Origin of the sequence: Phyllobacterium sp. SYP-B3895 (assembly GCF_009647635.1) — a bacterium.
GTDB classification, from domain to species: Bacteria; Pseudomonadota; Alphaproteobacteria; order Rhizobiales; family Rhizobiaceae; genus Phyllobacterium; species Phyllobacterium pellucidum.
In genome coordinates this window covers 284,919-342,589 of record NZ_WJIG01000002.1, presented here as the reverse complement: position 1 = coordinate 342,589, position 57,671 = coordinate 284,919, and the positions used below count along the sequence as shown (strand labels likewise).

At 59.6% G+C, this 57,671-nt stretch carries 50 protein-coding genes and 1 pseudogene (2 of these 51 cut by a window edge); 33 read left to right on the top strand and 18 right to left on the bottom strand.

Features of this window, described 5'->3' with window-relative positions; all coding sequences use genetic code 11:
- The 3 genes from GF108_RS08035 to GF108_RS08025 all read left to right on the top strand — a co-directional run.
- A protein-coding gene (locus GF108_RS08035) for a methyltransferase domain-containing protein (protein ID WP_153667555.1) crosses the window boundary here: on the top strand, positions 1-223 show its final stretch. 2,189 nt of this gene lie to the left of the window's left edge; the window shows 223 of its 2,412 coding nt (coding positions 2,190-2,412); the start codon falls outside the window, past its left edge; its stop codon occupies positions 221-223.
- Entirely contained in the window at positions 224-1,402 is a 1,179-nt protein-coding gene (locus GF108_RS08030) for a glycosyltransferase (RefSeq protein ID WP_153667554.1), read from the top strand.
- Positions 1,403-1,809: 407 nt separating this feature from the next.
- The gene (locus GF108_RS08025; RefSeq protein ID WP_153667553.1) at positions 1,810-3,234 is read left to right on the top strand and encodes an aldehyde dehydrogenase family protein; all 1,425 of its coding nucleotides are present in this window, start codon (positions 1,810-1,812) and stop codon (positions 3,232-3,234) included.
- Between the two features lie 30 nt (positions 3,235-3,264).
- Here the strand turns inward: GF108_RS08025 and GF108_RS08020 are convergent, their stop codons facing one another.
- Genes GF108_RS08020 through GF108_RS08005 form a run of 4 tightly spaced genes read right to left on the bottom strand, consistent with a single transcriptional unit; the run spans position 3,265 to position 7,560 of the window.
- Positions 3,265-4,851, bottom strand: a complete 1,587-nt coding sequence (locus GF108_RS08020) for a 5-guanidino-2-oxopentanoate decarboxylase (RefSeq protein ID WP_153667552.1) — start codon at positions 4,849-4,851, stop codon at positions 3,265-3,267.
- Positions 4,848-6,035 carry a pyridoxal phosphate-dependent aminotransferase gene (locus GF108_RS08015; protein WP_153668218.1) on the bottom strand — a complete coding sequence of 396 codons (1,188 nt, stop codon included), beginning with the start codon at positions 6,033-6,035 and terminating at the stop codon, positions 4,848-4,850. Before GF108_RS08015 ends, GF108_RS08020 begins: the two co-directional genes overlap by 4 nt.
- Positions 6,035-6,691, bottom strand: a complete 657-nt coding sequence (locus GF108_RS08010; RefSeq protein WP_091922645.1) for a TetR family transcriptional regulator C-terminal domain-containing protein — start codon at positions 6,689-6,691, stop codon at positions 6,035-6,037. Before GF108_RS08010 ends, GF108_RS08015 begins: the two co-directional genes overlap by 1 nt.
- Complete coding sequence (locus GF108_RS08005) at positions 6,688-7,560, bottom strand: dimethylarginine dimethylaminohydrolase family protein (RefSeq protein WP_153667551.1); 873 nt, start codon at positions 7,558-7,560, stop codon at positions 6,688-6,690. Before GF108_RS08005 ends, GF108_RS08010 begins: the two co-directional genes overlap by 4 nt.
- Before the next feature lie 179 nt (positions 7,561-7,739).
- Here GF108_RS08005 and GF108_RS08000 point away from each other — a divergent pair, with 179 nt between their 5' ends.
- The 9 genes from GF108_RS08000 (at position 7,740) to GF108_RS07960 (ending at position 18,431) form a co-directional block, all read left to right on the top strand.
- Entirely contained in the window at positions 7,740-8,555 is an 816-nt protein-coding gene (locus GF108_RS08000) for an ABC transporter ATP-binding protein (protein WP_051615153.1), read from the top strand.
- A 55-nt stretch (positions 8,556-8,610) separates the two neighbouring features.
- Positions 8,611-9,393, top strand: coding sequence for a transporter substrate-binding domain-containing protein (locus tag GF108_RS07995; RefSeq protein ID WP_153667549.1), 783 nt, complete (start codon positions 8,611-8,613; stop codon positions 9,391-9,393).
- 115 nt (positions 9,394-9,508) lie between these two features.
- On the top strand, positions 9,509-10,222 hold the full coding sequence (locus GF108_RS07990) for an ABC transporter permease (RefSeq protein WP_153668217.1): 714 nt from the start codon (positions 9,509-9,511) through the stop codon (positions 10,220-10,222).
- Positions 10,222-11,061 (top strand): ABC transporter permease, encoded by an 840-nt coding sequence (locus GF108_RS07985; protein ID WP_153667548.1) that lies wholly within the window; start codon positions 10,222-10,224, stop codon positions 11,059-11,061. The genes GF108_RS07990 and GF108_RS07985 overlap by 1 nt, the downstream gene beginning before the upstream one ends.
- 191 nt (positions 11,062-11,252) lie before the next feature.
- The gene (locus GF108_RS07980; protein ID WP_153667547.1) at positions 11,253-13,256 is read left to right on the top strand and encodes a CocE/NonD family hydrolase; all 2,004 of its coding nucleotides are present in this window, start codon (positions 11,253-11,255) and stop codon (positions 13,254-13,256) included.
- Between the two features lie 120 nt (positions 13,257-13,376).
- The gene (locus tag GF108_RS07975; protein ID WP_153667546.1) at positions 13,377-14,966 is read left to right on the top strand and encodes an ABC transporter substrate-binding protein; all 1,590 of its coding nucleotides are present in this window, start codon (positions 13,377-13,379) and stop codon (positions 14,964-14,966) included.
- Positions 14,967-14,980: 14 nt separating this feature from the next.
- Complete coding sequence (locus GF108_RS07970; protein WP_153667545.1) at positions 14,981-15,940, top strand: ABC transporter permease; 960 nt, start codon at positions 14,981-14,983, stop codon at positions 15,938-15,940.
- A gap of 9 nt (positions 15,941-15,949) precedes the next feature.
- Complete coding sequence (locus tag GF108_RS07965) at positions 15,950-16,777, top strand: ABC transporter permease (RefSeq protein WP_027232565.1); 828 nt, start codon at positions 15,950-15,952, stop codon at positions 16,775-16,777.
- Positions 16,770-18,431, top strand: a complete 1,662-nt coding sequence (locus GF108_RS07960; RefSeq protein WP_153667544.1) for an ABC transporter ATP-binding protein — start codon at positions 16,770-16,772, stop codon at positions 18,429-18,431. Before GF108_RS07965 ends, GF108_RS07960 begins: the two co-directional genes overlap by 8 nt.
- A 6-nt stretch (positions 18,432-18,437) precedes the next feature.
- Here GF108_RS07960 and GF108_RS07955 read toward each other — a convergent pair whose 3' ends face one another.
- From GF108_RS07955 to GF108_RS07930, 6 genes are read right to left on the bottom strand one after another with little or no spacing between them, the layout of a single operon-like run.
- The gene (locus tag GF108_RS07955; protein WP_153667543.1) at positions 18,438-19,388 is read right to left on the bottom strand and encodes an alpha/beta hydrolase; all 951 of its coding nucleotides are present in this window, start codon (positions 19,386-19,388) and stop codon (positions 18,438-18,440) included.
- Positions 19,385-20,167: a carnitinyl-CoA dehydratase gene (locus GF108_RS07950; protein WP_153667542.1), complete on the bottom strand. Its 783-nt coding sequence runs from the start codon at positions 20,165-20,167 to the stop codon at positions 19,385-19,387. The genes GF108_RS07955 and GF108_RS07950 overlap by 4 nt, the downstream gene beginning before the upstream one ends.
- On the bottom strand, positions 20,164-22,242 hold the full coding sequence (locus tag GF108_RS07945; RefSeq protein WP_153667541.1) for an acetate--CoA ligase family protein: 2,079 nt from the start codon (positions 22,240-22,242) through the stop codon (positions 20,164-20,166). The genes GF108_RS07950 and GF108_RS07945 overlap by 4 nt, the downstream gene beginning before the upstream one ends.
- 11 nt (positions 22,243-22,253) lie before the next feature.
- The gene (locus GF108_RS07940; RefSeq protein WP_153667540.1) at positions 22,254-23,417 is read right to left on the bottom strand and encodes an acyl-CoA dehydrogenase family protein; all 1,164 of its coding nucleotides are present in this window, start codon (positions 23,415-23,417) and stop codon (positions 22,254-22,256) included.
- A gap of 5 nt (positions 23,418-23,422) precedes the next feature.
- Complete coding sequence (locus tag GF108_RS07935) at positions 23,423-24,487, bottom strand: carnitine 3-dehydrogenase (RefSeq protein ID WP_153667539.1); 1,065 nt, start codon at positions 24,485-24,487, stop codon at positions 23,423-23,425.
- 4 nt (positions 24,488-24,491) lie between these two features.
- The gene (locus GF108_RS07930) at positions 24,492-25,397 is read right to left on the bottom strand and encodes a 3-keto-5-aminohexanoate cleavage protein (protein ID WP_027232572.1); all 906 of its coding nucleotides are present in this window, start codon (positions 25,395-25,397) and stop codon (positions 24,492-24,494) included.
- Positions 25,398-25,474: 77 nt separating this feature from the next.
- On the opposite strand from GF108_RS07930, the gene GF108_RS07925 reads away from it, so the two are divergent.
- On the top strand, positions 25,475-26,458 hold the full coding sequence (locus tag GF108_RS07925; protein ID WP_370462109.1) for a GlxA family transcriptional regulator: 984 nt from the start codon (positions 25,475-25,477) through the stop codon (positions 26,456-26,458).
- A 109-nt stretch (positions 26,459-26,567) separates the two neighbouring features.
- Positions 26,568-27,059 carry a thioesterase family protein gene (locus tag GF108_RS07920; protein WP_153668216.1) on the top strand — a complete coding sequence of 164 codons (492 nt, stop codon included), beginning with the start codon at positions 26,568-26,570 and terminating at the stop codon, positions 27,057-27,059.
- Here the strand turns inward: GF108_RS07920 and GF108_RS07915 are convergent.
- Positions 27,046-27,954 (bottom strand): LysR substrate-binding domain-containing protein, encoded by a 909-nt coding sequence (locus GF108_RS07915; protein WP_153667537.1) that lies wholly within the window; start codon positions 27,952-27,954, stop codon positions 27,046-27,048. The genes GF108_RS07920 and GF108_RS07915 overlap by 14 nt on opposite strands.
- 154 nt (positions 27,955-28,108) lie before the next feature.
- Between GF108_RS07915 and GF108_RS07910 the strand changes: the two genes are divergently transcribed.
- The 3 genes from GF108_RS07910 to GF108_RS07900 are packed head-to-tail and all read left to right on the top strand — an operon-like array spanning position 28,109 to position 34,271.
- Entirely contained in the window at positions 28,109-29,341 is a 1,233-nt protein-coding gene (locus tag GF108_RS07910; RefSeq protein ID WP_153667536.1) for an aromatic ring-hydroxylating dioxygenase subunit alpha, read from the top strand.
- A gap of 41 nt (positions 29,342-29,382) precedes the next feature.
- Positions 29,383-31,830, top strand: a complete 2,448-nt coding sequence (locus tag GF108_RS07905; RefSeq protein WP_153667535.1) for an FAD-dependent oxidoreductase — start codon at positions 29,383-29,385, stop codon at positions 31,828-31,830.
- Complete coding sequence (locus GF108_RS07900; RefSeq protein ID WP_153667534.1) at positions 31,827-34,271, top strand: FAD-dependent oxidoreductase; 2,445 nt, start codon at positions 31,827-31,829, stop codon at positions 34,269-34,271. Before GF108_RS07905 ends, GF108_RS07900 begins: the two co-directional genes overlap by 4 nt.
- A 48-nt stretch (positions 34,272-34,319) precedes the next feature.
- On the opposite strand, the gene rocD is transcribed toward GF108_RS07900, so the two are convergent.
- Both rocD and rocF read right to left on the bottom strand, forming a co-directional pair.
- Positions 34,320-35,528: an ornithine--oxo-acid transaminase gene (rocD, locus tag GF108_RS07895; protein ID WP_153668215.1), complete on the bottom strand. Its 1,209-nt coding sequence runs from the start codon at positions 35,526-35,528 to the stop codon at positions 34,320-34,322.
- 24 nt (positions 35,529-35,552) lie between these two features.
- The gene (gene rocF / locus GF108_RS07890) at positions 35,553-36,542 is read right to left on the bottom strand and encodes an arginase (protein ID WP_153667533.1); all 990 of its coding nucleotides are present in this window, start codon (positions 36,540-36,542) and stop codon (positions 35,553-35,555) included.
- Positions 36,543-36,713: 171 nt separating this feature from the next.
- On the opposite strand from rocF, the gene GF108_RS07885 reads away from it, so the two are divergent.
- The 6 genes from GF108_RS07885 to GF108_RS07860 all read left to right on the top strand — a co-directional run bounded on the left by GF108_RS07885 (position 36,714) and on the right by GF108_RS07860 (position 42,799).
- The gene (locus GF108_RS07885) at positions 36,714-37,139 is read left to right on the top strand and encodes an Lrp/AsnC family transcriptional regulator (RefSeq protein WP_027232580.1); all 426 of its coding nucleotides are present in this window, start codon (positions 36,714-36,716) and stop codon (positions 37,137-37,139) included.
- A gap of 27 nt (positions 37,140-37,166) precedes the next feature.
- Complete coding sequence (pabB, locus tag GF108_RS07880; protein WP_153667532.1) at positions 37,167-38,570, top strand: aminodeoxychorismate synthase component I; 1,404 nt, start codon at positions 37,167-37,169, stop codon at positions 38,568-38,570.
- Positions 38,567-39,163: an aminodeoxychorismate/anthranilate synthase component II gene (locus tag GF108_RS07875; protein ID WP_153667531.1), complete on the top strand. Its 597-nt coding sequence runs from the start codon at positions 38,567-38,569 to the stop codon at positions 39,161-39,163. The genes pabB and GF108_RS07875 overlap by 4 nt, the downstream gene beginning before the upstream one ends.
- A 150-nt stretch (positions 39,164-39,313) precedes the next feature.
- Positions 39,314-40,762, top strand: a complete 1,449-nt coding sequence (locus GF108_RS07870; protein ID WP_153667530.1) for an aldehyde dehydrogenase family protein — start codon at positions 39,314-39,316, stop codon at positions 40,760-40,762.
- Positions 40,763-40,877: 115 nt separating this feature from the next.
- Positions 40,878-42,290: a magnesium transporter gene (mgtE, locus tag GF108_RS07865; protein WP_153667529.1), complete on the top strand. Its 1,413-nt coding sequence runs from the start codon at positions 40,878-40,880 to the stop codon at positions 42,288-42,290.
- 122 nt (positions 42,291-42,412) lie between these two features.
- Positions 42,413-42,799: a MerR family DNA-binding transcriptional regulator gene (locus tag GF108_RS07860; RefSeq protein ID WP_027232585.1), complete on the top strand. Its 387-nt coding sequence runs from the start codon at positions 42,413-42,415 to the stop codon at positions 42,797-42,799.
- Between the two features lie 5 nt (positions 42,800-42,804).
- On the opposite strand, the gene GF108_RS07855 is transcribed toward GF108_RS07860, so the two are convergent.
- Positions 42,805-43,776: a heparan-alpha-glucosaminide N-acetyltransferase gene (locus GF108_RS07855; protein ID WP_153667528.1), complete on the bottom strand. Its 972-nt coding sequence runs from the start codon at positions 43,774-43,776 to the stop codon at positions 42,805-42,807.
- A gap of 218 nt (positions 43,777-43,994) precedes the next feature.
- Here GF108_RS07855 and GF108_RS07850 point away from each other — a divergent pair, with 218 nt between their 5' ends.
- Positions 43,995-45,194 (top strand): MFS transporter, encoded by a 1,200-nt coding sequence (locus tag GF108_RS07850; protein WP_027232587.1) that lies wholly within the window; start codon positions 43,995-43,997, stop codon positions 45,192-45,194.
- Here GF108_RS07850 and GF108_RS07845 read toward each other — a convergent pair.
- The gene (locus GF108_RS07845; RefSeq protein ID WP_153667527.1) at positions 45,189-45,905 is read right to left on the bottom strand and encodes a DUF599 domain-containing protein; all 717 of its coding nucleotides are present in this window, start codon (positions 45,903-45,905) and stop codon (positions 45,189-45,191) included. The two genes, GF108_RS07850 and GF108_RS07845, sit on opposite strands and share 6 nt — an antisense overlap.
- A 240-nt stretch (positions 45,906-46,145) precedes the next feature.
- On the opposite strand from GF108_RS07845, the gene GF108_RS07840 reads away from it, so the two are divergent.
- The 3 genes and pseudogenes from GF108_RS07840 (at position 46,146) to GF108_RS07830 (ending at position 49,839) form a co-directional block, all read left to right on the top strand.
- Positions 46,146-47,546 (top strand): L-serine ammonia-lyase, encoded by a 1,401-nt coding sequence (locus tag GF108_RS07840; protein ID WP_153668214.1) that lies wholly within the window; start codon positions 46,146-46,148, stop codon positions 47,544-47,546.
- Positions 47,547-47,755: 209 nt separating this feature from the next.
- Positions 47,756-49,228 (top strand): annotated as a pseudogene (locus GF108_RS07835) (nucleobase:cation symporter-2 family protein); the annotation flags it as partial.
- Between the two features lie 173 nt (positions 49,229-49,401).
- Entirely contained in the window at positions 49,402-49,839 is a 438-nt protein-coding gene (locus tag GF108_RS07830) for a DUF1489 family protein (RefSeq protein WP_027232590.1), read from the top strand.
- Positions 49,840-49,850: 11 nt separating this feature from the next.
- Here the strand turns inward: GF108_RS07830 and GF108_RS07825 are convergent, their stop codons facing one another.
- Positions 49,851-50,120 (bottom strand): hypothetical protein, encoded by a 270-nt coding sequence (locus tag GF108_RS07825; RefSeq protein WP_051615159.1) that lies wholly within the window; start codon positions 50,118-50,120, stop codon positions 49,851-49,853.
- 48 nt (positions 50,121-50,168) lie between these two features.
- The gene (locus tag GF108_RS07820; RefSeq protein ID WP_153668213.1) at positions 50,169-51,476 is read right to left on the bottom strand and encodes a D-alanyl-D-alanine carboxypeptidase family protein; all 1,308 of its coding nucleotides are present in this window, start codon (positions 51,474-51,476) and stop codon (positions 50,169-50,171) included.
- Positions 51,477-51,779: 303 nt separating this feature from the next.
- Here GF108_RS07820 and GF108_RS07815 point away from each other — a divergent pair, with 303 nt between their 5' ends.
- The 6 genes from GF108_RS07815 (at position 51,780) to GF108_RS07790 (ending at position 57,306) form a co-directional block, all read left to right on the top strand.
- Positions 51,780-52,112 carry a phasin family protein gene (locus GF108_RS07815; protein WP_153667525.1) on the top strand — a complete coding sequence of 111 codons (333 nt, stop codon included), beginning with the start codon at positions 51,780-51,782 and terminating at the stop codon, positions 52,110-52,112.
- 201 nt (positions 52,113-52,313) lie between these two features.
- On the top strand, positions 52,314-52,667 hold the full coding sequence (gene clpS, locus GF108_RS07810; RefSeq protein WP_081815938.1) for an ATP-dependent Clp protease adapter ClpS: 354 nt from the start codon (positions 52,314-52,316) through the stop codon (positions 52,665-52,667).
- Between the two features lie 6 nt (positions 52,668-52,673).
- Positions 52,674-55,136 carry an ATP-dependent Clp protease ATP-binding subunit ClpA gene (clpA, locus tag GF108_RS07805; RefSeq protein ID WP_027232595.1) on the top strand — a complete coding sequence of 821 codons (2,463 nt, stop codon included), beginning with the start codon at positions 52,674-52,676 and terminating at the stop codon, positions 55,134-55,136.
- Positions 55,137-55,202: 66 nt separating this feature from the next.
- A complete protein-coding gene (locus tag GF108_RS07800; protein ID WP_153667524.1) occupies positions 55,203-55,967 on the top strand; it encodes an AzlC family ABC transporter permease in 765 nt (254 codons plus the stop codon).
- Complete coding sequence (locus GF108_RS07795) at positions 55,964-56,311, top strand: AzlD domain-containing protein (RefSeq protein WP_153667523.1); 348 nt, start codon at positions 55,964-55,966, stop codon at positions 56,309-56,311. Before GF108_RS07800 ends, GF108_RS07795 begins: the two co-directional genes overlap by 4 nt.
- 68 nt (positions 56,312-56,379) lie before the next feature.
- Positions 56,380-57,306 carry a phosphatase PAP2 family protein gene (locus GF108_RS07790; RefSeq protein ID WP_153667522.1) on the top strand — a complete coding sequence of 309 codons (927 nt, stop codon included), beginning with the start codon at positions 56,380-56,382 and terminating at the stop codon, positions 57,304-57,306.
- A gap of 28 nt (positions 57,307-57,334) precedes the next feature.
- Here GF108_RS07790 and GF108_RS07785 read toward each other — a convergent pair whose 3' ends face one another.
- On the bottom strand, positions 57,335-57,671 hold the 3' portion of the coding sequence (locus tag GF108_RS07785) for an HIT family protein (RefSeq protein ID WP_153667521.1). Its footprint extends 98 nt past the window's final position; 337 of the gene's 435 nt are visible here — the last part of the coding sequence; its start codon lies off the right edge, out of view — the gene reads right to left on this strand; it ends in the stop codon at positions 57,335-57,337.

Sequence of the window (57,671 nt, the reverse complement as noted above, 5' to 3'; positions counted from 1 at the left end):
CAACACTTGCGGTCCCAAGACGTCACTGGAACACTGGTCGCGTAACATTATATCCGTGCCGCCAACGGTCTCTGATCTTGTAGCGGGTGTGCGCCAGGGATTGGATCGCGTTGACGATCGCGAGAAACGGCTCGAAAATTGCTGGTCCGACAACATTCCAAGGGATTGGGAGAAGACGCTTGGTCCAATCTTGGACAGGCTGTTGGGCTCGGAGAGACGATAAGTGTTCCTGAATATTCCTTCAGCCATTGAATATAAAGACCCTTGGGCAACCAGTTACGAAGCTCGCCTTTCTCAACTGGTCGCTCAGGATCGCCGGATTGCATATTTCTACGAGCAACCGGACTCGAGCACTTTTCGATATCGGGCGCTCAATCCCGGCTTGAGTCTGGCGGGTGACCCCAAAGGCGGGACGTCGAGCGCATGGTTTGATCTTCGTGACCTTGCTGTGGACAGCAAGTTCGTCGACGAAGCGGATGCTTTGGTAATCTGCAGGGTACGTTACAGTGCGCCTGTGGCTCGGATGATCGCCAGAGCGCGGGCAAGAAACATCCCGGTATTTTTCGATTGCGACGATCTGGTCTTTGACCCCGCACGCGTGCATCTGCTGGTTGATTCTCTGAATGTAGAACAGCAGAACGATCATACATGGGATAGCTGGTTTGCTTATGTTGGCAGGCTAGGCGCCACGCTTGAATTGTGCGACGGAATTATCACGACGAACGAATATTTGGCCGAACGTGCCCGGGAATATAACCAGAGACTTCATACCGCAATCATGCCGAATTACTTGCACCCGGAGCAACAGAAATGGTCCCTGCGGTTTGGTGAGGCCAAGCGTGCGTCCAAGCGGCAACGTGACGAGCGGATCCACATCGGATATTTCAGTGGTTCGCCAAGTCACACGCGGGATTTCGCCGTTGCGATGCCCGCAATTCGTCGGCTACTGGCCAGCGACCCCAGAATTGTGCTTCGGATCGTCGGATTCGGCGTTTTCGGTGCGGAGTTCGACCAGTTTCGCGATCGAATAGAATATTACCCGTTGCAGGATTTCCTAAATCTGCAGCGTCTTATCGCTGAGGTAGAGATAAATATATCTCCGCTCAAGGAAAATCAGTTCACAAATTGCAAGTCAGAGTTGAAGTTTTTCGAAGCGGCGGCATGCGGGACGTTGACATTGGCCAGCCCCACCTATGCCTTCAAGAAAAGCATCGTTCACGGCGTGACAGGATTTCTGGTGCCATCCTTCCGTTGGGATGACGCCTTGGAGGAAGCGGTAGCGATGGTAGACGATGCAGCCGCCTATGATGCGATTTCCACCGCCGCCTCGGATTACGTGGTGGACACGTACGGCTGGGATCGCCAGGCAGATAAAATAGAGAACGCAGTATTTGGCGGTTGATCATCATCCGTTGCGTGTCAGTTGAACTGCAACATTTCTTGTCCGAAGCGCGGCGTGTTGTATAAATAGGCACAGCACTCATGCACCGCCACCCACCCTCTTCATCGCGCTTTGTTTCTCCGTCATATTCGGACTTGGTCCACCACCGCGTGGCTGAGGCCTCGACGCACGAGTTGTGGATAATCGCGACAACAGCCCGAAGATGACGGCAGTGGTGATGCGGGAAAATGCGCAGCGGTGGTGCTGAAGATGACGGCAGTGGTGGGGGAGATGGTAACGTAGCGGGGGGCTGCGGCACACGATTACGCTCTCCGCGCCACCTAATTATACAAACGTATAAAGTTCTTGCCTTCGTCCGATTGTTGGTCAGAATGGGCCCAAGGCTAAGTTCTCGGAGGAAAGTTTTCATGCTCGACAAACGCAACTTTTATATCGATGGCGAATGGGTCAAGCCGCTTGAACCAAACGATCTGGAAGTGATCAATCCGGCGACCGAACAGCCGATTGCGGTTATTTCCATGGGCACGGCCGCCGATATCGACCGCGCGGTGGCTGCGGCAAAGAAGGCGTTTCAGACCTATAGCCAGACGTCGGCGGACGAGCGCATTGCGCTGCTCGAAAAGCTGCTCGCTATCTACAAGCGCCGCTACGACGAGGTGGCCAGAACGATCACCCTTGAACTCGGCGCTCCTATCACGATGAGCACGCAGCAGCAGGCGGACGTTGGCGTCGGCCATCTTCAGGGCTTCATTGATGCGCTGAAGAATCTCCACATGCGCGAGGAACTGCCCAATGGCGACCTGTTGGTGCGCGAGCCCATCGGCGTCTGCGGCTTGATCACGCCGTGGAACTGGCCGATCAACCAGATTGCGCTCAAGGTCATCCCGGCGCTCGCAACGGGCAGCACTTGCGTGCTGAAGCCGAGCGAATTCACGCCGCTCAACGCCATGCTCTACGCCGAAATGATCGACGAGGCAGGCTTCCCGGCGGGCACCTTCAATCTCGTCAATGGCGATGGTGTGACTGTGGGAGCGGCTCTCTCCAGGCACAAGGACGTCGACATGATGTCCTTTACGGGATCGACCCGCGCCGGCATCGCCGTCAGCAAGGATGCGGCGGAAACGGTGAAGCGCGTGACCCTCGAACTTGGCGGCAAATCGCCGAACATCGTTTTTGAGGATGCGGATCTCGAGGATCGGGTCGCTGGCAGCGTGCTTGAATGCTTCAATAATAGCGGCCAGTCCTGCGATGCCCCGACGCGCATGCTGGTCCAGCGCTCGGTCTACGACCGGGCAGTGAAGATTGCCGAAGAAACCGGAAAGCAGGCGCGCGTCGGCAATCCGGAGGAGGAGGGTGAACATATCGGCCCGCTCGTCAGCCATGTCCAGTATGGAAGGGTGCAGAACCTCATCGCGGCGGGAATCGCCGAGGGCGCGCGCGTCGTCGTCGGTGGCGCAGGCAAGCCGGAAGGCTACGAGACCGGCTATTTCGTGCGTCCCACTATCTTTGCCGATGTCAGCAACACCATGCGTATTGCGCGCGAAGAGGTGTTCGGCCCCGTACTGGCGCTGATACCCTTCGACACGGAGGAGGAGGCCATCGCCATTGCCAATGATACGCCCTACGGTCTTGCCGCTTACGTGCAGACCGGCGACGCCAAGCGTGCCGAGCGTGTCGCTGCAAGGCTCAAGGCCGGCATGGTTCATATCAACGGCGGACCGCATCGCTACGGCAGTCCGTTCGGCGGCTACAAGCAGTCCGGCAATGGCCGCGAGGGTGGCAGGTTCGGCCTCGAGGACTTCCTTGAAGTGAAGACGATCCACCGTCCATAAGACGGAAGAGGGGCTGACGGCTGCAAGCCGTCAGCCAACCAGTTTTTCATCGATTTCAATCAGGTACGGGCTATTGCTCGCCTTGCCTCGCAAAAGCGAAGCCGGGAGTTCACCGATATCGCTGAGACGCTCGGCCGGTACGCCATAGGCTTCGGCAATCTTGATATAGTCCGGAGCGGAAGGGCGGACGCCAACGGGGTCGATATTCACCTCGACCATTGCGCGCTCGATCTCCTGATACCCCTGATTGTTCCAGACGATGAAGATCATCGGCACTTGTTCATCGACGGCTGCGCCGATTTCACCGAGCACGAACTGGAAGCCGCCATCGCCGACGATGCAGACCGTCGAGGTCTCGGGCTTGCCAAGGGCTGCGCCAATGGCCGCAGGCGGCCCGAAGCCGAGCGCGCCGAAACCTGTGGCGGCGTTGAACCAGCCGCCGACGCGGTCGTGATCGTAATAGAGGTTGCCGGAGTAAATCGTTTGCGTAGAATCGCCGACGATGAGCGAATTGGGCAGCGTATCGCGCAACGTATTGAGGAAACGCACCTGACCCTGGATGCGCGCGCCGACATCGGCCCAGGCCGCGTCGCGCACGCGCTTTGCGCGTTCTTCGCCGCCTCGGCCGTTTCTGCGGTCCGGCAGGGCTGCAGAAAGCGACCCGACGGTTTCCTTCGCGGCCGCTTCGATCGGCATGAATGCGGGCCAGCGATCGAGCTGTCCGGCATCGATGTCGATGCGCACGAAGCGCTTCAATTCCGGGAAGCCGCCGTCGGCATACATGTCATAGTCGGTCGGTCCCATTTCCGTGCCAATGGCGATGACGAGATCGCTGTCGGCTAGGAGCTCGCGCACCGCCTTGAGGCTCGGGCTTGCCGGGATGAGCAGCGGATGCTTGTGCATGATGCCACGACCGTTCGTGGTGGCGACTACAGGCGCATCGAGTTTCTCGGCGAGAACCTTCAGGCCGTCCGCCGCAGACTTTGCGCCGCCGCCAACGAGAATGACGGGCCGTTCCGCTGACAGGCAGTGGCGGACCAACTCGGCTATGGTTTCGGTCGATGCGTGCGGCACCGGCGCATCGGAAGGCTCGCGCTGCGCGCCTTCAAGCGGGAGCGCCATGACGTCGAGCGGAATTTCAATATGAACGGGGCCCGGACGGCGAGACGCAAAAAGAGCAAAGGCGCGGGCAAGCACGATGGGCAGTTCGTCGGGCTTCTCGATCCGGTGCGAGAACATTGCAACCGTCTGCAGCATGGCGCGCTGGTTCGGAAGTTCGTGCAGGAAACCCATGCCCTTGCCAAGCGAGTCGCGCTGGTTCACGCCGGAGATGACCAGCATCGGAATGGAATCGGCACGCGCCTGTCCCATGGCAGTGATCGTATTGGTAATGCCCGGTCCGGTGATGACGAATGCGACGCCCGGCTTGCCCGTCGCGCGTGCGTAGCCATCCGCCATGAACCCGGCACCTTGTTCATGGCGCGGGGTAATGTGGCGTATCTTCGAACCGGCAAGGCCGCGATAAAGCTCGATGGTGTGGACGCCCGGGATACCAAAGACGGTATCGACGTCGTAGGATTCGAGCAAATGAACGAGAGCTTCACCAACCGTGGTCATGCGGATTTCCGTTTCTGAAGGCGTGATGCGAGCCGGACGATGCCGGCACAGGCTGCGTCGATCTTTTCGTCGGCGACACTGAGGCTGAGGCGAAGATAACCGGCAAGGTTTTCGCCGAACGATTCGCCCGGCATGACCGCGACGAGTTCTTCTTCGAGGAGCCGCATCGCAAATTCATCGCCGCTGAGACCAGTGGCGCGGATATCGGCAAGAATGAACATTCCGGCCTGTGGGATCTTGCAGTCGATGCCGGCAACGCCATCGAGGCGGTTGGCGATCGAACGCGCCCGGCGAAGATAGCTTTCACGCATCGTCGATGCGGCGGCCGAAGGCTGGCCGAGCGCATAAGCGGTCATATCTGCGATGAAGGGCTGGCCGCCAAACAGCATCGATTCGGAAAGCGGCAGCAGGCGGCGGGTAAAGTCCTTCGGCCCGACGCACCAGCCGCTGCGGAAGCCCGGCGCCGCATGCGACTTGGAAATGGAGGAGACCGCGACAGTGCGGTCCGCAAGTTCCGGCTGATCGAGCGGCGAAGCAAAGGTACCGTCGAATATGAGCTGCTCGTAGACCTCGTCGGAGACAATCCAGAGATTATGTTTCCGGCAGACCTCGCCGATTTCAGCGATTTCCTTGGCGCTGAGTACCGCCCCCGTCGGGTTGTGCGGCGTATTCAACAGCAACACCTTGGTGCGCGGCGTAATGACCTTTTCCAGGTCGGCCGCCTGCATGCGAAAACCCTTTTCCGGACGCAGCGGCACGGAGACGCGCATTGCGCCGGTTGCACGTACGACGCCGTCATAGGTCGCATAGAGCGGATCGCCCGTTATGATCTCGTCGCCTTCTTCGGCAATGCCAAGCATGACGAGGGAGAGGGCGGTCTGGGTGCCGGGAAAGCACATGATGTGCTCGGCATCGATCGGACGACCGGTACGGGCGGTATATTTGGCCGAAAGCGCGGCCAGAACTGCGGGTTCACCCCGGCCATTGGAATAGCCGGTGCGTCCCGCGCGCATCGAGCGTTCTGCGACGTCAATCATATCGTTTGGCGTCGGGATGTCCGGCTCGCCGATCGTGAGCTCGATGACGTCTTCGCCGGCATGCTTCATTTCGCGGGCGCGCATGTGCACCGCCCACTTGTCCGAGCCAAGCCCCGCGAGACGATTCGTAACAGACGCATAGCGCATCATGGCGCGCCTCCTTCAGCTTTGAGAGAAATTCCAAGTACGGCTTCGATAGCGCTTATGCCGGTTTCGGCCAACTCGCCATCGGAGAAAATATCGCCGGCCAGGCAGCCTTCGAGCCACAGCCCGTCGATGATCGCATTGATGGCAATGGCGTGGCTGCGGGTGTGGCGCGATTCGGCCGGTGCGCGTGCCGACAGCAGTGCATCGCGTATCAGGATTTCGAGTTCGTCGCGGAAGCCGAGATAGCCGTCGCGATGTGCCGCTGCCATGGCCGGATCCGCGTGGACGAGCGCAATGAAACCCGCCCAGAGCGAAAGATTGTGCGGGTCCATGATCGGCTGGCCGAGATTGGCCGTCACGAAGGCGTAGAGCCGGGCGCGGGGATCGTCATTCGCGCTTCTGAGAGCGTCGCTCGCCTGCACGGTCATGCGTTGCATGACGGCCCGGTAGGCAGCGCCGATCAGTTCATCCTTGGTCGGAAAATAATAGCGGATTAGCCCGGCGGTGACGCCGGCGCGTTGCGCAATTTCCCGTACCGTCGCACCGGCAAGGCCGCGTTCAGCCACGCATTCCAGCGTTGCCGCGATGAGATCCTCGCGGCGCTTGTCCTCGCCCTCGCGGCGAAAGCTCTTGCGGGTGGCGGTTTCAGCGTTCATTGGCGCCAGACAGGGCGCGTGAGGCAGGTCGGGCCGCCTTCGCAGGCGATGCAGAGCGCATCGGCCTCGAAGGTTGTGACTGTGCAGCCTGCTGTTTCCATAGCGGCCTTCGTGCCCTCGAAGCCTGCAACGGCAATGACCTCATAGGGTGCTGTCGGCAGTACGTTGAGGTTGAGACCATTGCTTGCTGCAAATTCTGCTTCAGGAGCGGCAACCAGGCGAATGCCGCGCTCTTTCAACAGTTGGTAAAACGCTGCCGGCAACAGCGGCATGTGTACAAGCGCAAGGTCTTCGGCGAGCGGGGATATAATCGACATAAGGTGCAGGCAGGCTTCTTCTCCATGCCAGAGCGGCAGGTCGAAGCCGAGGACCGTGACGCCAAGCGGCCTGAGAATATTCGCGAGCTGCTCGATCCCCACCTGATTGGTACGGACCCCGCGTCCAACCGCCAGGGTCTTTTCGTCGACCCAGACGCAATCGCCGCCCTCGACGGTGCCGGGCGCCTCGATGCGGCCGAGGACCGGCACGTCCATCTGCCGATAGGTCTCTCGGTGCAAGTCCGTTTCCTCAAGGCGCAGGGGCTTTCCCATGCGCAGGATAACGGCGCCCTTGTCGGTTACCAGCGAGGGATCGTGGGTGAAGATCGAATCGGACAGGCCGTCATTGCCGTCGCGTATCCACGTGATCTCCGCGCCCGAACGGGCAACGAGATCGGCAAACACGCGATGCTGCTCGGAAGCCTTGCGTGGATCGAATTGCGGCCCATAGTGCCAGACGTCGCGTTCGGCCCCTGCCATGACGTGGTCCGGCTTGCGCATGATGACGCGCTTCAAGGGGAGGGCCATGGACTGGGAACCGAATGCTTGCATCTGCGCTGCTCTCAAAAAATTGTTTCTCGGAGTATTTATACGCTTGCATAAATAGAGCGCAAGTGGTGTGATGCAGCCAAAGAGGGCAATTTAGACCCTGTCAGATAATGAGGCGGATCAAAGGCTGTCATGAAAAGACGTGCAAGCCCAATACGAGCAGGTATCCCGGAATGATGGCGATGGAAGCGGCAACCGTTTCGACGGATCCACTTCAACGGGCGACAGGCGAACAAGCTGAAGCCATTCATATCGAGAAGCTTCATAAGCGCTTCGGAGCGCTCGAAGTTCTGAAGGGCGTTTCCCTGACGGCGCGGGATGGCGATGTGGTCGCCATGATCGGCGGCAGTGGCTCCGGTAAATCCACATTCCTGCGTTGCATCAACTTTCTCGAAAATCCCACCAGCGGCATCATTCGCATCAATGGCGAAGACGTAAAAATGGTGAGTGACGGCCATGGCGGCCTGCATCCCGCCAACCGGCGCCAGATCGAGCGCATCCGCAGCCGTCTCGGCATGGTGTTCCAGAATTTCAACCTCTGGCAGCACATGACGCTCATCCAGAATGTCATCGAAGTTCCCGTCCATGTGCTCGGCATGAAGCGCGACGAGGCCATGGTCATCGGCGAGCAACTGCTCGAGCGCGTCGGCCTGTCGGCCAAGCGCGACGTTTATCCTGCCTATCTCTCCGGTGGCCAGCAACAGCGCGGCGCAATTGCGCGGGCGCTTGCAATCCAGCCGCGCGTCATGCTGTTTGACGAGCCCACCTCCGCGCTTGATCCGGAACTCGTCGGCGAGGTGTTGCGGGTGATCGGCGATCTCGCCGAGGAAGGCCGGACCATGCTTCTCGTCACGCACGAGATGAAATTCGCACGCGAGGTCGCGAGCCACGTCATCTATCTGCACAACGGCATCATCGAGGAAGAGGGTCCGCCGGAAGCATTGTTCGGATCGCCAAAATCTGAACGTTTGAAGCAGTTTATCCGGACTGTTTCATAAAATAAGCAAGCAACAGGAAACAATCCTGGGGAACATTGAAAGAATGGAGATGAGAATGAAGTCGTTTTTGAAAACAACGGTAGCCGCCGTTGTCCTGGTCGTCGCTGGTATGGGCGCTGCAAGCGCCGAGCAGGTGAAAGTCGGCATCGCTGCCGAGCCCTATCCGCCATTCACGTCGCCCGACGCATCGGGCAAATGGAACGGCTGGGAAGTCGATATCATCAACGCGCTGTGCGAGCAGGCCAAGCTTGATTGCGTCATTACGCCTGTCGCTTGGGACGGCATCATTCCTGCCTTGACCACGAAGAAAATCGACATGATCGCCAGTTCCATGTCGATTACCGACGAGCGGTTGAAGACGATCGATTTTTCCGACAAGTACTACAACACCCCGACTGTCATCATGGGCGCCAAGGGCGTCGAGATGCAGCCGACGCCGGAAGGCCTGAAGGGCAAGATCATCGGCGTTCAGGTGTCGACGGTGCACCAGGCCTACGCCAAGAAGTACTTCGCTTCGACTGCAGCCGAAATCAAGGAATACCAGACGCAGGATGAGGCGAACCAGGATCTTGCCGCAGGCCGCATCGATGCGACGCAGGCCGACTCGCTCGCGCTCGAAACCTTCGTTGCGACCGATGCAGGCAAGGCGTGCTGCGAGATCAAGGGCAAGGTAGCCGATGATCTGGAGATCCTCGGCCCCGGTGTCGGCGTCGGCCTGCGCAAGGGCGATACCGAGCTGAAGGACAAGATCAACGCTGCCATCAAGGCGATCCGCTCAGATGGTAAGTATGACGAGATCTCGAAGAAGTATTTCAACTTCGATATTTATGGCGGCTAAGCTGTCCGGCCGGAGCGGGACAGCCCGTTCCGGCCAATTTGTTCAAAACTCTATCCGATACTGAATCGAGGACGGCTTGGCCGACGCATCGATCCTTCCCGCCGCCATATCCGGCATGTTCGGGCTCCTATCGCCAAATCCACCTGGGTGGGGCGGCAATCTGCTTCGCGGGCTCTTTCACTCCCTGCAGATCGCACTCGGTTCGTTCGGCATTGGGCTGATCATCGGAACGCTCGGCGCATACGGCAAGCTCTATGGCGGCCCGATTGTCCGCGACATTGCCGCCATCTACACCACGATGGTGCGGGCAATACCCGAACTGGTGTTGATCCTGCTGCTCTATTATGCCGGAACGGACCTCATCAATCGCCTGTTCGAGGCCATCGGTTACAGCCGTGTCGATATTAGCGGCCTTGTCGCCGGTATTGTCGTCCTCGGTTTTGTCCAGGGCGCCTATGCAACCGAGGTCTTGCGCGGCGCAATTAAATCCATTCCGCAGGGCGAGATCGAAGCGGCGAGGGCCTATGGCATGTCGCCGAGCCTGATGATGCGGCGCATCACGTTGCCAGCTATGCTGCCGCATGCGCTCCCGGGACTAGCCAACCTCTGGCTGATCGCCACGAAGGACACATCGCTTCTGGCCGTCGTCGGTTTCGCCGAGCTTACGCTCGAAACGCGCCAGGCGGCGGGGGCGACCAAGGCCTATTTCCTCTTCTACATGGCAGCCGGCGCGCTCTATCTGTTCATCACGCTGTTTTCAAACGCCATCATCGGCCGGGTTGAAATCTGGGCCCGACGCGGCATGCCCTCCGTCAAGGAGGCGCATTGATGTCCGAAACGCCTATTGAGGTCCCGATCGAGACATTTCCGATCCACAAGGAAACAGACGGGATCCGCATCGCAAGCCTGCTGCAGCCCCATCGCATCGTCATGATGCTGATCGGTTTGGCGTTGATTGCGTCAGCCGTTTTCTTCATGCGCTGGGATTGGCTGCAAAACTACGGCGACCTTATCGCTCAGGGCCTGTGGCGGACGATCTGGATCCTGATCGTCACGGTTATCCTGGGCTTCCTGCTGGCGGTGCCGCTGGGACTCGCCCAGGCGTCCGGGCCGGCGATTCTCGCTATTCCGGCCAAGATGTTTTGCACCGTCATCCGCGGCACGCCGCTGCTGCTGCAACTCTGGCTGCTCTATTACGGCCTCGGTTCGCTCTTCCCGCAATATCCGTGGATACGCGGATCGGAACTCTGGCCCTACTTGCGGCAGGCTTGGCCCTATGCGGTGCTGGCGCTGACCTTGTCCTACGCGGGCTATGAGGGCGAGGTAATGCGGGGTGCATTCGCCAGCGTTCCCAAGGGACAATTGGAAGCCGCACGCGCCTTTGGCATGCCGCGCTTCACGATCTTCAGGCGCATATGGCTGCCGCAGGCGATCCATCGGGCGCTGCCGACGCTTGCCGGCGAGGCCGTGCTCCAGCTCAAGTCGACGCCGCTCGTTGCGACGATCACCGTCGTCGATCTTTACGCGGTCGCTTCGCGTGTCAGGCAGGATACGTTCCTGACCTACGAGCCGTTGCTCCTCCTTGCCGCGGGATATCTCGTGATCACCGGCATTATCGTGATGCTCTTCAGGCGCGTTGAAAGAATGATCCCCTCGAAGCTCGGATGAAAAACTCGGGTGTGGCGCAAATTGTGTGAGTTATGTCGCAGCTGTTTTATGCCTGCTGGCGAGCAGATGCGCATAGTGTGGGCAAAGGAACACCTCGCAAAGACGAGAAAATGGGATTCTGGCTTTCGCCGGGCGTCACGCCTTCGGCGGGCATTGTCTGTTTTCAACTCTGCGCGAGATGAAAGGCGATAATGCGGACAGTCGAAACGTTTCCTCATAATGTCATCGAGCATGCCGATATGGGCATCGTCCTGGCTGATGGTTGCCGGCTTTCGGCGCGGGTGTGGATGCCGGAAAATGCCAACGATAGCCCGGTTCCCGCCATTCTCGAATTCCTGCCCTATCGCAAGCGGGACGGAACGACGGCGCGCGACAATCTCACCCATCCGTATTTTGCCGGCCACGGCTATGCCTGCCTGCGTGTCGACATGCGCGGCAATGGCGATTCCGAAGGGCTCATGGAGGATGAGTATTCCGAACAGGAACTTGCCGACGCGTGCGAGGTGATCGACTGGATCGCCGCGCAGCCATGGTCGACCGGCAAGGTTGGCATGATGGGCATATCCTGGGGCGGCTTCAATTCGTTGCAGGTAGCAGCGCTCCAGCCCGAGCCGCTCAACGCCATCATCACGTTGTGCTCGACCGACGATCGCTTCGCCGACGATATCCATTACAAGGGCGGCCTGCTGCTCAATGAGAATCTCGGCTGGGGCGCAACAATGCTTGCCTATTCCTCGCGCCCGCCAGACCCGGCGCATGCCGGTGCAAAATGGCGGGAGATGTGGCTGGAACGTCTGCACAACGAGCCGTTCCTGCCGGCTGTATGGCTCAAGCACCAGACGCGCGATGACTATTGGCGGCGTGGCTCCGTCTGCGAGGAGTTTTCGGCGATCAAGGCCGCGACCTTGGCGATCGGCGGCTGGGGCGATGCCTATAAGAACGCCGTGCCGCGCTTGATGGAAGGTATAACCGGGCCGGTCAAAGGCATCATCGGTCCATGGGTACACAAATACCCGCACTTTGCCGTGCCGGAACCGCGCATCGGCTTCCTGCAGGAGGCGTTGCGCTGGTGGGATCGCTGGCTCAAGGATATCGACACCGGCGTCGAGAACGATCCGACGTACCGTGGCTACCTGATGGATTCGGTTCGACCGAAAAGCTGGTACACGGAACGCAGCGGCTATTGGATTGCCGAAAATGAGTGGCCATCGCAACGTATCGGCAGCAAGGTGCTTCACCTTGCGGGCGACCGGTCACTGGCGTCGGAAGCGAGCGAAAACTTCTCGCATCTGGTCGCGTCGCCGCAAGATTGCGGCATGATGAGCGGCGAATATTGTGCGATCTGGCTCGGACCGGAAATGCCCGGCGACCAGCGCCGCGACGACGCGTTTTCGCTTTGCTATGACACGTCCCTCGGCGAGGCAATCGACATTGTCGGAGCGCCGGAAATCACGCTTACGCTTTCGAGCAACAAGCCGGTGGCCATGGTTGCGGTGCGGTTGTGTGACGTCCATGCGGATGGCGCATCGACCCGCATCACCTATGGCGTCTTCAATCTCTGTCATCGCCATGGCCATGACAATGCCGAGCCACTGGTGCCCGGCGAGCAAGTGACAATTACCTTCAAGCTCGACGATATTGCCTATAGGGTCCCGGCCGGGCACACACTGCGCGTGGCTGTTTCGACGTCTTATTGGCCGCTTGTCTGGCCGTCGCCATCCCATGTCAGCCTCAGCATCCACGCTGGCAGCGTGGAAATTCCCTCGCGCCCGCTTGCGACAGGCGACGAATGGACTTTCCCCGAGCCGCAGGGCGCATCGCCATGGCAAATTGAAACATTGCGGGAAGGTGGCAATAGCCGGACGATCGAGCACGATCAGGTAAGCGGCAAGATCACGTTGCTGATCGAGGATGATTTTGGCGAGGCGCGGGACAAGGATCATGGGCTGATCCATGGCGGAGTAGCGCGCGAGCGCTGGGAAATCCATCCTGACGATCCGCTTTCGGCCTATGGCGCTACTCATTGGACCGAGATTTCCGGACGCGACAATTGGCGCACGCGCACCGAGACCTACACGACGATGCGATCGGACCAACACAATTTCTACCTGACGGGGCGTATCGAGGCCTACGAAAACGACAATGTCGTCTTCGAGCACGACTTCGCCGAAACGATCAAACGAAGCTTCATTTGAATATCAGATGAGCCGGGGAGGACTATTTAGCAATCAACAGTTGTAATCCACGGGTATCAAGTCACATTATCACAAAAACCAATCCGGGCGCGTTGCGCCGGAGCAAGAAGGGGAACTGGTATGTCTAAAGAACTCGAATATCTCAGCCGCAAGGTCGCACGCGGTCACATCTCCCGCCGCGACTTCCTCGGCCGGGCCGCCGCACTTGGTGTTACGACCGTATTTGCCAACTCGCTTCTGTCCAGCGCTGCACTTGCCGAAGGGCCTGTGAAGGGCGGCACGCTCAAGGCGGGCATGCAGGGCGGTGCATCCACAGACAGTCTTGACCCTGCGACCTGGCAAAGCCAGGTGCCCTACAAGTTCGGCCGCCAGTGGGGCGAGCAGCTTGTCGAGATTCAGCCCGATGGCAAGCTTGAGCCGAAACTCGCCGAAGAGTGGGGCTCATCGGACGACGCGAAGGTATGGACCTTCAAGATCCGCAAGGGTGTCCAATTCCACGACGGCAAGGAAATGACGCCGGACGACGTTGTCGCCACCATGGAACGCCACTCGGACGCGAACTCCAAGTCGGGCGCCCTTGGTATCATGGGCGGCATCGAGAACGTGAAGAAGGACGGCGATACCGTTGTTTTCACATTGAAAGAAGCCAATGCCGACCTGCCGTTCCTGATGGACGACTATCACCTGATGATCCAGCCGAACGGCGGCAAGGACAAGCCCACCGCAGGTATCGGGACGGGACCATACAAGGTCGTCACCGATCAGCCGGGCGTACGTCATATTGGCGAAAAGTTCCCCAACTACTGGAACGGCGACAAGCGCGGCCATGCCGACCAGATCGAAATCATCGTTATCAACGATGCGACCGCCCGTACCGCGGCTCTTCAGTCCGGACAGGTTCACATGATCAACCGCGTCGAGCCGAAGATTGTCGATCTCGTGAAGCGCGTCCCCGGCGTGACCATCCAGAACGTGGCCGGCAAGGGACACTACGTGTTCATTGCACATTGCAACACGGCGCCCTTCGATAATGTCGACCTGCGTCTTGCGCTGAAATACGCCATGAACCGCGAAGAGATGGTGCAGAAGATTCTGCGCGGCTACGGCTCCGTCGGCAATGACTTCCCGATCAACAAGGCCTATCCGCTGTTCTCCGACGATATCGAGCAGCGCACCTACGATCCGGACAAGGCCGCGTTCCACTTCAAGAAGTCCGGCCATGACGGCACCGTTCTCCTGCGCACATCTGATGTCGCCTTCCCGGGCGCTGTCGATGCGGCACAGCTCTATCAGCAGAGCGCTGCAAAGGCCGGCATCAAGATCGAAGTCAAGCGCGAGCCTGGCGACGGCTACTGGTCGGAAGTTTGGAACAAGCAGCCCTTCTCGGAATCCTATTGGGGCGGACGTCCGACGCAGGACCAGATGTATTCCACGGCCTACTATTCGAAGGCCGACTGGAACGACACGCGCTTCTTCAATCCCAAGTTCGACCAGATGCTGATCACCGCGCGCGGCGAACTCGATGAGGGCAAGCGCAAGCAGATGTACCGCGACATGGCCATCATCGTTCGCGATGAAGGCGGTGTGATCGTGCCGATGTTTAACGACTTCATTGACGCGACCAGCGCCAAGGTCGGCGGCTGGGTGCCGGACGGCAATCAGGAGATGAGCGGCGGCTATGCTCTGTCGCGCTGCTGGCTGAACGCCTGATCGGCGCCGGGCGGATGAGTGCACCTGTCCTGAAACTGGTGGCCCAGCGCATTGCGATGGGCCTTCTGCTCCTGCTTGCGGTCTCGGTGCTCATCTTTGCCGGCACGCAAATCCTGCCGGGCGACGTGGCCCAATCCATCCTCGGCCAATCGGCTACGCCGCAGGCGCTTGAAAACCTGCGGCGTGACATGGGTCTGAACGACCCTGCCTATATCCGCTATTTGCGCTGGCTCGGCGGGATTTTGACCGGCGATCTCGGGACGGCACTTTCCAGCGGACAGGATATCGCGACGTCGCTGAAGGAGCGGCTATGGAATACCCTGTTCCTGGCATTCGGGGCGGCGGTAGTCTCCATTCCGCTCGCCATCATGCTCGGGCTCTTGGCGGTACGCTACCGCAACGGCTTCGTCGACAAGCTGATCTCCGGCCTCGGTCTCGCTTCGACCTCGCTGCCGGAGTTCTTCACAGGCTACCTGCTCATATATTTTGTTGCTGTGCGGCTGCAGTGGTTTCCGAGCGTATCGACCGTCTATGAAGGCATGCCGCTCGGCGAGCGGCTGAGCGCGATTGCATTGCCGGTGACGGTGCTAACGCTCGTCGTTCTCGCGCATATGATGCGCATGACGCGTGCAGCAATCCTCAACGTCATGCAGTCTGCCTATATAGAAACGGCCGAACTGAAGGGGCTTTCGCCGCTTCAGATCATTACCCGGCATGCGTTTCCCAATGCGATTGCGCCGATTGTCAATGTCGTGATGCTCAACCTCGCATTTCTCGTGGTCGGCGTCGTCGTGGTCGAGGTGATCTTTGTTTATCCGGGGATGGGCCAGTATCTTGTCGACCACGTGGCTAAGCGCGACGTTCCGGTCGTGCAGGCATGCGGGCTGGTTTTCGCGGCCGTCTACATAAGTTTGAACATCATTGCTGACATCGTGGCGATTGTTTCCAATCCCCGCCTCCGGCATCCGAAGTAGGGGCGCGCCATGCTGAACGTCAAAGCTATTCCCATCAGCGCATGGATCGGCCTCATCATCACCGCCGTGTTCCTGTTTGCGGCTATATTCGCGCCATGGGTCGCTCCATATCCCGTCGGCGAGACGGTAGGTGACGTATGGGAGCCCTCGTCGGCCAAGTATCTGCTCGGTACCGATAATCTCGGCCGTGACCTCCTGTCGCGCATGATCTACGGTGCACGCATTACTATCTTCATCGCTGCCATGGCGACGGCCCTTTCCTTTATTCTCGGGTCGGTGCTGGGGTTCGCCGCCGCCGTCGTCGGCGGATGGTTCGACCAACTCATGTCACGCTTTGTCGATCTGATCATGGCAATCCCGACGCTGATCTTTGCGCTCGTCGTGCTTTCGGTCCTGCCTGCCAATGTGGTCACGCTCATTTTCGTCATGGGCCTGCTCGACGCCACCCGCGTCTATCGATTGGCGCGGGCCGTCGCGGTGGATATCAACGTTATGGACTTTGTCGAGGCCGCAAAGCTGCGCGGTGAGGGGCGGGTATGGATCATCTTTCGTGAAATCCTGCCCAATGCGCTCACCCCGCTTATCGCTGAACTCGGGCTGCGCTTTATCTTTGCCGTGCTTTTCCTGTCGGCGCTTTCATTCCTCGGCCTCGGCGTGCAACCGCCGGATGCCGACTGGGGCGGCATGGTCAAGGAAAACAAGGAAGGCATCGTCTTCGGTGTGCCGGCTGCGCTTATTCCTGCAGCAGCGATTGCCGTTCTCGCGATCTCGGTCAACCTCGTTGCCGATTGGATATTGAACCGGACGACAAGTCTGAAGGGAGGTCGCAATGGCTAAGGCACAGAGGAAGGACAAGACCGGTCTCCTGCTCGATATCCAGAACCTGCGCATCGAGGCAACCAGCTACCCACCCGGTGAGCCGCCGCGCAACGTCGTCATCGTTGATGACGTGTCGGTCAAGCTCGAGCGCGGCAAGGTGCTCGGCCTTATCGGCGAGTCCGGCGCCGGCAAATCCACCATTGGCCTGTCAAGCATGTGCTATGGCCGGGGAGGCGTGCGCATTACTGGCGGGCAAGTGGTCCTCAACGGGCGTGATCTTGTCAAAGGCGGCCCGCGCCTGTTGCGCCAGGTCCGGGGCAAGGAGGTCTGTTATGTCGCACAGTCAGCTGCCGCCTCGTTCAATCCCGCCCGCAAGCTTATGGACCAGGTCATAGAAGCTGCTCTCCTGCACCGCATTTGTTCGAGGGCAGAAGCCGAGAAGCGTGCGATTGGCTTGTTCAAGAAGCTTGGACTGCCGAATCCCGAGACCTTCGGTCAGCGCTTTCCCCATCAGGTATCCGGCGGCCAGCTGCAACGCGCAATGACTGCCATGGCATTGTGCTCGGAGCCCGACCTCATCGTCTTCGATGAACCGACGACGGCGCTGGACGTGACCACCCAGATCGACGTGCTGGCATCGATCAAGGAGGCCATCCACGACACCAATGTCGCTGCGCTCTATATCACCCATGACCTTGCGGTCGTGGCGCAGGTCGCCGACGACATCATGGTGCTGCGCCACGGCAAGCTTGTCGAATATGGCGATACACGCCAGATCATCAAGGAGCCGCGCCAGCAATACACCAACCAGCTTGTTTCCGTGCATCACATTCCGCATGAGCAGAAGAACCCGAACGATGCGCCGGTGCTGGCGGTCAACAACATTACCGCGGCCTATGGGGGCGGACTGGTCAAGGTGCTCAAGAACGTTACCGTCGACGTCCATCTTGGCCAGACGCTGGCCGTCGTCGGCGAGTCCGGTTCCGGCAAGTCGACGCTGGCGCGCGCCATCACCGGCCTATTGCCGCCGATGGAAGGGAGCATCACGTTCAACGGGCGCACGCTGTCGCCGCGCCTTGCCAACCGCACGCGCAACGATCTGCGCGAGTTGCAGATGATCTACCAGATGGCGGATGTCGCGATGAACCCGCGCCAGACCATCGGCACGATCATCGGCCGTCCGCTCGAATTCTATTTCGGCATGAGAGGCAAGCAACGCGACGCTCGTGTTCGCGAACTGCTCGACAAGATCGAGATGGGGACGGGTTTTGCCGATCGCTACCCGGCCGAACTGTCAGGCGGACAGAAGCAGCGCGTCTGCATTGCACGCGCGCTTGCCGCCAAGCCCAAGCTCATCATCTGCGACGAGGTGACGAGCGCGCTCGATCCGCTGGTGGCGGACGGCATCCTCAAGCTTCTGCTCGATCTGCAGAAGGACGAGAACGTCGCCTATATCTTCATCACCCACGATCTTGCCGTGGTCAAATCCATCGCCGATGCGATCGCAGTCATGTATCGCGGCGAAGTGGTGCGCTACGGTCCGAAGACTGAGGTGCTGAAGCCGCCTTTCGACGCCTATACGGATCTGCTGCTGTCGTCGGTTCCGGAAATGGAGCTTGGCTGGCTCGAAGGCGCCATGAAGAACCGGCGCATGGCGAGCGCCGGGAATTAGAAGAAATCAAAGTTGGCCGGGCCAGCGGCCTTTCCCGAGCAGATGCACGGCAGTGACGATCCGCCGGAAGCTTGACCGCGCCCGCTCGACGCTATGGCGCGCGCGAAGATAAGCGTGGATCAGGCCCGGCTCATTGTTCCAGATCGCCTTGCCGCCCGCTGCGAGAATCTTGTCGCGGTAGTGCCGGCCATCGTCCGAGAGCGGATCGCATTCGGCGGAAATGACAATTGTCGGCGGCAACCCGCCAAAATCCGGATCGTTGAGGGGCGAGAAACGCGGATCAGTGGACCAGTTGAAGCCGCCGCCACGAATATTGGCGTAGTAGACGGTATCACGGGTCGACAGCATCGGCGCTTCGGCGTGAGTGAGATACGAGCCCTGATCGGTCGCGCCACCGAGCCCCGGATAGATGAGAACCTGGCCGATCGGTGCGCGGTCATGGCTGCGGACGTGATGGATGACTGCGGCTGCCAGATTGCCGCCGGCGCTGTCTCCGCAAATGACGATTGGAAGATCGGAGGTTTCAGCCACGTGCTCGAAGGCTGCGAGGCAGTCGCGGAAGGCCGTGGGATGCAGGTGCTCGGGTGCAAGGCGATAATCGACGGAGATGATGCGAAAGCCCGTAGCATCACAAATCTCGGCGCAGACGTCATCATGGCTGTCGAGCCCACCCACGACGAAGCCGCCACCGTGGAAATAGAGGCAGACCGCTTCGGGCTTTGAGCCGCTTTTGTCATAGACACGAACCGGTATCCGGTGGTCCCGTGCATGGATGAATGCATCCATCGATGACACTGCCTCTGGATAGCCGGCAAAGAATGCGCGGCACATCGTGTTATAGACGCCGCGCTGCTCTTCGATAGTCAGGTCTATCGCGTCCGGGGGATAGAAACTGTTCGTCCTGTCGATAAACGCCCAGGTCTCTTTATCGATCAGGACGGAATAGTCTGTGCTCATCTACCCTTCCAGACAGGTTCACGCTTCTCGGCAAAGGCCTTGAATCCTTCCTGTCCGTCTTCCGAGGCATAAAGGATATCGACCGTGCGGAACTTCCGCTTGGTGATCATATTCATTGCCTGCTGGAATGTCATGTTCTCTGCTTCGCGCGCGACTTCCTTGATCGCGGCGAAAACGAGCGGCGGACCGCTTTCGAGGAGGCGGGCGATCTCCCAGACACGCTCCATCAGCTTGTCCTTGGGCAGAACCTCATTGACGAGACCCCAGCGATGCGCCTCGGCGACATCCATCCAGCGACCGGTCAGAAGCAGGTCCATCGCGACGTGATAGGGAATGCGCTTGGGCAATTTGACCGTCGCGGCGTCGGCAAGGGTGCCGGCGCGAATTTCGGGCAGGGCGAAGCTCGAATGATCGGATGCGAGGATCATGTCGCAGGAAAGCGCGAGTTCAAAACCACCGCCGACGGCCATGCCGTTGACCGCGGCGATGACGGGCTTGTTCAGATCGCGCAATTCCTGCAGACCGCCGAAACCGCCGACACCATAGTCGCCGTCGACGGCGTCACCGCCTGCAGCTGCCTTCAGGTCCCAGCCGGCGCAGAAAAACTTGTCTCCGGCGGTCTGGACGATGGCGACGCGCAATTCGGGATCGTCGCGGAATTCTCTGAACGTTTCGCCCATAAGGCGGCTCGTGATCAGATCGATCGCATTCGCCTTCGGCCGGTCGAGCGTGACCTCGAGAATGCCGCCCTCGCGCCTTGTCCTTATAACGTCGTTCAATTCAGCTCTCCCTTTGTGACCAGCAGCGCATCGGCAATCCACGCGCCGTCTCCCTTGCCGCAGACGAGCAGCGGATTGATATCCAGCTCGGATATGCGTCCTGCATTCCTGACGGCAAACGTGGCAATTGCCGCTATGGTATCAATCGCGGCATCAAGATCGGCCGGCTTCCTGCCGCGATAGCCGTCGAGTAGCGGGAACATGCGGAGCGAACGCAGTGCCGCCTCGATATCTTCACGGCTCGATGGCAGCAGCAAAGTTGCCGTATCCTGCAGAAGTTCGACGAGAACGCCGCCGGTTCCAAGCGTCATCACCGGGCCGAACTGAGGATCGTCGACTATGCCGACAATGAGTTCGGCGACAGCACCCGTTACCATGCGCTCCACGTAAAGTCCTGTTCCGAGGCCGGCAAGGTCATTCGCCGCGCTTCGAACTTCATCGCTGCTTTTAAGGTTCAGGCGCACCGCATTGTGCTCGGACTTGTGGGCGATGCCGAGCGCCTTCAAGGCAACCGGATAGCCGAGACCGTTGGCGATAAGGACTGCCTCATCGGCTGTCTGGCAGCGGCGACCTTCCGGTACGGGGAGTTCCAGCCTGCGCAACAGCGCCTTGGCGTCCGCCTCATCGGGAGAGGCGGGTTCGTAAGCGTTTGAACCGCGGGGTGCTGCGACGGGTGCGGAAGCGCTACGCTTCCAGGCACGGCCGATGAACGCGGCGGCCTCGGCGGCGTCGAACGCTTCGGTGATGCCGCAAAGAGGCGCGATCCCGCTTTCCATCAGCCCGGCCATATACTCTTCCGGGATGTTTTCGGGCAAGGACGCTACAATCGCTCCCTTGGCGCGATTGGTCTTGAGCGCACTTTCGAAGCCGCGCACCGTCGACCACCAATCCACGTCCGAGCAGCGATCCTTGCGCGGAAAATCAAGAACGAGGCAGCTTAAGGCGAAGCCGCCGGAAACCATGGCGGTGAAGGTCTCCGTCAGGGCCGGTTCGTTGTTCCAGATGAAAGTATGATAGTCGAGCGGGTTCGCCACGGCGACGAGTGGCCCGAGCGTTGCCTTGACGCGCGCCCTGTGTTCCGGCGTTAGCGCCGGAAATTCCACCGAGCGGCCCTCGGCGCTGTCTGCCATCACCGATGCCTCGCCGCCTGAACAACTCATCGAGCACAGCGTGTTGCCATCGAGAGGGCCATGGACGTGGAGGAACTTCAACGTTTCGAGGAACGAGGCGATTGAGTTGACGCGGGCTATGCCGAGCCGCTTCAGGAACGCGTCGGATGCAGCGTCCGACCCTGCTAGCGATGCGGTGTGCGAGACCGTCGCCGCGCGTGCCTGCGCTGAGCGGCCGACCTTCATGGCGACAATCGGCTTGCCGAGTTCACGCGCCCGTTTTGCCAGAGCCTCAAATTTCGGCGCAGACTGGAATGCTTCGATATGCAGACCGAGCGCAGTCACGCGGTCGTCTTCGAGAAGTGCGATCGCCATGTCGGGAAGGCCGGTCTGCGCCTGGTTGCCCGCGGTCATGACGTGGGCGATCGGCAATCCGCGGTTCTGCATCGTCATGTTGATGGCGATGTTGGACGATTGCGTGATGATCGCAACGCCGCGCTCGTCGGCAGCAAGCCGGCGTCCGCCGTGCTGGTCCGGCCACAGCAGGGCGCCGTCGCAATAATTGATGAGGCCGTAGCAGTTCGGCCCGATGATCGGCATGTCGCCTGCCGCTTCAACGAGTTCCTCTTGCAAGCGGGCGCCATCGGCATCGTCGGCGCCGGCTTCAAGGAAGCCCGAGGCATAGCAGACCGCGACGCCGGCGCCGGCATCGCGCAACTGCCGCACGATATCGAGCGTGACAAAACGGTTGACGCCGACAAAGGCGGCATCGGGACTTCCGGGGAGATCGGCCACCGAGCGATAGACCTTGAGGCCGAGGATCTCGTCATGCTTGGGATGGACCGGCCAAATCTCGCCGGTAAACCCCATTTTCTGTGATTGCTTGATGACTTCGATGGCCTGGAGGCCACCGAAGACAGCAATGGATTTTGGCCGAAGCAGTCGGTCGAGCTTATGCGATGCCATGAAATGCTCCGTTATGCGCCATGCGGGCGGAGCAGGGCACGCGAGATGATGTGCCGCTGGATCTCGGACGTGCCCTCCCAGATGCGTTCAACACGGGCATCGCGCCAGATGCGTTCGAGCGGCAGGTCATCCATAAGGCCCATGCCGCCGTGAATCTGGATCGCCTCGTCGGCGACGAAGGCCAACGTTTCGGTCGCCTTCAGCTTGGCCATGGCCATGTCCTGGTCAGTCACCGTGCCTTGGTCGAATTTCCAGCCGGCCTCGAAGGTGAGAAGTTCCGCCGCCTTGAGCTCCGTCGCCATATCGGCGAGCTTGAACGAAACGCCCTGGAACTTGCCGATCTGCTGGCCGAACTGTTGGCGCTGGGCAGCATATTCAATGGCGTGGCCGAGCGCACGTTCAGCGCGGCCAAGGCACGTCGCCGCAACCTGCAAGCGGGTTGCGCCAAGCCAGGTGTTGGCGACCTCGAAGCCTTTGTGGACTTCGCCGAGGATCGCTTCCTGCGGCAGGCGGCAATCGTCGAATTCAACGATGGCATTGGTATAACCGCGATGCGAGACATTACGGTAGCCTTCGCGGATCGTCATGCCGGGGTGGCCCTTGTCCACGAAGAAGGCGGTGATTTTCTTCTTTTTGCCGCGCGGCGTCTCTTCTTCGCCTGATGCAACAAAGAGTATGACGAAATCGGCTTCGAGCGCGTGGCTGATGAAATGTTTGGTGCCGTTGACGACCCAGTCGCCGCCCTTTTCGACAGCGGTCGCCTTCATGCCGCGCAAGTCCGAGCCCGCGCCGGGTTCGGTCATGGCCAGGCAGTCGGACTTTTCGCCGCGAATGCAGGGGTAGAGGTATTTCTCTTTCTGCGCATCGGTGCCTGCAAGCAGGATATTCGACGGGCGCCCGACGCAGGTCCAGTGCAGCGCATAATTGGCGCGGCCGAGTTCCTTTTCGTAGAGCAGCCAGGTGACGGTATCGAGCCCCGCGCCGCCGACTTCGGCTGGCATGTTGGCTGCATAAAGTCCGGCTTCCATCGCCTTCTGCTTGAGCTCGTCAGCGAGTTCCTTGCGCAACACGCCCGTGCGTTCCACCTCCGCTTCGTGCGGGTAGAGTTCGTTCTCGACAAAGGCGCGCGTCGTTTCGACGATCAGCCTTTGCTCCTCCGAAAGACCGAAATCCATGTGCGTTAGTCCTTCTTTTTCTTGGGCTTGTTGGCTTTGGCCTTCTCGGCGGCCTTGGAGGTCGCCGGCTTCTGGGCGAGCTTCGAGAGGCGCTTCGTATAGTCCTTGTAGAGGGCGCCCGCGCCCCAGCCCTTGCCCTTGTTCTGACGCGACAGCGCTTCCATGATCGCCACGAGATTGTCGTCGCGGATGCGTTCGAGTTCGCGGATCGAAAGGCCGTGCGCCTGCTCATCCGACTGGTTGGCGATCTTGTCCACCAGTTCTTCGGTTAGTTCGGGCACGTCCATCAGCTTGGTCCACGGCCAGGACAGGCATGGACCGAACTGGGCGATGAAGTGGCGCATGCCCGCTTCGCCGCCGGCGACGCGATAGACCTGGAACATGCCCATCTGCGCCCAGCGAATGCCGAATGAATAGCGCATGATATCGTCGAGTTCCTCGACGGTGGTAATGTCGTCCTTGATGAGCCAAAGCGACTCGCGCCAGACCGCCTCGAGCAGGCGATCGCCGACGAAAGCCTCGATCTCCTTGCGAATGACCACAGGCTTCATACCGATGGAGGCATAGAGTTCGCGCGCTCTTTCGACAGCGTCCGGCGAGGTCTGCTTGCCGCCGACGATTTCGACGAGCGGCAGCAGATAGACCGGGTTATAGGGATGGCCGACGACAAGACGCTCTGGGTGCTTCATCGCGGTCTGCATGTCGGACGGGAGAATGCCCGAGGTGGATGAACCGACAATAGCATCCGTCGCGGCATGCTTGTCGATCTCGGCAAGTACCTTGTGCTTCAGTTCGAGCCGTTCGGGAACGCTTTCCTGAATGAAGTCAGCGCCGTCGACGGCTTCCTGTATGGACTTGGCGAATGTCAGCTTTCCTTCTTTCGGCAAGCCGTCCGGCACCATGGTCTTATATGCGCGGCGAGAATTCTTCATCACCTCGCTGACTTTGCGCTCAGCCTCGGGATCCGGATCGTAGATCGAAACGTCGATGCCGTTGAGAAGAAGGCGCGCCACCCAGCCCGCACCAATTACGCCGCCGCCAACCGCCGCAGCCTTGCGAATTCCAGCCATTCTATCACCAGCCCTTTGTGAGTTTCATGCGCTCGCGGACGTCGTTCGGTCCGAGAATCTTTGCGCCGATGCCTTCGGCAACCTTTACTGCCCGCTCGACCAGCGGGCCGTTGGTGGCAAGCACGCCCTTGTCGAGCCAGATATTGTCTTCAAGACCGACACGGATATTGCCGCCGGCAAGCATGGCCATCGCCGCATAGGGCATCTGGTTGCGGCCGATCGAGAAAGCGGAGAAGGTCCAGTTTTTGGGCAGATTGTTGGTGAGGGCCAAAAGCGTATTGATATCGTCGGGCGCACCCCAGGGAATGCCCATGCAGAGCTGGACCATGACCGGATCTTCGAGCAGCTTCTGGTCATAGAGCCACTTGGCGAGAAGCAGGTGGCCGGTATCGAAGATTTCGACTTCGGGGCGAACGCCGAGTGCCGTTATCTGCGCCGCCATTGCCTTCAGCATCGCCGGCGTATTGGTCATGACGTAGTCGCCTTCGCCGAAGTTCATCGTGCCGCAGTCGAGCGTGCAGATTTCCGGACGAAGCTTGGCGACGTGTTCGAGGCGCTCGGTCGCGCCCGCCATGTCGGTGCCGATCGCAGAGGGCGGCATTGGCTGCTCGACACTGCCGAGCGTCAGGTCGCCCCCCATGCCGGCGGTCAGGTTCAAGACCATGTCGACGCCCGACGCCTTGATGTGCTCGACGACCTCGGTATAGAGCGCGACATCGCGAGAACCCTTGCCGGTCTTCGGATCGCGCACATGAATATGCGCGATTGCAGCGCCGGCATTGGCTGCGGCAATGCACTCGTCGGCGATCTGGCGCGGCGTTACCGGCACCTTGTCGGAACGACCTGTCGTATCGCCCGCGCCGGTCACGGCACAGGTGATGAATACTTCGCGATTGGGGGTAAGTCCCATAGCTCTGCTCCCATATTTTTCGTTGCCGTGATCATGCCCCGATTGCCATGCGATGCTTTGCGATATACGAATTGAAATTGATGAAAAGCGAAACTTCGCCAGTCTTTTTGCCCGACACCAAACCGCTGGATGTGACCGTCCTCGTTTTCAGCGGCGCTTCGCTCATGTGTGTTGCATCGACAATCGATCCGATGCGCGCGGCCAACCGCGTCTCCGGGAGCATACTCTTCAAATGGCGAATCGTCTCGCTGGACGGCGAGCCGGCCATGATGACGTGCGGCTTGCCGATCGCGGTTTCTGGTTCATTCGATGCTTCCGTAAAGGGCGATATGTTATTGGTTATCGGTGGTTTTGGCACTTCAGACATCGCGCGCACGACCTTTACCGCCAACCTGCGGCGCGCCGTCCATCACTATCAGATGATCGGCGGCATCGAGGCCGGGTCCTGGCTGCTTGGCCGTGCCGGTCTTCTCGGCGGGCGCAAGGCAACCACCCACTGGGAGGACATGGAGGAGTTTACGTCGGAGTTCCCGGAATCCGACATCAGGCCCGACCGCTATGTCATCGACGGTCCTGTCTTCACCAGTGGCGGCGCCTCGCCGACCTTCGACCTGATGCTGCATTTGATTCGCTCGCGCTATGGCATGTCGGTCGCCCTCGATGTCGCCAGCGTCTTCATCTATGACGAGGCGCATACGTCGAGCGATGCGCAGCCGCTGGTTTCGCTTGGCCGGCTCGACGACGTTCACCCTAAGCTTGCGGGCGCGATCCGCCTCATGGAAGCTCATATCGATGCGCCCCTGACAGTCGGCGCCATCGCCCGGCGTTGTGGGCTCAGCGCGCGCAGCCTTGAGAAAATCTTCGCAAAAGCGGTCGGCGAGGGGCCCGGACGATACTATCTGCGCTTGCGGCTCAAGGTGGCGCGGCGGCTGATTACCGACACGAAATCGCCGCTGGCGGATATCGCTGCGCGGACGGGATTTTCCTCGGCTGCTGCATTCACACGGACATTCAGGAGTTTCGAGGGGAAGCCGCCAAGCGCTTTCCGGCCGAACCATTGATGAGGGAACCGCCATGGCTCGTCGCTTTTGGCACAGCGGAAGGCGAGGCATCCATGTTTCAAATCCAGCGATCGACAGGCGTCGGCTCGCCAAGAACGAGGACCATAACATGCTAGCAACCAATCGAGACGCTGAACTCTATCATTCGGCGCCGATCCCGATCGAGAAGGATTGGATCGACTATAACGGCCATCTCAACATGGCTTATTACAATGTCGTCTTTGACAGGGGCGGCGACGAATTCCTTTCGGAGCTCGGTTTTGGCCCGACATACGCGGCCGAGCGGAAGCTGACGATCTACACGGCCGAGGTGCACATCTGCTACGTGCAGGAGCTCCACCTTGACGATGTCGTGACCGTCACCAACCAGCTCATCGATTATGACAGCAAGCGACTGCACACCTATCTCGAAATCGTCCATAAGGATGGCTGGGTAGCGGCAACGTGCGAGGTGCTCTCGCTGCATGTCGACATGAGCGGGCCGAAAGTGACGCCGTTTCCGGAAGACGTGCTGCCCAAGCTTGAGTTTTATATGAAGGAGCACGCCCAGCTGCCGGCGCCGGATCGCGTCGGCCGGGCGATCGGCGTCAAGAAGAAATAGGTTCGCCGCCGAATTGTTCGACGAGCCAGCGTTCGAATTGTCGGATTCTGGCCTCGCCGACCCGCTCCTTGCGGCAGATCATGTACCATGCGCCGGGCTGCGGCACTCTCAATCCGAATGGCGCGACGAGGCGCCCGGCCTTGAGGTCGTCGGCGACCAGGAAATCCGGTGCAACGCACACGCCCTGGCCGTCGAGGGCCGATTGCAAGGCGGCGAGGTAGGTGTCGAACTTCAGTGTGACAGCGCGGCCCGTATCAGCGATGTTCGCGGCCTCAAGCCATGTCCCCCAATCTTCCGGCGACGTATAGAGTGCGAGGCGCGGCACATTGCTCAATGCCTTGGCGTCGCCCCCACCCATGCGTGCCGCCACTTGCGGATTGCAGACCGGAAACATCTCCGCCTTGGCCAGCAAGCGGTAGTGCAGATTGAGCCGCTCCGGCCGCGTCGTATGGATGATGCCGATATCGGAACTGTCGATATTGAGCTCCCAATCGAGCTGGCTGGTGCCGATGCGGATGGCGAGATTGGAATTGACCTTGCGGAAATCGGAAAGGCGCGGGATGAGCCAGCGTATTGCGAAGGTCGAGTAGGTTTCGATCGCAAGATCGTCCGTCGTGCCGAGCCGATTGATCAGCGCGCTGCCACGCGCGATCTTCTCGAAGGCATCGCGCATGTAGGGGTAGTAGAGCGTGCCGGCGTCGGTAAGCGAAACGCCCCGCGGCAGCCGCTCGAAAAGCTTGACCCCGAGGATCGTCTCGAGTTCCGAGATGCGGTGACTTATCGCCGACTGCGTGACCCCAAGTTCATCGCCTGCCAGACGGAAGCTTAGCAGCCGCGCCGATGCCTCGAATGCCCGCAAGGAGCCGAGCGGGGGTATCCGGGGTTTGGACATCATGGCGGAGAAACCTTGTCGAAATCAGATGCGTGAGAATAATTCATGTCTTTATGAGCAACCATCGCTTGAATGCCGCTCAATGCGGAATCATTCTAAACTGCGACGCACCTGAGAAACAATAAGCGTCTAGGAACAATCTTTTTCGGAGAATGAAATGGCGGCGGAACAGGCTTTTGCAGAACTTGCACCGGCTCTGGACAAGATTGATCGTCTGGTTGCCGATCATCGGCCAGGGCATGGCCTCGTGCGCGCCTTCTACATGGATCCGGACGTCTATGTGCGTGATATGGAGAGGGTCTTTCGGCGTCATTGGCATTGCATCGGCCATGCCAGCATCATCCCGAACCCGGGTGATTTCGAATTGTTCAAGATCGACGCCGAAGCGATCATCGTTTCGCGCACGGAAGATGGTTCGATCCATGCGTTCCTGAATGTCTGCCGCCATCGCGGGGCGGAGGTCTGCACCAAGCAGAAGGGCAACGCCCGCTTCTTCGTCTGCCCCTATCATGCCTGGACCTATGCCAATGACGGCAGCCTTCGCGCCGCGCGCCTGATGCCGCGCGACTTCGACCGGACGGCGCACGGCCTCAAGAAACTGCATGTGCGCGTTGCGGATGGCCTGATTTTCATCTGCTTTGCCGACGAACCCCTGGACTTCTCGATAATCGAGCAATCGCTGCGCACCACCTGCGGTCAATATGGCTGGGGCGACGCCAAGGTGGCGTATCGCGAAACCTATGCCGTCGATGCCAACTGGAAGCTTGCAGTCGAGAACTACGTGGAATGCTATCACTGCGGTCCGGCCCATCCGGAATACTCGCAGACCCATGCGCTGGAACAGCCGGCGGAGAAGATCGTCGAACTCAATGCCAAGATGGAGCAGCGTACCTGCGCGCTCGGCATCGACATTGCGACTGGCGACAACTGGCAGAATTCCGCGCAGGGCAAGGAAGCGATCCACACGTTCCGCTATGCGCTCTACGACGGCGTCAAGAGCGGCAGCGAAGACGGATCGCCCGTTGCGCCGCTCATGGGCCGTTTCACCGAGTTCGATGGCGGTGTGACCTCTATTCACCTCGGCGGCACGAGCTTCCTCGTCTGCTATCCCGATCACGGCATGATTTATCGCTTCATCCCGAAGACGGTCGATACCTGCGAGATGGAGTTGATCTGGCTGGTGCGCGGCGATGCCGAGGAAGGCAAGGACTACGATCTCGAAAAGCTGACCTGGCTGTGGAAAGTGACGACGGCAGAGGACAAGACGATCATCGAACATACGGCGCGGGGCGTGCGGTCGAACTATTTCGTGCCGGGCCCGATCGCGCCAATGGAATATAACGAGTTGCGGTACATCCAGTGGTACCTCGATGAAATCGGCCGGGCCTGAACCCGGCCAAGAAAATGGCATGAGACCACGGGAGAATTTACATGTCTGAGTTTCCAACGTCGGCGCGCGTCGTCATCATCGGTGGCGGAGCGGTCGGCGTTTCCGCGCTTTATCACCTCGCCAAGGCCGGCTGGACCGATTGCGTCCTGCTGGAAAAGAATGAATTGACGTCGGGTTCGACATGGCATGCCGCCGGCAACGTTCCAACCTTCTCGGCTTCGTGGTCGGTCATGAACATGCAGCGCTATTCGGCGCAGCTTTATCGCAATCTGGCCGCCGAAGTCGATTATCCCATGAACTATCATGTGACCGGCTCGCTGCGCCTTGCCCATAGCAAGGAGCGCATGCGCGAGTTCGAACGCGTCAAAAGCATGGGCCGCTATCAGGGCATGGATATCGACGTGCTCGGCGTCGATGAGATCAACGGGCGCTATCCGTTCATCGCGACGCACGAACTTGCCGGAGCGCTCTACGATCCGAACGACGGTGACATCGACCCCGCGCAGCTGACGCAAGCGCTTGCCAAGGGTGCGCGCGACATGGGCGCGAAGATCATCCGCTTCTGCCCCGTCACGGGCGCGCGCCGCGACAACGACGAGTGGCTGATCTCGACGCCGCAGGGTGAGATCCGCTGCGAATATGTCGTCAATGCCGCCGGCTACCGCGCGCAGGAAATCGGCAAGCTGTTTGGCCGTGACGTGCCTATGATGGTCATGAGCCATCAATATCTGCTATTCGACGAAATTCCCGAGATCGCCGCCTGGACACGCGAGAACGGCCACAAGCTACCGCTGCTGCGCGACGTCGATTCGTCCTATTATCTGCGCCAGGAAAAGAACGGCATGAATCTCGGGCCCTATGAGCGAAACTGCCGTGCGCATTGGGCGACCCCGGATGATCCGATGCCTGACGATTTCTCGTTCCAGCTCTTTCCGGACGATCTTGAACGTCTCGACTGGTATCTGAACGATGCCATTGCCCGGGTGCCGATCCTCGGCACCGCCGGCCTTTCCAAGATCATCAATGGCCCCATCCCCTATGCGCCGGATGGCAATCCGCTGATCGGGCCGATGCCGGGCGTTCCCAATGCCTTCGAGGCCTGCGTCTTCACCTTCGGCATCGCCCAGGCAGGCGGCGCCGGCAAGGTGCTTGCCGAATGGGTGACGGAAGGCGCCACCGAGTGGGACATGTGGTCATGCGATCCGCGCCGCTTCACCGGTTTCACCGATCCCGATTATTGCATTGCCAAGGGACTCGAAGTCTATGGCCACGAATATGCGATCCATTTTCCGCGCCACACCTGGCCGGCGGGCCGCAACAAGAAGCTCTCGCCGCTCCATGACCGCATTGCCAAGCTCGGCGGTCAATTCGGGGCGTACAACGGCTGGGAACGCGCGAACTGGTATGCGAGGCCCGGTGACGACACATCCGAGGAGGCGACCCAGACCTTCTCGCGCAATGGACCTTGGCACGAGCGTATTCGCGAGGAATGCCACGCGGTGCGCGATGCAGTCGGAATTCTCGATCTGCCGGGGTTCACGCGTTTTCGCGTGAGCGGCGAGGGCGCGCGTGAATGGCTCGCGACGCTCACAACCGGTATCGTCCCCAGGCCCGGCCGGATCGGCCTTGCCTATTTCGCCGACGACAAGGGCCGCGTCGTCACGGAAATGTCGATCATGGCGATCGACGAAAATCTCTTCTTCCTCATCACGGCGGCCGTTGCGGAGTGGCATGATCGCGACTGGCTGGTCAAACACCTGCCCGCGGGGAGCGCGATCAGCATCGACAATGTGACCGAGCAGTTCTCCTGCCAGATCGTCACCGGTCCGAAGGCGCGGGACCTCTTCAAGGCTGTGTGCGACGCCGAACTCGACCGACCCTGGCTGACGCATCAGTCGGCGCAGATTGCCGGACGGTACTGCCAGCTTGTGCGCGTGTCGTTCGCTGGGGAACTCGGCTGGGAAGTCCATACGAAAGTTGCGGACACCGCCGCGATCTTCGACGCGATCTGGGAGGCTGGGCAGAAATACGGGATCAAGCCGTTCGGCATGTTCGCGCTCGACTCGCTACGGCTCGAGAAAGGTTATCGCGCCTGGAAAGGCGACCTTTCGACGGACTATACGCCGCTGCAAAGCGGGCTCGAACGATTTGTCAAATGGGAAAAGCCCAACTTCCTCGGCAAGGCTGCGCTTGAGAGCGAAAAGCAGCGCGGTGTGGACAAACGCTTTGTCACGTTGACCGTCGATGCCGGTGATTGCGACGCGCCCTATATGTCGACCCTTTGGCACAATGGCAATATTGTCGGCGAGACGACGTCCGGCGGTTGGGGCCACCGCATCGACAAGTCGATCGCGCTCGGCATGCTCAAGACCGAACTGACCGAGCCTGGCACCGAGATCGAAGTCGAAATCTTCGGCGAGCGACGCAAGGCCATTGTGCATCCTGACCAGCCCCTGTGGGATCCCAAGAACGAAAGAATCCGCGCATGAGTTCGCTTCCCACCAAGGCACGGGCCGTCATCATCGGCGGCGGCGTATCGGGCTGCTCGGTTGCCTATCATCTGGCGAAACTCGGCTGGACCGACATCGTTCTCCTCGAACGCAAGCAGTTGACCTCAGGCACGACATGGCATGCAGCCGGTCTGATCGGTCAGTTGCGTGCATCGCAGAACATGACACGCCTCGCAAAGTACTCGGCCGACCTCTATGTTAGGCTGGAAGCCGAAACTGAGGTCGCGACCGGCATGCGGCAGGTCGGCTCGATCACGGTCGCGCTCACCGAGGAGCGCAAGCACGAGATTTACCGGCAAGCATCGCTGGCTCGCGCCTTTGATGTGGACGTGCGTGAGATTTCTCCGAGAGAAGTCAAGGAGATGTATCCGCATCTTAATGTCGAGGATGTCGTCGGAGCAGTGCACCTGCCGCTCGACGGCCAGTGCGATCCGGCCAATATCGCCATGGCGCTTGCCAAGGGCGCACGTCAGCGCGGCGCGAGGATCGTAGAGAACGTGAAGGTGACCAACGTTCTGAAGAAGAATGGCCGTGTCGCTGGTGTTTCCTGGTCGAAGGGGGATGAGCAGGGCACGATTGAAACCGATGTCGTCATCAACTGCGCCGGCATGTGGGCACGCGATCTTGCCGCCACGTCAGGTGTGACTGTACCGCTCCACGCCTGCGAGCACTTTTATCTGGTGACGGAAGCGATTGAAGGACTTGGTCGGCTGCCGGTGCTGCGCGTTCCCGATGAATGCGCCTATTACAAGGAAGACGCCGGCAAGATGATGCTTGGCGCGTTCGAGCCGGTCGCCAAGCCGTGGGGCATGAACGGCATCTCCGAAGATTTCTGCTTCGATCAATTGCCCGAGGATTTCGAACATTTCGAACCCATCCTCGAAATGGGCGTCAACCGCATGCCCATGCTCGGGACGGCGGGCATCCATACGTTCTTCAACGGTCCGGAAAGTTTCACCCCCGACGATCGTTACTATCTGGGCGAAGCACCGGAACTTGGCGGCTATTGGGTTGCCGCGGGCTATAATTCCATTGGCATCGTGTCATCGGGCGGGGCTGGCATGGCGCTGGCGCAGTGGATCCACGACGGCGAGGCGCCCTTCGACCTTTGGGAGGTCGATATCCGCCGGGCGCAGCCGTTCCAGAAGAACCGGCGATACCTGAAGGAGCGTGTCTCCGAAACGCTTGGGCTGCTCTACGCCGACCATTTTCCGTACCGGCAGATGGCAACGTCGCGCAACGTTCGACGCTCGCCGATCCATGAGCATCTGAAGCAGCGCGGCGCCGTTTTTGGCGAGGTTGCCGGCTGGGAGCGGGCCAACTGGTTTGCCCGCGAAGGCCAGGAACCGGAATATCGCTATTCCTGGAAGCGGCAGAACTGGTTCGACAACCAGCGTGACGAGCATCTCGCCGTGCGCAATGGCGTCGGCCTCTTCGATATGACGTCGTTCGGCAAGATCAGGATCGAGGGACGCGATGCCCTGGCTTTCCTGCAAAGGCTCTGTGCCAACCAGCTCGATGTAGAGCCGGGCCGTATTGTCTACACCCAGATGCTGAATAATCGCGGCGGCATCGAGAGCGACCTTACGATTACACGGCTTTCGGAAACCGCGTTCTTCGCCGTTGTGCCGGGCGCAACCCTGCAGCGCGATCTCGCATGGATGCGCAAGCATCTTGGCGATGAGTTCGTCGTCATAACCGACGTGACGGCAGCCGAATCGGTGCTTTGCCTCATGGGGCCAAAGGCACGCGAACTGATCACGAAAATCAGCCCGAATGACTTTTCCAACGAGGCCAATCCTTTCGGTACGGCGCGCGAAATCGAGATCGGCATGGGATTGGCGCGGGCGCACCGCGTGACTTACGTCGGTGAACTCGGTTGGGAACTTTATGTTTCGACGGATCAGACGGCGCATGTCTTCGAAGCCATCGAAGAGGCCGGCGTAGATCTCGGTCTGAAGCTCTGCGGCCTCCACACGCTCGATTCCTGCCGCATCGAGAAAGCGTTCCGGCATTTCGGCCATGACATAACCGACGAGGATCATGTTCTCGAGGCTGGCCTGGGCTTTGCCGTCAAGGCTGACAAGGGCGATTTCATCGGCCGGGAGGCTGTGCTTCGCAAGAAGGACAAGGGCCTTAATCGCCGCTTGGTCCAGTTCAGGCTGAGCGATCCCGAACCGTTGCTGTTCCACAATGAAGCCATTGTTCGCGACGGTAATATTGTCGGAACGATAACGTCCGGCAATTATGGCCACCATCTCGGCGGTGCGATCGGGCTTGGTTACGTTCCAAGTGAAGGTGAGAGCCCGGACGAGGTCTTGGCTTCCGCATATGAGATCGAGATTGCTGGCGAGCGCGTAAAGGCGGAGGCTTCGCTGAAGCCGATGTACGATCCGAAGGCTGAGCGCGTCCGAATGTAGACTGAGAAGAGAGGTGCGTAGTTGCATCAACCACGCACCTCGCAGCCATCAATTCATGCTGGTGAGAACGGCGTCGAACTGTTCGAGTGCCCAGTCGACCTGGTCGCGCTTGATGACGAGCGGCGGCGCGATGCGGATGGTGTGGCCGTGCGTATCCTTGGCGAGGATGCCGCGTTCCTTGAGCTCGTAGCAAAAGCGATTGGCGCCGCCTGCTTCCGGATTGAGCTCGATCGCGAGCATAAGGCCGCGACCACGCACTTCCTGCACGATATTGCTGCGAATGCCCTTGAGCTGTTCGAGGAAGTATTCTCCCTCCTTGCGGGAGTTTTCGATCATGTTCTCTTCCGTGAGGACGCGTAGCGCCGCCCGGGCAATGGCGCAGGCGAGCGGATTGCCGCCGAACGTGCTGCCATGTTGTCCCGGCTTGAGGACGCCGAGTACATCGCTGTTCGACAGGACAGCCGAGACCGGATAGAAGCCGCCGGAAAGCGCCTTGCCGATCAGCGTCACATCTGCCTCTATGCCCTCGTGCTCCTCGGCGAGCAATGCGCCGGTGCGGCCGAGGCCCGTCTGGATTTCGTCGAGGATGAGCGTGACATTATTGTCGGTGCAGAGTTCCCGCACCTTGGTGAAATAGCCTTTTGGCGGGATGAGGACGCCGGCTTCGCCCTGGATCGGCTCGACCAGGAAGCCGACCGTATTGGGGCTGAGCGCTGCAGTGAAAGCGTCGATATCGCCGAAGGGTACGACCTTGAAGCCCGGGGCGAAGGGACCGAAATTGTCGCGGGCGGAAGGATCGGTGCTGAAGCCGACGATCCCCATGGTGCGGCCGTGGAAATTGTCGGAGCAGACGATGATCTCGGCGGCATTCTCCGGCACGCCCTTGACCTCGTAGCCCCACTTGCGCACGGCCTTGATCGCGGTTTCGACAGCTTCCGCGCCACTGTTCATCGGCAGAATCTTATGCGAGCCGGTAAGGGCCGCAAGTTCTTCATAAAACAATGCCAATTGATCGTTGCGGAAGGCGCGGGACGTCAGTGTCAGTTTCGACGCCTGCTCGGTCATCGCCTTGAGGATCTTCGGATGGCAATGCCCCTGGTTGACAGCCGAATAGGCGGAGAGGCAATCGAGATAGCGATTGCCCTCGATGTCCCAGACGTAAACGCCTTCACCGCGTTCCAGCACCACGTCAAGCGGCTTGTAGTTATGGGCCCCAAGACGGGATTCTGTTGAAATCAGATCAGCGGCTGTGTGCAGCAAAATGTCCTCCTAATGCCAAAATCAAATGCTGAGCGCGCCGGCGCTCTGGTCAGCAAGGTTTGGCTTGTCAAAGATCTGCCGGCCGAACAGGCTGGCAACGAGATCGACGAGCAGCAGCGCGCTTCGGCCGCGCTCGTCGAGGAATGGGTTGAGTTCGACCACGTCGAGAGAGCCGACGACGCCGGAATCGTGCAGAAGTTCCATGACCAGATGCGCTTCGCGGAACGTGGCGCCACCCGGCACGGTGGTGCCGACGCCCGGAGCAAGGGACGGGTCAATGAAGTCGACGTCGAAGCTGACATGCAGGATGCCATTGGCCTTCTGCACACGCTCGATGATGCGGCGCATCAGCTTGGCGACCCCGAATTCATCGATGCGGCGCATGTCGACGACATCGATTCCGCGTTCGCGCAGCAGGACACGCTCCGTTGCATCAATCGAGCGTATGCCGAAAAGGTGCAAATTCTCTGGCTTGACGAAACCGCGCGGCTCTTCGCCGAAAACGCCTTCGAGGCCAGGTTCGCCGCAAAGCAGTGCCGCCGACATGCCATGCATGTTGCCGGAAGGCGAGGTGGCGGGCGTATTGAAATCGGAATGGGCGTCCAGCCACAACACGAAAAGTTCGCGGCCATGCTCCTCGCAGTAGCGGGCAACGCCGCTCACCGAGCCCATGGAAAGGCTGTGATCGCCGCCGAGAATGATCGGGAATGTGCCCTTGGTCAGTGCGTCATAGGTTTCGCTGCTGAGCATGCGCGACCAAGCGGCAATGCGCTCGATATGGTGGGCGAGGCCATCAACGGCTTGAACCACGGGCAAGACCGGAGGCAGTTGCAGATCGCCGCGGTCCTCAACCGGATGACCGAATTCCTCGAGCGTGCGGACGAGTCCGGCAGTGCGCAATGCCGCCGGTCCCATGAGGGCCCCAAGGCGACCCGCGCCTTCCTCGATTGGCGCACCGATGATCGTCAGCTTCTGCTTGTGCGTGTCCTCAAAATTGCTGCGCATGTTCATAAACAACCGCCACTTTCGCGTTTGGATGGTCTCGTTCCGAAATTGAAAGAGAATATTATGTCCTGCAGTGATTTTGGCATTTCGGCGCGGTGACAAATAGACGGCATGTTGATAGAAATGCGCAGGTAATTGAGCATTTTGCTCAAGCACTTTATGCAGAGTGAGAGCCGAATGGACGACGTAGATCGCAAATTGCTGTCGCTGCTGCGCGATGATTGCCGCTTGCCGGTCTCATCGATGGCAACCGTGCTCGGCATATCGCGCGCTACTGTCCGCACGCGCATCGACAAACTGACCACCGATGGGACGATTCAGGGCTTTACCGTCACGCTCAAGGCCGGCGCCGGCATTTATGGCGTGCGCGCCGTGGCGATGATCGAGGTAGCGGGACAGGGCGCCGAGAAGGTGATCCGCCGCTTGCAGGGCTTTCCGGAGATTCGCGCCTTGCACACAACGAACGGCCGGTGGGATATCGTCGCTGAAATCGAGGTGGAGACGCTGGAGGCATTCGACCGCACGCTTCGCGACATCCGTCATATTGACGGAATCACCTCGACGGAGACAAGTATTCTTTTATCGACCCGCAAGAGCGGATAATCTCAAAGGCTGAAGGGAGATCGGCGCTTGCACGTTCGTGAGATTCCATGGCTCGAACCTGTCGAAGCCGCCGAGCGGCTGCGGCCGTTGGGGGGCTTGAGCTTTCTCGACAGCGCCATGCGCCATGACCAGCTGGGCCGCTATTCCTACGTGGCTGCCGATCCGTTCGCCAGACTGATCGTTGCCGGGGGCGAGGTCAGCTGGAACGGCGAAAGGGTCGAGGGCGAGCCGCTCACGGCGATTGCGGACTATATCGGGCGTTACCGGATGGAGGTCCAAGCTGGGCTGCCGCCGTTTCAAGGCGGTGCGATCGGCTATTTTTCCTACGAGTTCGGCCGGCTGCTCGAACGCTTGCCTCAGCCCGGAACACCGCCACAAGGCGGGATGCCGGACGCCGCCTGGCTGTTTTACGATGTCGTGCTCGCCTTCGATCATGCGGAACAGCGGGTTTGGCTTGTTTCCTCGGGTTTTCCCGAAATGGACAGGGCGGCCCGGGAGCGGCGAAGCCAGGAGCGCTCGGACCATTTTATCGAGGCGATCAGTCGTTCCGAGCCGCAGCCATCAGTAGAGATGACCGCGCAGCGCATAGCAAGAACGTCGTGGCGGTCCAACTTTGAACGCGCCGCCTATATGCAGGCAGTCGCCCGGGTCGTTGAGTACATCCTCGACGGGGATATTTTCCAGGCCAACATCGCCCAGCGCTTCACCGCCGAGCTGCCAAAGGGATTCGATCGGTGGCATTTCTACAAGGCGCTGCGCAAGCGCAATGCCGCGACCTTTGCCGCCTATCTCGACCATGGCGAGATTGTCGTTGCCTCGAGTTCGCCGGAGCGCTTCCTTGTCGCCCGCGGCGACCTGGTTGAGACGAGGCCGATCAAAGGGACAATGCCGCGTTCGGCTGATCCGAATGAAGACAAGGCACTGGCGGAGACTCTTCTGAAGTCGGAGAAGGACCGCGCCGAGAATTTGATGATTGTCGACTTGATGCGTAATGACCTTTCCCGCGTTTGCCGGCCGCATTCCGTGCTGACGCCTGTGTTATGCGGCCTCGAAACCTACGCCAGCGTGCATCATCTCGTCTCGGTCGTGACCGGCCGGTTGCAGGAGGACAAGGGCCTTATGGACCTTGTTCGCGCCGCCTTTCCCGGTGGGTCGATTACCGGTGCTCCCAAGCTCAGGGCGATGGAGATTATCACAGAGATCGAAGGTGAGGCGCGCGGTGTCTATTGCGGCTCGATCGGTTTCATTGGCTTCAACGGCAATTTCGACACCAATATCGGCATCCGTACGGTCTCGTTTCAAAACGGCATGGCGGTATTCCAGGCGGGCGGCGGGATCACTGCGCTGTCGGATCCCGCATCCGAGTACCAGGAGACGCTGGACAAGGCAGCGCGCATCTTCACCGTGTTCGATGAGGGCGGGCCGGAATGATCCTCATTATCGACAATTACGATTCCTTCGTCTTTACCGTCGCGCGCTACTTCACCGAGCTTGGCGTCGAAACGCAGGTGGTGCGCAACGATGCGATTTCGGTTGCGGACGTCAAGCGGCTGGACCCGGAGGCAATCGTCCTGTCGCCCGGACCGTGTGGCCCACGGGAGGCGGGGCAATCCATGGCGATCATCGAGGCGCTGAGCGGCGCCGCGCCGATGCTTGGCATCTGCCTTGGCCACCAGTGCATGGGCGAAGTTTTTGGTGGCCATGTGGTGCGGGCGCGTGAGCCCATGCACGGCCGCGCCTCGGCGATCAACCATGACGGCCTGCGCGTGTTCAAGGGACTGCCAAGCCCCTTCCGCGCCGGGCGGTATCATTCGCTGATCGTTCAGGACCTTCCGGGGGATGGCGACCTTCGCATTACCGCGCGCTCCGAGGCTGGTGAAATCATGGGCCTTGCCCATGCCACTCACCCGACATACGGCGTTCAGTTTCATCCGGAGTCGGTACTCACGGAATATGGCCATGCCATGCTCGGAAACTTCCTGCGGCTGGCGCGCGCATTCAATGGAGGCGACAGGACGACATAGGCACGGAGGGCGACGCTATTTTCGCCTCTTTGTTCGATATTCCTGTTGGCCGTACCGGCAATCGTCCTTTACAACTGCAATCAATAAGCGTTGGCGATCGCCGACCGCACATCAACGCACAATCCGCATTTTACAGGCAGGAGACAGACCATGCTGCGCAAGACCGATTTCTATTTAGATGGCAAATGGATAGCTCCAACGGTCGCCAAAGAGCTGGAGGTTATAAACCCGGCCGACGAACAGGCTTTCGCCGTGATTTCGCTCGGCTCGGCCGCCGATGTGGACAAGGCGGTCACCGCTGCGCGCAAGGCATTCGCCAAATGGAGCGTGACCAGCCCCGAAGAGCGCCTTGAATGGCTGCAGCGCCTGCTTGCCGCCTATCAGGAACGCATCGACGACATGGCCAAGGCCATTTCGTCAGAAATGGGCGCGCCGATCAAGATGGCGCTCGACGAGCAGGCGGCTTCCGGCACCGCGCACATCAAGGCCTTCATCCGCGCCTTGAAGAACTTCGAATTCGAGCGTCCGCTCGACGCCCACAACCCGTCGTCGCGCATCGTTTACGAGCCGATTGGCGTGTGCGGCCTCATCACGCCGTGGAACTGGCCGATGAACCAGGTTGTGCTCAAGGTTGTTCCGGCGCTTGCTGCCGGCTGCACGGTCATTCTCAAACCGTCCGAACTCGCGCCGATTTCCTCGGTCATCTTCGCGGAAATCATCGATGCTTCGGGTCTTCCGGCCGGTGTATTCAACCTCGTCAACGGCGACGGCCCGACCGTCGGCGAGGCCATGTCGCGCCATCCCGGCATCGACATGATGTCGTTCACCGGATCGACGCGCGCTGGTGTCGCCGTCACCAAGGCAGCCGCGGATACGGTCAAGCGCGTTTCGCTCGAACTTGGCGGCAAGTCTCCGAACATCGTCTTTGCCGATTCGGACGTCGAGGCCGCCGTGAAACGTGGCGTGGCGCATGTGTTCAACAATACCGGGCAGTCCTGCAATGCGCCGACGCGCATGCTCGTTGAGCGTTCGGTCTACGACACGGCGACACAGGTTGCCGCCGAGACAGCCAAGGCCACCAAGGTCGGCGATCCGTCAGAGAATGGCGACCACATGGGGCCGCTCGTTTCCGAAATGCAGTTCAACAAGGTGCAGGGTCTGATCGAACAGGGCATCAAGGAAGGCGCGCGACTGATTGCAGGCGGTACGGGGCGTCCCGAGGGCTTTAACCGTGGCTACTACGTGCGCCCGACAGTCTTTGCCGACGTCAACAATAACATGACGATCGCGCGCGAGGAGATATTCGGACCTGTACTCGCCATGATTCCATTCGACACGGAAGAGGAGGCCGTCGAGATCGCCAACGATACGCCGTATGGCCTCGCCGCTTATATCCAGTCGGGTGATCCGGAACGAATCAAGCGCGTGTCGAAGCGGCTTCGGGCAGGCATGGTCCGCATAAATGGCGCTTCCCATGCGGCCGATGCACCGTTCGGCGGCTACAAGCAGTCGGGAATTGGCCGCGAGGGCGGCCATTGGGGCCTTGAAGACTTCCTCGAAGTGAAGGCCATTAGTGGCTGGGAAGACACCGCCGCCTGAAAATAAGCGCAAAGCATGCCCGCTAGTTTCCTTTGGGCATGCTTTGCTCTAACTGACAATAGACGGCGTTGGTCGCCCGTCGGGTTTGACTTGTCAGAAAACGGGTGCGGACAGAATGGATGATCTAGAGACCCTACCGGAGGCCGCGTCCGACAATGATGAATCCGACATCTACGGCGATGACGGTGCGGTAAAGACATCCTATCTCGCCCGTGTCGGCGCTGCGATCGCCGATCGCGACGTCCTGTTCCTGCGCTCGCATGTCGGCAAGCTGCATCAATCCGAACTCGGCCACGTTCTAGAAGCGCTGCATTCGGAGCAGCGCGCCGCGCTCGTCGAACTACTCGGTGACGAATTCGACTTCGCCTCGCTGACCGAGGTCGACGAAGCGGTGCGCATGGAGATCGTCGATGCCCTGCCCAACGAGCAGATCGCCGAGGCTGTCCAGGAACTCGACTCCGACGATGCCGTCTACATTCTCGAAGATCTCGACCAGGAAGATCGCGACGAGATTCTGGCGCAGCTTCCATTTACTGAGCGCGTCAGGCTGCGCCGTTCGCTCGGCTATCCCGAGGAAACGGCCGGTCGCCGCATGCAGACCGAGTTCGTCGCCGTTCCGCCATTCTGGACCGTTGGGCAGACGATCGACTACATGCGCGACAATGACGATTTGCCGGAATCCTTTTCGCAGGTTTTCGTCATAGATCCGATGTTCCGGCTGCTCGGCGCCATCGATCTTGACCGCATCCTGCGCACAAGGCGCGACGTCAAGGTCGAAGAGATCATGCACGAGACGCGCCATGCCATTCCGGCCACGATGGACCAGGAAGAGGCTGCGCAGATCTTCGAACAATATGACCTGCTTTCTGCGGCGGTCGTGGATGAGAATGAGCGCCTTGTCGGCGTTCTCACCATCGAGAACATTGTCGACGTTATCCAGGAGGAAGCAGAGGAGGATATCCTGCGCCTCGGCGGCGTCGGCGATGAAGAGCTTTCGGATTCCGTCGTATCGACATCGCGTTCGCGCGTGCCCTGGCTTGTCGTCAATCTTTTTACAGCAATCCTGTCGGCTTCCGTCATCGGGCTCTTCGATGCTACGATCCAGCAAATGGTCGCGCTCGCCGTGCTCATGCCGATCGTCGCGTCGATGGGCGGCAATGCCGGGACGCAGACGATGACCGTGACCGTGCGCGCTCTCGCGACGCGCGATATGGATATCTATAATGCCGGGCGTATCATCCGACGCGAGGCCTCGGTCGGGCTCATCAATGGCGTGGTCTTCGCCATTTTGATCGGACTTGTCGCCGGGTTCTGGTTCGGCCACGCCAATCTCGGCGGCATCATTGCGGCGGCGATGATCATCAATATGCTCGCCGCTGCACTTGGCGGAATACTGATTCCGTTGCTCCTGCACCGTTTCGGCGCAGACCCCGCCATTGCCTCTGCGGTGTTCGTCACGACCGTGACCGACGTTGTCGGGTTTTCATCATTCCTTGGCCTAGCCACCTGGTGGTTTGGCTTTAAGTAACAGCAACTTACCTGATTTTGCACTTAAGTTCACAACCCTATACAATCGTCCAATTGACTTTTACGTAATTGCGTGGGCAAAACATTCAATCGATAGTGGGGGAACTAGCAATAGTGTCGGGTATGCGCGAATATTATTCCATCACCGAATTGACACGCGAGTTCGGCGTATCGACACGGACGCTGCGCTTCTACGAGGACGAGGGACTGATTCATCCGATCAGGCGCGGCCGCACGCGGCTCTTTCGTCCATCGGACCGGCATCTCCTAAAGCAGATCCTGCGCGGCAAACGGCTCGGCTTCTCGATCGCGGAAATTCATGAAATCGTCCAGATGTACCGCGAACCCCCGGGGGAGATGGGACAATTGCATCTGCTGATGAAGCGGGTCGAGGAAAAGCGTGGGGATCTTCGCCAGAAGCGCCGCGATATCGAGGAGACGTTGACCGAGCTCGATCAGGTTGAGGAAGCCTGTATCGAGCGTCTCGCTGAACTCGGTGTCAACACCTAGCCACCTCATTGTGGCATGTTGAGCTGGGTGCACAGCCCGGCAATATCCTGCATCTCCGGATCGTTCTGATCCCGCCTTCCTGCGAACGCGTCGTCGAAAATATTGCGCGCCTTGCTCTCGTTGATAACGCAGGAGCAGAACTTTTCGCAGAACGCCGCTTCGTTGTCGATCGAGCAACTCTGCACGCAGGCATTTCCGAAGATTTCCTCGGGCGTTGCCACCGCTGGCGGGAACACATGCGAGATCAGGAATACGCAGCTGATCAGCAGCGGTTGATGGATCAGATAGAATGCGAGGCTGTGACGGCCAATGAATTGCAGCGTCCGGTTCAGCCAGGCCGGAGCGATATCACCGGCAAGCAGTTTCATAGCACCCGTCCGCTGCATCACCTTGGCAAGTGCCATCCCGAAAAGGACCGCGCCGAACCAGGGGAAAATCGGCACATAGTCATTGGAACGGATCAATACTTCCGAAAGCCCAAGCGGCCAGAACACGGGCGGATCGAACGCCGGCGAAACGAAGTAAAATGGCAATGCCACGACTGCCACCGCCGCAAGCGCGACGATGATCGCCGGAAGCCTCAGGAAAAGCAGTCCAAGTAGGCTCGCCGCCGCTATTTCATGCAGGATCCCGAAGAAAACGAAGCTTTCGGGCGTCATGTACCAGGTGACAAGGGTGATCGCCGCTGCCGCCAGGACAACCTGCGCTAACCGCACGAGGAACGACCGCCACCTTATACCGCGCCCATGGGCAAGAACGAGGCTGAAGCCGACGAGCATCAGGAAAGTCGAGGCAATGATCCGCGCGTAGAGCTTCCAGGCTCCCTGGCCGGTCGTTCCCGGTTCGAGATAACCGAAGAATTCGAAATCCCAGCCGGTGTGATAAGTGGCCATGGCGATAAGCGCGATGCCGCGCAGCACGTCGAGCCTGCCAAGACGCGGCTTTGCGGGCGAAATCGAACTGAGGTTGTCGGTCATGCGGAGAATGCTCGTATGTGGTGTGCTATCCCGCGCACGCTATGCGACATGGCCGGCAAAATCCATTGCATTTCACATTGATCAATCAGGGGTTTTTATTACTTGTTTCAACGGTTTCCATGAAACGGACATAATATGTCGCTCCATCGACGGCCAATGACGGCGCAACGATCGAAACTCGCTGCAACGATCGAATCAATCCCTCCGAAGTCCCTCCGGTGATCAGCCAAGTCCGCTACCCTATCTGGATTACCACGGCCAAGCGTCCGACGGCGCGGGTCTTTGCGATCCTGTTCGGCGTTGAATCGATGGCGCGCGCCATCATCACCAGCGTCGTGCCGATCCAGACCTATGACCTGATGCAGAGCGAGCGCGGCGTCAGTATCCTTTATACCTGCATGTCGCTGTTCGGATTGATCTCGACCCTGTCGATCCCATTGCTGATCGTCCGTATCCCACGCCGCTGGGTCTATACGGCCGGGGTTACATCACTGATCATCGGTTGCATGGCCTTTGCCCTCGACACCTTGCCGGGGCAGGCGGCGGGCCTGTTCCTGCGCACCTTCGGTGCGGGAACCCTGTCGATCACGCTCAGCCTCTACATCATGGACCATATCAAGAAGGGCGAACTCGTCCGCGCCGAGTCGGTGCGCATGGCAACGGCGACGATCGCCTGGACCGGCGGGCCGTTTCTCGGTGTGTTCCTCTATACCCACGTGGGCATGGTTGCGCCGTTCGTGCTGTCGATCGGCTTCTCACTCGTGCTGCTGGCCTTGTTCTGGTACTTCCGGCTCAGCGACAACCCGGCGCTGCAAAGAGGGCCGAGCCGTCCTGCAAACCCCATTGCCAATGTGCGCCGCTTCGTCGTGCAGCCGCGCCTGCGTCTGGCGTGGCTTATCGCGTTCTCCCGCTCCTGCTATTGGAGCACGTTCTTCGTTTACGGGCCGATCCTCATGGTAGCGACGGGGCAGGGAACGCTGGCCGGCGGTCTTCTCGTCTCGCTCGGCAACCTCTTCCTGTTCGGCTCGATCCTCTGGGGCAAGGTCGGCATGTCCAAGGGCCTTATGCGGACGATCTCCGCGGTCTTCATGCTCCTCGCGGTCTCCCTGATCGGGGCAGGCCTCGCCGGTGAGAAATTCCCAATGATTGCCGCCATCATGCTGCTTGTCGGCGCGTTTTTCTGCGTCGCGATCGATACGCTCGGCTCAGCGACCTTCATCCGCGCCGTCCATCCGCATGAGCGCGCGCAGATGACCGCGGTCTACCGGACCTATCTCGATTTTTCCGAGATATTGCCGGCCTTCACCTATTCGATCATCCTGACGTTCTTCCACCTCGGCGCGATCTTCATCGCGCTCGCCGGGCTCATGGTATTCACATCCTTCTTCGTTTGGCGCTACCTGCCGCGAAGCCTATAGCTCGCTCACGTTGTTGCGCATCAAGACGTCGCGCGCCGTCGAGAAGAATTGCCGCCGCAGCAGCACAATGGCGACGAATGTCGTGGTCGCCATGAACAGCAGCGGATGCAGGAACCATCCGAGATAGCCGATAGAAAAGAAGATGCCGCGCAGGCCGCTGTTGAAGTGCTGGCCGGCCTGAATATTGATACCCGCCGCGCGGTTGATGCTGGCAAGGACGAGCGGATCGTCGGGACCCTTGTCTCGCGCCATGGGCACACCGCCGATGAGTATCGAGCAGTAGTTGAACAGGCGATACGACCAGGCGAACTTGAAGAAGGCGTAGGCGAAAAGGACGAGAAGCCCGAGAATTTTGGTCTCGAACAATTGCTGGGTCGTCTCGTTGAGAAAAGGAATCTCGTGAAACAGCGTCAATACGCGGCCTGAAGAATTCAGCAGCCCGAAGCAGCCGCCGATCGCAAGGATGGATGTGGAGGCGAAAAAACCGGTGCCTTGCTGCAGGCCGATCATGATGCTGGTGTCGATCATGCGCAACTCGCGCGTCGCCATTGTCGCCATCCACTGGCGTCGCGCTTCGTTCATCTCGTAGGTGAGGGATTTCCTGCCGCCAAAGCCCTTCGCGGTCGTATAGGAATAGACCATCCAGACAACGAAGAAATAGATGAGCGCCACGGCGTCGAGCCAATAGGATGTGTTTTGGGCAGGTTCCATTTCAGTCCTCTGTGACGCGCGGCGGCAATCGCGAATGTACGGAAATTCCAGCGCTTGGCAAAGCGGCCGGAGGGTATTTTTGGAACGGCCGCAAACCAGGCGATACGGCGTTTTTCTTTGACTTTTGCAACAGCGCGCCTATGTCGTAGAAACACAACGCAAGGTCGGAAGCTGGCTTTGACGTTTGCCGGCAACCGGCCATTATCAACGGAAGCGATCCAGCTCGGGGTAAGTAACCGCATGTTCCTGTCGGTTTTCGATCTTTATAAAATCGGCATTGGTCCTTCGAGCTCCCACACGATGGGTCCGATGACAGCAGGCGGGCTGTTTCTTGAAGAACTAAAGAGCGGCCAGTGGCCACGGCCGAGCGGCGTCAAGGTCGATCATTTGCGCGTTCACCTGCATGGCTCGCTGGCATTTACCGGCGTCGGCCATGCGACCGACCGCGCCGTCATCCTCGGCCTCTGCGGCTACCTTCCGGCCACTGTCGATCCGGACGCAATGGATACGATGCTTGAGACGGTGAGCCGCACGAAGGGCATCTCGCCGGAGGGGCATCCCTCCTACCGCTTCGACCCCGCGACCGACCTGATCATGGACCGGCGCACCCCGCTTCCAGGACACGCGAACGGCATGGCCTTCGAGGCATATGACGCCGACGAGCGGCTGCTTCTGCGCCGTATCTTTTATTCTATCGGTGGCGGTTTCGTCGTCACGGAGGAAGAACTGGAAGCCGCGAAGACCCGCTCCGCGCCAAAGGCTGAAGCGGCCGTCCCGTTTCCGTTTATCAACGCCGCGCAGATGCTGAGCATGGCCAAGGCGAGCGGACTTTCGATCGCTGAAATGAAGCGGCAAAACGAAGAAACCTTCATGAGCCGCGAGGAACTCGACGCAGGTCTCGACCGCGTCTGGTCGGCCATGCGCTCATGCATCGATCGCGGGCTCGCGCAGGAGGGCATCATGCCCGGAGGCCTCAAGGTCAAGCGCCGCGCCCGCTATCTGCACGACCGGTTGCAGGAGGAATGGCGGCAGAACCGGATCAATCCGCTCCTCGCCAATGACTGGCTCTCGGTCTACGCCATGGCGGTAAATGAGGAAAACGCGGCTGGCGGCCGTGTCGTGACCGCGCCGACCAATGGCGCCGCCGGGGTAGTTCCCGCAGTGCTGCGCTATTATCTCCATTTCCACGAGGATGCGGATGCCGACGGCATTCGTGACTTCCTGTTGACCTCCGCCGCCATTGGCGGTGTCATCAAGCACAACGCCTCGATCTCCGGCGCCGAAGTCGGCTGCCAGGGCGAGGTGGGTTCGGCATCCGCCATGGCCGCCGCTGGCCTTGCCGCGGTGCTCGGCGGCTCGCCGGAGCAGATCGAGAACGCCGCGGAGATTGCGCTGGAGCATCACCTTGGCATGACCTGCGATCCCGTGGCCGGGCTTGTGCAGGTGCCCTGTATCGAGCGCAACGCGCTTGGCGCGGTCAAGGCCGTTACCGCCGCTTCATTGGCCGTCAAGGGCGACGGTACGCATTTCGTGCCGCTCGACGCGTGCATCGAGACGATGCGCCAGACCGGCATGGACATGAACGAGCGCTACAAGGAAACCAGCCTCGGCGGGCTTGCCGTCAACGTCGTCGAGTGCTGACGCCCCTCCATTTTTCAGAATATCTGTATTAAGTCCCCCCAGCGCCTTCAGCGCGGCTAATACCGTACACTCCCTCCAATAGGTGCGGATTTCTTGAAAACAGTTTCATCAAATCGGCTAAAGTCAGGTCTTGAAAAGGTTGTCATAGTCTTCGTCCCGCCCGGCGAGGAGGAAAAGCCGGGCATCAAAGGTATTGGGAGGACTTTACCTTGGAAGCAAACACAATCGGACGGCCGCTGGATCAGCGGCCAGAGGATCGAAACCTTGGACTCGGCGCCAATCTCGCCTATGGCCTGCAACATGTTCTAACGATGTATGGCGGCATTATTGCCGTGCCGCTGATCGTCGGCCAGGCCGCAGGCCTTGCGCCTGACCAGATCGGTCTCCTGATTGCCGCCTCGCTCTTTGCCGGCGGCCTTGCAACCATACTACAAACGATGGGAATCCCCTTCTTCGGATGCCAGCTGCCGCTGGTGCAGGGCGTCTCGTTTTCGGGCGTTGCCACCATGGTCGCCATCGTCAGCGGCGGGGGCGGCATGGACGCGGTGCTCGGCGCCGTCATGGCGGCATCGCTGGTCGGCCTGCTGATCACACCCATATTCTCGCGCATCACGCGCTTCTTCCCCCCGCTCGTCACCGGTATCGTCATCACGACGATCGGCCTCACACTGATGCCGGTTGCCGTGCGCTGGGCCATGGGCGGCAACAGCAATTCCCCCGAGTTCGGCAGCGTCGGCAATATTCAGCTTGCTGCGATAACGCTCGTCGTGGTCCTGCTGCTCAGCAAGCTCGGCAGCGCCACGATCTCGCGCCTCTCGATCCTGCTTGCCATCATTATCGGCACCGCCATAGCGCTGGCGCTGGGCATGACCGACTTCTCCAAAGTGGCTGAAGGGCCGATCGTCGCGATACCGACCCCGTTCCATTTCGGCTTCCCGACCTTTCACCTGGCGGCGATCATCTCGATGTTCATTGTCATCATGGTGACGCTGGTTGAAACCTCGGCCGATATTCTGGCGGTCGGTGAGATCATCGAAACCAAGGTCGACTCGAAGCGCCTCGGTGATGGCCTGCGGGCGGACATGCTCTCGAGCCTTATCGCGCCGATCTTTGGCTCATTCACGCAAAGTGCCTTTGCCCAGAACGTCGGGCTTGTGGCAGTCACGGGCGTCAAGAGCCGCTATGTCGTGGCGACGGGCGGTCTGGTGCTCGTAACCCTCGGCCTCCTGCCGATCATGGGTCGGGTCGTCGCCGCCGTACCGAGCGCGGTTCTCGGCGGGGCAGGGATCGTGCTCTTCGGTACTGTTGCCGCAAGCGGCATCCGTACCCTTTCCAAAGTCAACTATACCAACAACATGAACCTCATCATTGTAGCGACCTCGATTGGCTTCGGCATGATCCCGATTGCCGCACCGAACTTCTACGATCACTTTCCCGCCTGGTTCGCGACCATCTTCCACTCGGGGATCAGTTCCGCCGCCCTGATGGCGATTGTGTTGAACCTGGTTTTCAATCATCTCACGGCGGGTAATTCGGACCAGCAGTCCGTATTCGTCGCCGGAACCGAGCGGACCTTGCGCTACCAGGACATCGCGCAATTGCATGACGGCGATTACTTCCTCAACGGCAAGCTTTACGATGCCAACGGCGTGGAAGTGCCGGTCGTGGCTCCGGATAATCATTCGGCGCCGTCGAAGCGGCAGTTCGAACCGGCACCTGCGGCCGTCGCCGGAAGTAGTCACTGATCGCCAAGGAGCCGGGCGCAAAGCCCGGCCACCGCCTCATGAACCGTGGCCCTGTGGAGAAGCCGAGGCAATGGTTGACCTTGGCCGATGAAAGCGTAAATGCTTCTCACATGGCTCTCAATCTCGTCAAACTTTGCGTCGGCTGCAGTGCAATTGAAGAACTCGCGGCCTGGATCGATTTCCGCCTTGACGAACGCCGGCAGGCGGGACTCTCCATCGAGCAGTTTCATACAACCCGGATGGTGCCCAAGCGCATCGACGAACTTCTCGACGGCGGCTCGCTCTATTGGGTGATCAAGGGCAATATCCAGTGCCGCCAGCGACTAACCGACATCCGCACGTTTACGGACGATCAAGGCATTTCGCGTTGCCATCTGGTCCTCGAGCCGCGCATCGTCCCAACTGAATGGCAGCCGCGCCGTGCGTTTCAGGGATGGCGGTATCTCTCCAGCGAAGATGTCCCCATGGATGAAGGACAGGGCAAGTCCGGCCGTGCGAAACTCCCACCGGAACTGCGCAACGAACTCGCCTCGCTGGGCCTGCTCTAAATCTGTTTCGATCAGGAGAGGCGCAGCCGAACCGGACTCACGCCGTTACGGCCGTCCGAGTGAATGCGCAGGCGCACCGGCGGCATCGCCGCGCGGCGGGTGCGTGCAGCCTGACAAAGCAGCACATTGACGAGATCCATCGTCTTGAATGCCGCATTCCCGTGGCGAAGATCGGCGATCCGCAAGGCAGCTTGCTGCAAGGCGTGCATGCCGAACAGTGATGATTTCGATTCCTTGGCAGTCAGGCCCGCCGGGTCATGTATTTCCGTGGTGCTGGACATTCGCAAAACCCTCTACACTGTACAATCTGGGTCTGTCGGGTTGATGCCTTACGATTGTGGTGCAATTGCAAAGCAGTTGAAATTCTGACGCTTCAGTGCGGCACAGGCATTGTTGGCCGCCTTGGCGTTGGTAATGCCGGCAAAGCGCGCACGATGATAAGTCTGCGCACCCTTCTGGAATTTTTCCGTGTAGGGCGAGAGCGAGGCGATCGGACCGCCAACCTGGGCTGCGGCCTTGGCAAGCATTGCCTTGGCTTCTTCGGAGCTGCCGACCGAAGCAATCTGCACCATCCATCCGCCCGCCGACGGCGCGGAAGCGGTGGTTACTGGATCGACTTCGGAAACATCGCCTTCGCCGATCTCGGCCTTTGGCTGAGGCGCCGGAACCTGGAGAACGCGCGCTGCCACCGATGGAACCGGCTTCGGATCGGCATAGGCCGTGATGACTTCAGCCGATTGGGTGGTCGCCACCTCTTCGCGCCGGGCCGGCACTGGGACGGGCGCGGTATCGGGCAGATCGACAGCCGCGACTTCGACCTTGCTGTTGCGACGCGAGGCGATCAGGTTGCCGCCGTCGCGGCGTGAGGCGCTGGGAAGATACTTGTCGATGAGCTGTGCCATCTGCGCGTCGCGGGCCCCGCCGCTCGTGCCGCCCATGACGACCGCGACAAGCTTCTTGCCGTCGACATTGACGGAACTGACGAGGTTGAAACCCGAAGCGCGCGTGTAACCGGTCTTGATTCCGTCGACACCACGTACTTTTCCGAGCAAGCGGTTGTGCCCAACAATGCGTCGTCCGTTGTAGGTGAAGCTGCGTGTGGAGAAATAGTCGTAATATTGGGGGAAATGCTCGCGCAGCGCGATGCCGAGGAGGGCGAGGTCGCGGGCGGAAGAACGTTGCTGCGGATCAGGCAGGCCGTTCGCATTGCGGAACTGCGTGTTGCGCATGCCGAGCTGGCGCGCCTTGTTGGTCATCATCACGGCGAACCGCTGCTCGGATCCGCCGAGATACTCGCCGATGGCGGTTGCCGAGTCGTTGGCTGACTTGGTGATCAGCGACAGGATGGCGGCCTCGGCGCTGATCGTCTGCCCGGGGCGAAAGCCGACTTTCGTCGGCGGCTGACCGGCGGCGTAGGCGGAAACCGGGATGGGTGTCGATTTGGAGACTTTGCCTGCAGCCATTGCGTCGAACAGCATGTAGAGCGTCATCATCTTCGTCAGCGAGGCCGGGAAGCGCTGGGCGTCAGGGTTGGACGAATAAAGCGTCTTGCCGGTGTTGGCATCGACAACGATGGCTGCCGCCTTGGTTTCAGCCGACGCTGCCGAGGTGCCGGCAGCGCTGATGCCGGAGATCATCGAGAGAGCCAGGAATGCATGAGCCACTTTTTTGATTAGTTTATTTGTTTGGCGGGCCGGATGGAGCACAATCAACACCTGTTCGATATGCGGGTGGGTTCTCTTTGATCTGACGCATCAGATTGATTTCGTGAACTTTATCCGCATCAGCGTTACCAAAATGTTTATGGTAACCGCCGCGTTGACGATTTCCCCCGCCTTTATCGAAAAATTTACTCGAATGCTGCAGTGCAGCAAAAAATTGACTTTTTGTGCATTGCACACTAAATGAAGCGCAACAATAACCCATTTAAAGGATGCATCATGGCCACCCCGTTTGAAGCACTGAATGAATCCAGTAAGGAATTCATCAACAGCACGATGAAGAGCGTAAACGCGCTCAGCCAGGGTCTGCAGGCAATTGCAACCGAAGCTGCGGACTATTCGAAGCGTTCGTTCAACGACGGCTCGATCCTCCTGGAAAAGCTCGCCTCGACGAAATCGGCAGAGCAGGCGTTCGCTGCGCAGAGCCTGTTTTCGAAGAAGGCCTATGAGGGCTTCGTCTCCCAAGCCGCGAAGTTTGGTGAGCTTTATGCCGATCTCGCGAAAGAGGCTTACCACCCGTTCGAGTTGGCTGTCGCCAAGGTCGGCAAATAAACCTGAACTTGCTGCTGACACTGTTTAAAAGTCCGGTTGCCCACGCAACCGGACTTTTTTTGTTCCGCTGGGCCAAATGGCCCTTTGCAACGGCAACTTGATATTGCAAGCTTCAGGAGAGGGCTTAAAATCTGCTTGGTGCGACCTACATAGAATGCATGAAGCGACAAATAGCTATCAGGAATGCGGGTGTCTGAAGAGATGATGCGGTTATCACCCATTATGCAAGATGAAGAAAAGGGTGGCGGCAATGGTCCCGGACGTGGCACGGCTGTCATTACCCGGACTAAACCAAAGCTGAAAAAACCCAGCCTTTATCGCGTGTTGCTTCTCAATGACGATTACACTCCAATGGAGTTCGTCATTCATGTTCTGGAGCGTTTTTTCCAGAAGAACAGAGAGGATGCCACACGCATTATGCTCCATGTGCACAATCATGGAGTCGGAGAATGTGGTGTCTTTACCTATGAGGTCGCGGAGTCCAAGATGACCCAAGTCATGGACTATGCGCGGCAAAACCAACATCCGCTGCAATGCGTGATGGAGAAAAAGTGAGGTTTCATGCCATCTTTCTCACCTAGTCTCGAGCGGGCCCTCCATCAGGCGCTGACAATCGCGAACGAGCATCATCATGAATATGCAACGCTGGAGCATCTGCTCCTTGCGCTCATCGATGATCAAGACGCGAGTAGTGTCATGCGCGCCTGCAATGTCGATCTCGCTCAACTGACGCGTACGGTGACCGATTATGTCGATCATGAGCTCGACAACCTCGTGACGGGTTATGACGAGGACTCCAAGCCAACCGCTGCTTTTCAACGCGTCATCCAGCGTGCCGTCATCCATGTTCAGTCTTCGAACCGCGAGGAAGTGACCGGGGCAAACGTCCTGGTTGCGATCTTTGCCGAACGCGAAAGCCATGCGGCGTTTTTCCTGCAGGAACAGCAGATGACGCGCTACGACGCGGTCAACTATATTTCGCACGGAATATCCAAGCGCCCCGGCGCATCCGAGCCGCGCACGCCCCTTGGGACCGAAAGCAACAACGAAGAACATCACGCTTCGGAATCCGATGAGGGCACCAAGAAGAAGCAGGACGCCCTAACGGCCTACTGCAACAATCTCAACGAACGGGCAAAAGCTGGAAAGATCGATCCGCTGATCGGCCGCGACCAGGAAATCAGCCGTACGATCCAGATTTTGTGCCGCCGCTCAAAGAACAACCCGCTCTATGTGGGTGATCCCGGCGTCGGCAAGACGGCCATTGCCGAGGGTCTTGCGAAGCGCATCGTCGAAGGTAAGGTCCCGACCGTCCTCAAGGATGCGACGGTCTTTTCGCTCGACATGGGCACCTTGCTTGCCGGAACCCGCTATCGCGGTGATTTCGAGGAACGCCTCAAGCAGGTCATCAAGGAGCTCGAAGAGTATCCGGGCGCCATCCTGTTTATCGACGAAATCCACACGATCATCGGCGCCGGCGCTACGTCGGGCGGTGCAATGGATGCATCCAACCTGTTGAAGCCTGCGCTTTCTTCGGGGGCGATTCGCTGCATAGGATCAACCACTTACAAGGAGTTCCGCCAGTTCTTCGAAAAGGATAGAGCGCTCGTTCGCCGTTTCCAGAAGATCGACGTCAACGAACCTTCGATCCCCGATGCGATCGAGATCATGAAAGGTCTGCGGCCGTATTTCGAGGATTTCCACAAGGTCAAATACACCGTGGAAGCGATCAAGTCCGCCGTCGAACTTTCTGCGCGCTATATCAACGACCGTAAATTGCCCGATAAGGCGATCGACGTGATCGATGAAACGGGCGCCAGCCAGATGCTGCTGCCCGAATCGAAGCGCAAGAAGTCAATCGGCGTAAAGGAGATCGAAGCGACTATCGCGACGATGGCCCGCATTCCGCCGAAGTCCGTATCGAAGGACGATGAAGCAGTCCTGTCCAATCTCGAGGCTGAATTGAAGCGTGTCGTCTACGGCCAGGATCTGGCCATCGAAGCGCTGTCATCGTCGATCAAGCTTGCAAGGGCAGGCCTGCGCGAACCGGAAAAGCCGATCGGCTCGTACCTGTTCTCCGGCCCGACCGGCGTCGGCAAGACCGAAGTTGCCAAGCAGTTGGCGCATTCGCTCGGCGTCGAACTCCTGCGCTTCGACATGTCGGAATATATGGAACGCCACACCGTATCCCGGTTGCTCGGCGCGCCTCCCGGCTATGTCGGCTTCGATCAGGGCGGCCTTTTGACCGATGGCGTCGATCAGCATCCGCATTGCGTGCTGCTGCTCGATGAAATCGAGAAGGCGCATCCGGATCTGTTCAACATCCTGTTGCAGGTCATGGATCACGGCAAGCTGACCGACCACAACGGCAAGCAGATCGACTTCCGCAACGTGATTTTGATCATGACCACCAATGCCGGTGCCTCGGATATGGCGCGCGCTGCGATCGGTTTCGGGTCTTCGCGGCGCGAAGGCGACGACATGGAAGCGATCAATCGGCTGTTCACGCCGGAATTCCGCAATCGTCTCGATGCGATCATTCCGTTTGGACCGCTGCCGGTTCCGGTCATTCATCAGGTCGTGCAGAAGTTCGTCATTCAGCTTGAGGCGCAACTTGCGGATCGCGGCGTAACCTTCGATCTGCAGCAGGATGCAATCGCCTGGCTGGCCGAGAAGGGCTACGATGACCGTATGGGTGCGCGGCCGCTGGCGCGCGTCATCCAGGAGCACATCAAGAAGCCGCTCGCTGACGAGGTACTGTTCGGCAAGCTGAAGAAGGGTGGCACGGTTCGCGTCTCGGTTGCCGAGAAGCCCGATGGTTCACGTGGCCTCGTCCTCGACTATGTCGCTGACGAAGTCGTCGTGAAGCCAAAGAAGGAAATTCCGGTCGAGAAGAAGCCGGTTGCAAAGCGCAAGCCCGCGCCGAAGAAGCCAGCGCTCGAAAAGGCCGGTGCCGGTCTCGCAACGAGCGAGCCGCACGTGCTGCGCAAGGCGTCGGTGCCGAAAGTCCCACGCAAGAAATGATGAAAAGGCCGCCTTCGGGCGGCCTTTTTCTTGCCCGCTGTGCTGCTTGCCTTTATCGCTGGACCCATGGCTGATTCCGCATTGCCCTCTCATCTGCCGGAACGAGAAGAAGATCCGGGGAGCCACCTCAAATGGTTTCTCTCCGGCGCGGCGATGATACGCACCATTCCTGCACTGATCCTGATGACGGCGCATGTGGGATTTGCCGGCCTTGCCAGCCAGAGCGGAGTGACGGTTGGGGAAGCCATGTTCATGGTTGCGGCGATCTGGGCGCTGCCCGCCAATATCGTGCTTATCGGCGCAATCGGTGCCGGCTATTCGATCCTCGGCGCCGCAGTCGCGGTCGCGCTCTCCTCGATCAGATTTGTTCCCATGGTCGCCGCGTTCGTTCCCGAAATGCGCGGGCCGAAAACGCGCAAGATCGTGCTTCTGTTTCTCTCTCACTTCATCGCAGTAACTGCCTGGGTGCTGGGAATGGAGCATCTGCGCAGCGTGCCGGTCAAAATGCGCACAACCTATTTCGCCGGCCTTGGCATGACGCTGACCACAGCCAATACGCTTGTTGTCGGTCTTGTTTACTATCTTTCGACCGATTTTCCCCCGCTCGTATTCGCCGCGCTATTTTTCCTCACGCCAATGTATTTTCTGGCCTCGCTCTGGGGTTCGGCCCGTGACCGTACGGTGCATGTCGCCATGATTTCGGGTCTGCTGCTGTTTCCGCTGATCCACCATATTGCGCCGGCCTATGACCTGCTTCTCACGGGTGTTGCCGGCGGTGCGGCTACGATGGCCTACCTCCACTGGACAAAAGCGCGGGGCAGGGCGTCATGACCTGGGACAGCATCTCCGCCTGGTGGTGGCCCTACCTCTTCATACTGCTCGCCGGCTGGCTTCCTACCGATATCTGGCGGTGGATCGGCGTACTTATCGGCGGAAGGGTTCGCGAAGACTCAGAAGCCCTCGTCATTGTGCGGGCGGTGGCAACCGCCCTTGTCGCAGGCGTTATCGCTCAACTGATCCTCTACCCGAGCGGTTCGCTTGCTGAATCGTCGGTGTTTTTGCGGATAGGTGCGGCGGCAGCGGGTTTCTTTGCCTATCTCAGCCTTGGCCGGCGTGTGATCGTCGGCGTTATCGTTGCCGAGATTATCCTGGTTGCCGGACTTGTCCTCGCGTAAGCGCAGCGTTGATTCAGCGATCCTTAATTGGACCGGGTTAAAATCCCTAAAAAAGACAGGGGTGAGCGATGGTTCTCTATCCGGCCGAGAAAATCGTCGGTGGCATTATTGCTATGCTGCTTATGATCAACATTATACTTGCCAGCGCGAAGGGCGTCACCGTTGATTGGCTTGGCTATGCCGTTGGCGGCAGCATGGGGCTCGCCGCCATCGCGATCGGACAATTTTATCGGCTCTACCGCCACGACGAGAAAATCGCGGTTCCCACCACGGCAACGGGTTTCTACCTGCTCTTCTCGCTCGTCGGGTCGGTGTTCAATTATCTGCTGCTGCCGGTGGGAGAGAGTTACGACCGGCTCCTGATCGAGTGGGATCGCGCTCTTGGATTTTACTGGCCGGATTTCGTCCAGGCCGTCGTGGAGGTTCCCTACCTTCCAACTATATTGCGCGTGATATACGGCAGTTCGCTCATCCAGATCACGTGCGTCATTCTCCTTGTCGGCTTTTTTGGATCCAAACGGTCGTTGCACCTCTTCCTGCTTACGGGCACCTTGTCGGCACTTTTGACCATTCTGGTGTGGCGCATAGTTCCCAGTGCTGGCGCCGCCGCCTACTACACGTTGCCGCCTGAATTGGAGGCACGTCTCGGCGCCATCGTCGATCATGCCTACGGAGTGGAACTTCTGCGGTTATATCGCGAGGGAGCTGCCTATATCTCGCCGCAGGATACTCGGGGCCTGATCGGCTTTCCGTCGTTCCATACCGTGATGGGCTGTCTTTCCGTTTACTTTACGATGGGTTTTCGCAAGATATTTCCGGTTATCGCGATCATCAATATTTTGATGGTCCCTGCCATCATCGTTCATGGCGGACACAACATCGTCGATCTGTTTGGCGGCGTCGCGATTTTCACCCTTGCGCTCCTTGCGGCGCGCACAATTCTTGGCCTTGGTCGGTCCGAAGTGAAGGCACAACTGGCCGCGGAGTCGCATTAGAATTACACCGGCTGGATGTTCAGGTGCCTCAACTGCCCTGCGCGAGCGCCTGCCGAATCTTCTCCGCGTTTGCCGCGAGAACGCCCTGATCTTCCATCTGCCCCGTATGGGGTTTCAGGGGAATGCCTTCAAACCGCGGAATGACGTGGAAGTGCAGGTGGAATACCGTTTGGCCCGAGGCCGGCTCATTGAACTGCATAACCGTGACGCCATCCGCGTCGAAGGCCTTTTTCACCGCCCGAACAAGTTTCTGGGTGGTCGTGACCACCGCAGCCAACGGTTCGGCTTCAACGTCGAGCAGGTTGCGGCACGGAGCCTTGGTGATGGCCAGGCAATGGCCGTTGCCCTGTGGCATGACATCCATG

Bases quoted from the DNA above. Each gene is read 5' to 3' on its own strand.
- GF108_RS08010 (WP_091922645.1), bottom strand. From the start codon at position 6,691: ATGAACGCTGAAACCGCCACCCGCAAGAGCTTTCGCCGCGAGGGCGAG.
- GF108_RS07990 (WP_153668217.1), top strand. From the start codon at position 9,509: ATGTTCGGGCTCCTATCGCCAAATCCACCTGGGTGGGGCGGCAATCTG.
- GF108_RS07875 (WP_153667531.1), top strand. From the start codon at position 38,567: ATGATCCTCATTATCGACAATTACGATTCCTTCGTCTTTACCGTCGCG.
- GF108_RS07905 (WP_153667535.1), top strand. From the start codon at position 29,383: ATGTCTGAGTTTCCAACGTCGGCGCGCGTCGTCATCATCGGTGGCGGA.
- GF108_RS07860 (WP_027232585.1), top strand. From the start codon at position 42,413: ATGCGCGAATATTATTCCATCACCGAATTGACACGCGAGTTCGGCGTA.
- GF108_RS07985 (WP_153667548.1), top strand. From the start codon at position 10,222: ATGTCCGAAACGCCTATTGAGGTCCCGATCGAGACATTTCCGATCCAC.
- GF108_RS08005 (WP_153667551.1), bottom strand. From the start codon at position 7,560: ATGCAAGCATTCGGTTCCCAGTCCATGGCCCTCCCCTTGAAGCGCGTC.
- GF108_RS07820 (WP_153668213.1), bottom strand. From the start codon at position 51,476: ATGATCTCCGGCATCAGCGCTGCCGGCACCTCGGCAGCGTCGGCTGAA.
- GF108_RS08020 (WP_153667552.1), bottom strand. From the start codon at position 4,851: ATGACCACGGTTGGTGAAGCTCTCGTTCATTTGCTCGAATCCTACGAC.
- GF108_RS07885 (WP_027232580.1), top strand. From the start codon at position 36,714: ATGGACGACGTAGATCGCAAATTGCTGTCGCTGCTGCGCGATGATTGC.
- GF108_RS07855 (WP_153667528.1), bottom strand. From the start codon at position 43,776: ATGACCGACAACCTCAGTTCGATTTCGCCCGCAAAGCCGCGTCTTGGC.
- GF108_RS07840 (WP_153668214.1), top strand. From the start codon at position 46,146: ATGTTCCTGTCGGTTTTCGATCTTTATAAAATCGGCATTGGTCCTTCG.
- GF108_RS07955 (WP_153667543.1), bottom strand. From the start codon at position 19,388: ATGAGCACAGACTATTCCGTCCTGATCGATAAAGAGACCTGGGCGTTT.
- clpS (WP_081815938.1), top strand. From the start codon at position 52,314: ATGATGCGGTTATCACCCATTATGCAAGATGAAGAAAAGGGTGGCGGC.
- GF108_RS08015 (WP_153668218.1), bottom strand. From the start codon at position 6,035: ATGCGCTATGCGTCTGTTACGAATCGTCTCGCGGGGCTTGGCTCGGAC.
- GF108_RS07970 (WP_153667545.1), top strand. From the start codon at position 14,981: ATGAGTGCACCTGTCCTGAAACTGGTGGCCCAGCGCATTGCGATGGGC.
- GF108_RS07960 (WP_153667544.1), top strand. From the start codon at position 16,770: ATGGCTAAGGCACAGAGGAAGGACAAGACCGGTCTCCTGCTCGATATC.
- GF108_RS07815 (WP_153667525.1), top strand. From the start codon at position 51,780: ATGGCCACCCCGTTTGAAGCACTGAATGAATCCAGTAAGGAATTCATC.
- GF108_RS07935 (WP_153667539.1), bottom strand. From the start codon at position 24,487: ATGGCTGGAATTCGCAAGGCTGCGGCGGTTGGCGGCGGCGTAATTGGT.
- GF108_RS07975 (WP_153667546.1), top strand. From the start codon at position 13,377: ATGTCTAAAGAACTCGAATATCTCAGCCGCAAGGTCGCACGCGGTCAC.
- GF108_RS07965 (WP_027232565.1), top strand. From the start codon at position 15,950: ATGCTGAACGTCAAAGCTATTCCCATCAGCGCATGGATCGGCCTCATC.
- GF108_RS07795 (WP_153667523.1), top strand. From the start codon at position 55,964: ATGACCTGGGACAGCATCTCCGCCTGGTGGTGGCCCTACCTCTTCATA.
- GF108_RS07915 (WP_153667537.1), bottom strand. From the start codon at position 27,954: ATGATGTCCAAACCCCGGATACCCCCGCTCGGCTCCTTGCGGGCATTC.
- GF108_RS07995 (WP_153667549.1), top strand. From the start codon at position 8,611: ATGAAGTCGTTTTTGAAAACAACGGTAGCCGCCGTTGTCCTGGTCGTC.
- GF108_RS07940 (WP_153667540.1), bottom strand. From the start codon at position 23,417: ATGGATTTCGGTCTTTCGGAGGAGCAAAGGCTGATCGTCGAAACGACG.
- rocF (WP_153667533.1), bottom strand. From the start codon at position 36,542: ATGAACATGCGCAGCAATTTTGAGGACACGCACAAGCAGAAGCTGACG.
- mgtE (WP_153667529.1), top strand. From the start codon at position 40,878: ATGGATGATCTAGAGACCCTACCGGAGGCCGCGTCCGACAATGATGAA.
- GF108_RS07900 (WP_153667534.1), top strand. From the start codon at position 31,827: ATGAGTTCGCTTCCCACCAAGGCACGGGCCGTCATCATCGGCGGCGGC.
- GF108_RS07825 (WP_051615159.1), bottom strand. From the start codon at position 50,120: ATGTCCAGCACCACGGAAATACATGACCCGGCGGGCCTGACTGCCAAG.
- GF108_RS07980 (WP_153667547.1), top strand. From the start codon at position 11,253: ATGCGGACAGTCGAAACGTTTCCTCATAATGTCATCGAGCATGCCGAT.
- GF108_RS07800 (WP_153667524.1), top strand. From the start codon at position 55,203: ATGGCTGATTCCGCATTGCCCTCTCATCTGCCGGAACGAGAAGAAGAT.
- GF108_RS07790 (WP_153667522.1), top strand. From the start codon at position 56,380: ATGGTTCTCTATCCGGCCGAGAAAATCGTCGGTGGCATTATTGCTATG.
- clpA (WP_027232595.1), top strand. From the start codon at position 52,674: ATGCCATCTTTCTCACCTAGTCTCGAGCGGGCCCTCCATCAGGCGCTG.
- GF108_RS07920 (WP_153668216.1), top strand. From the start codon at position 26,568: ATGCTAGCAACCAATCGAGACGCTGAACTCTATCATTCGGCGCCGATC.
- GF108_RS07930 (WP_027232572.1), bottom strand. From the start codon at position 25,397: ATGGGACTTACCCCCAATCGCGAAGTATTCATCACCTGTGCCGTGACC.
- GF108_RS08000 (WP_051615153.1), top strand. From the start codon at position 7,740: ATGGAAGCGGCAACCGTTTCGACGGATCCACTTCAACGGGCGACAGGC.
- GF108_RS07845 (WP_153667527.1), bottom strand. From the start codon at position 45,905: ATGGAACCTGCCCAAAACACATCCTATTGGCTCGACGCCGTGGCGCTC.
- GF108_RS07910 (WP_153667536.1), top strand. From the start codon at position 28,109: ATGGCGGCGGAACAGGCTTTTGCAGAACTTGCACCGGCTCTGGACAAG.
- GF108_RS07870 (WP_153667530.1), top strand. From the start codon at position 39,314: ATGCTGCGCAAGACCGATTTCTATTTAGATGGCAAATGGATAGCTCCA.
- GF108_RS07830 (WP_027232590.1), top strand. From the start codon at position 49,402: ATGGCTCTCAATCTCGTCAAACTTTGCGTCGGCTGCAGTGCAATTGAA.
- GF108_RS08025 (WP_153667553.1), top strand. From the start codon at position 1,810: ATGCTCGACAAACGCAACTTTTATATCGATGGCGAATGGGTCAAGCCG.
- GF108_RS07945 (WP_153667541.1), bottom strand. From the start codon at position 22,242: ATGGCATCGCATAAGCTCGACCGACTGCTTCGGCCAAAATCCATTGCT.